General features: G+C 35.6%; 52 protein-coding genes (1 of these 52 running past the window's edge). 40 read left to right on the top strand and 12 right to left on the bottom strand.

Annotated elements, in window-relative coordinates:
- The 16 genes from DN394_RS19625 to DN394_RS19545 all read left to right on the top strand — a co-directional run.
- A protein-coding gene (locus tag DN394_RS19625; protein WP_097917763.1) for a GAF domain-containing sensor histidine kinase crosses the window boundary here: on the top strand, nucleotides 1-952 show its 3' portion. The gene continues 881 nt to the left of window position 1, outside the view; 952 of the gene's 1,833 nt are visible here — the last part of the coding sequence; the start codon falls outside the window, past its left edge; the stop codon is at nucleotides 950-952.
- 1 nt (nucleotide 953) lies between these two features.
- Complete coding sequence (locus DN394_RS19620) at nucleotides 954-1,595, top strand: response regulator (protein WP_029437449.1); 642 nt, start codon at nucleotides 954-956, stop codon at nucleotides 1,593-1,595.
- Nucleotides 1,596-1,998: 403 nt separating this feature from the next.
- The gene (locus DN394_RS19615; protein WP_149294153.1) at nucleotides 1,999-6,240 is read left to right on the top strand and encodes a S8 family serine peptidase; all 4,242 of its coding nucleotides are present in this window, start codon (nucleotides 1,999-2,001) and stop codon (nucleotides 6,238-6,240) included.
- 258 nt (nucleotides 6,241-6,498) lie between these two features.
- Nucleotides 6,499-7,098 (top strand): TasA family protein, encoded by a 600-nt coding sequence (locus DN394_RS19610; protein ID WP_098086013.1) that lies wholly within the window; start codon nucleotides 6,499-6,501, stop codon nucleotides 7,096-7,098.
- Nucleotides 7,099-7,474: 376 nt separating this feature from the next.
- The gene (locus tag DN394_RS19605; protein WP_149294152.1) at nucleotides 7,475-8,161 is read left to right on the top strand and encodes a CPBP family intramembrane glutamic endopeptidase; all 687 of its coding nucleotides are present in this window, start codon (nucleotides 7,475-7,477) and stop codon (nucleotides 8,159-8,161) included.
- A gap of 24 nt (nucleotides 8,162-8,185) precedes the next feature.
- Entirely contained in the window at nucleotides 8,186-9,157 is a 972-nt protein-coding gene (locus tag DN394_RS19600; RefSeq protein ID WP_149294151.1) for a phosphotransferase enzyme family protein, read from the top strand.
- A 159-nt stretch (nucleotides 9,158-9,316) separates the two neighbouring features.
- Nucleotides 9,317-10,777 carry an alanine/glycine:cation symporter family protein gene (locus DN394_RS19595; protein WP_098953483.1) on the top strand — a complete coding sequence of 487 codons (1,461 nt, stop codon included), beginning with the start codon at nucleotides 9,317-9,319 and terminating at the stop codon, nucleotides 10,775-10,777.
- Between the two features lie 56 nt (nucleotides 10,778-10,833).
- The gene (locus DN394_RS19585; RefSeq protein ID WP_098953494.1) at nucleotides 10,834-11,643 is read left to right on the top strand and encodes an amino acid ABC transporter ATP-binding protein; all 810 of its coding nucleotides are present in this window, start codon (nucleotides 10,834-10,836) and stop codon (nucleotides 11,641-11,643) included.
- Nucleotides 11,644-11,655: 12 nt separating this feature from the next.
- Nucleotides 11,656-12,486 carry a glutamine ABC transporter substrate-binding protein GlnH gene (gene glnH / locus DN394_RS19580; protein ID WP_097917707.1) on the top strand — a complete coding sequence of 277 codons (831 nt, stop codon included), beginning with the start codon at nucleotides 11,656-11,658 and terminating at the stop codon, nucleotides 12,484-12,486.
- Between the two features lie 100 nt (nucleotides 12,487-12,586).
- The gene (locus tag DN394_RS19575; RefSeq protein ID WP_097917706.1) at nucleotides 12,587-13,243 is read left to right on the top strand and encodes an amino acid ABC transporter permease; all 657 of its coding nucleotides are present in this window, start codon (nucleotides 12,587-12,589) and stop codon (nucleotides 13,241-13,243) included.
- The gene (locus DN394_RS19570; protein ID WP_097917705.1) at nucleotides 13,244-13,888 is read left to right on the top strand and encodes an amino acid ABC transporter permease; all 645 of its coding nucleotides are present in this window, start codon (nucleotides 13,244-13,246) and stop codon (nucleotides 13,886-13,888) included.
- Between the two features lie 204 nt (nucleotides 13,889-14,092).
- The gene (locus DN394_RS19565) at nucleotides 14,093-15,511 is read left to right on the top strand and encodes an amino acid permease (RefSeq protein ID WP_046953813.1); all 1,419 of its coding nucleotides are present in this window, start codon (nucleotides 14,093-14,095) and stop codon (nucleotides 15,509-15,511) included.
- Nucleotides 15,495-15,872 carry an OsmC family protein gene (locus DN394_RS19560; protein WP_060486998.1) on the top strand — a complete coding sequence of 126 codons (378 nt, stop codon included), beginning with the start codon at nucleotides 15,495-15,497 and terminating at the stop codon, nucleotides 15,870-15,872. Before DN394_RS19565 ends, DN394_RS19560 begins: the two co-directional genes overlap by 17 nt.
- A gap of 11 nt (nucleotides 15,873-15,883) precedes the next feature.
- Entirely contained in the window at nucleotides 15,884-16,369 is a 486-nt protein-coding gene (locus DN394_RS19555) for an HIT family protein (RefSeq protein ID WP_097917703.1), read from the top strand.
- Between the two features lie 153 nt (nucleotides 16,370-16,522).
- A complete protein-coding gene (locus tag DN394_RS19550) occupies nucleotides 16,523-17,080 on the top strand; it encodes an RNA polymerase sigma factor (RefSeq protein ID WP_097917702.1) in 558 nt (185 codons plus the stop codon).
- The gene (locus DN394_RS19545; RefSeq protein WP_097917701.1) at nucleotides 17,046-18,470 is read left to right on the top strand and encodes a DUF4367 domain-containing protein; all 1,425 of its coding nucleotides are present in this window, start codon (nucleotides 17,046-17,048) and stop codon (nucleotides 18,468-18,470) included. Before DN394_RS19550 ends, DN394_RS19545 begins: the two co-directional genes overlap by 35 nt.
- Nucleotides 18,471-18,511: 41 nt before the next feature.
- Here DN394_RS19545 and DN394_RS19540 read toward each other — a convergent pair whose 3' ends face one another.
- Nucleotides 18,512-19,507 (bottom strand): helix-turn-helix transcriptional regulator, encoded by a 996-nt coding sequence (locus DN394_RS19540; RefSeq protein WP_170958679.1) that lies wholly within the window; start codon nucleotides 19,505-19,507, stop codon nucleotides 18,512-18,514.
- 65 nt (nucleotides 19,508-19,572) lie between these two features.
- On the opposite strand from DN394_RS19540, the gene DN394_RS19535 reads away from it, so the two are divergent.
- Nucleotides 19,573-20,097: a dihydrofolate reductase family protein gene (locus tag DN394_RS19535; RefSeq protein WP_098086028.1), complete on the top strand. Its 525-nt coding sequence runs from the start codon at nucleotides 19,573-19,575 to the stop codon at nucleotides 20,095-20,097.
- Between the two features lie 202 nt (nucleotides 20,098-20,299).
- Nucleotides 20,300-20,722 carry a hypothetical protein gene (locus DN394_RS19530; RefSeq protein WP_001032607.1) on the top strand — a complete coding sequence of 141 codons (423 nt, stop codon included), beginning with the start codon at nucleotides 20,300-20,302 and terminating at the stop codon, nucleotides 20,720-20,722.
- A 236-nt stretch (nucleotides 20,723-20,958) separates the two neighbouring features.
- Here DN394_RS19530 and DN394_RS19525 read toward each other — a convergent pair whose 3' ends face one another.
- Together DN394_RS19525 and DN394_RS19520 are read right to left on the bottom strand one after the other, a co-directional pair.
- The gene (locus tag DN394_RS19525; RefSeq protein WP_046953805.1) at nucleotides 20,959-22,329 is read right to left on the bottom strand and encodes a sensor histidine kinase; all 1,371 of its coding nucleotides are present in this window, start codon (nucleotides 22,327-22,329) and stop codon (nucleotides 20,959-20,961) included.
- Nucleotides 22,330-22,340: 11 nt separating this feature from the next.
- The gene (locus DN394_RS19520) at nucleotides 22,341-23,018 is read right to left on the bottom strand and encodes a response regulator transcription factor (RefSeq protein ID WP_097917698.1); all 678 of its coding nucleotides are present in this window, start codon (nucleotides 23,016-23,018) and stop codon (nucleotides 22,341-22,343) included.
- A gap of 174 nt (nucleotides 23,019-23,192) precedes the next feature.
- Between DN394_RS19520 and DN394_RS19515 the strand changes: the two genes are divergently transcribed.
- From DN394_RS19515 to DN394_RS19500, 4 genes are all read left to right on the top strand, one after another.
- A complete protein-coding gene (locus DN394_RS19515; RefSeq protein ID WP_097917697.1) occupies nucleotides 23,193-24,440 on the top strand; it encodes a cell wall-binding repeat-containing protein in 1,248 nt (415 codons plus the stop codon).
- A 156-nt stretch (nucleotides 24,441-24,596) separates the two neighbouring features.
- Nucleotides 24,597-26,048 carry a SulP family inorganic anion transporter gene (locus tag DN394_RS19510; protein WP_097917696.1) on the top strand — a complete coding sequence of 484 codons (1,452 nt, stop codon included), beginning with the start codon at nucleotides 24,597-24,599 and terminating at the stop codon, nucleotides 26,046-26,048.
- Between the two features lie 65 nt (nucleotides 26,049-26,113).
- The gene (locus DN394_RS19505; RefSeq protein ID WP_048567094.1) at nucleotides 26,114-26,536 is read left to right on the top strand and encodes a universal stress protein; all 423 of its coding nucleotides are present in this window, start codon (nucleotides 26,114-26,116) and stop codon (nucleotides 26,534-26,536) included.
- 211 nt (nucleotides 26,537-26,747) lie between these two features.
- Entirely contained in the window at nucleotides 26,748-26,873 is a 126-nt protein-coding gene (locus tag DN394_RS19500) for a DUF4027 family protein (RefSeq protein WP_000387883.1), read from the top strand.
- Nucleotides 26,874-26,973: 100 nt separating this feature from the next.
- Here the strand turns inward: DN394_RS19500 and opp4A are convergent, their stop codons facing one another.
- From opp4A to glpT, 6 genes are all read right to left on the bottom strand, one after another.
- The gene (gene opp4A / locus DN394_RS19495; protein WP_098110431.1) at nucleotides 26,974-28,749 is read right to left on the bottom strand and encodes an oligopeptide ABC transporter substrate-binding protein; all 1,776 of its coding nucleotides are present in this window, start codon (nucleotides 28,747-28,749) and stop codon (nucleotides 26,974-26,976) included.
- Nucleotides 28,750-28,761: 12 nt separating this feature from the next.
- Nucleotides 28,762-29,667 carry an ABC transporter permease gene (locus DN394_RS19490; RefSeq protein WP_087983343.1) on the bottom strand — a complete coding sequence of 302 codons (906 nt, stop codon included), beginning with the start codon at nucleotides 29,665-29,667 and terminating at the stop codon, nucleotides 28,762-28,764.
- A gap of 18 nt (nucleotides 29,668-29,685) precedes the next feature.
- On the bottom strand, nucleotides 29,686-30,654 hold the full coding sequence (gene opp4B, locus DN394_RS19485; RefSeq protein WP_060629545.1) for an oligopeptide ABC transporter permease: 969 nt from the start codon (nucleotides 30,652-30,654) through the stop codon (nucleotides 29,686-29,688).
- Between the two features lie 15 nt (nucleotides 30,655-30,669).
- Entirely contained in the window at nucleotides 30,670-31,596 is a 927-nt protein-coding gene (locus DN394_RS19480) for an ABC transporter ATP-binding protein (RefSeq protein ID WP_087983341.1), read from the bottom strand.
- Nucleotides 31,583-32,602, bottom strand: coding sequence for an ABC transporter ATP-binding protein (locus DN394_RS19475; RefSeq protein WP_097917694.1), 1,020 nt, complete (start codon nucleotides 32,600-32,602; stop codon nucleotides 31,583-31,585). Before DN394_RS19475 ends, DN394_RS19480 begins: the two co-directional genes overlap by 14 nt.
- 283 nt (nucleotides 32,603-32,885) lie before the next feature.
- Nucleotides 32,886-34,235, bottom strand: coding sequence for a glycerol-3-phosphate transporter (gene glpT, locus DN394_RS19470; protein ID WP_097917693.1), 1,350 nt, complete (start codon nucleotides 34,233-34,235; stop codon nucleotides 32,886-32,888).
- A gap of 271 nt (nucleotides 34,236-34,506) precedes the next feature.
- Between glpT and DN394_RS19465 the strand changes: the two genes are divergently transcribed.
- From DN394_RS19465 to DN394_RS19415, 11 genes are all read left to right on the top strand, one after another.
- Entirely contained in the window at nucleotides 34,507-34,965 is a 459-nt protein-coding gene (locus DN394_RS19465) for a MarR family winged helix-turn-helix transcriptional regulator (RefSeq protein WP_097917692.1), read from the top strand.
- Between the two features lie 19 nt (nucleotides 34,966-34,984).
- Nucleotides 34,985-36,598: an MDR family MFS transporter gene (locus DN394_RS19460; protein ID WP_097917691.1), complete on the top strand. Its 1,614-nt coding sequence runs from the start codon at nucleotides 34,985-34,987 to the stop codon at nucleotides 36,596-36,598.
- Between the two features lie 138 nt (nucleotides 36,599-36,736).
- Nucleotides 36,737-37,708: a ribose operon transcriptional repressor RbsR gene (rbsR, locus tag DN394_RS19455; protein WP_029437473.1), complete on the top strand. Its 972-nt coding sequence runs from the start codon at nucleotides 36,737-36,739 to the stop codon at nucleotides 37,706-37,708.
- 13 nt (nucleotides 37,709-37,721) lie between these two features.
- Nucleotides 37,722-38,618, top strand: coding sequence for a ribokinase (rbsK, locus tag DN394_RS19450; protein WP_097917690.1), 897 nt, complete (start codon nucleotides 37,722-37,724; stop codon nucleotides 38,616-38,618).
- Nucleotides 38,615-39,010, top strand: a complete 396-nt coding sequence (rbsD, locus tag DN394_RS19445) for a D-ribose pyranase (protein ID WP_000716160.1) — start codon at nucleotides 38,615-38,617, stop codon at nucleotides 39,008-39,010. Before rbsK ends, rbsD begins: the two co-directional genes overlap by 4 nt.
- An 18-nt stretch (nucleotides 39,011-39,028) precedes the next feature.
- Nucleotides 39,029-40,513 (top strand): ribose ABC transporter ATP-binding protein RbsA, encoded by a 1,485-nt coding sequence (gene rbsA / locus DN394_RS19440; protein ID WP_098110427.1) that lies wholly within the window; start codon nucleotides 39,029-39,031, stop codon nucleotides 40,511-40,513.
- Nucleotides 40,514-40,515: 2 nt separating this feature from the next.
- Nucleotides 40,516-41,451: an ABC transporter permease subunit gene (locus DN394_RS19435; protein ID WP_001074645.1), complete on the top strand. Its 936-nt coding sequence runs from the start codon at nucleotides 40,516-40,518 to the stop codon at nucleotides 41,449-41,451.
- Nucleotides 41,452-41,465: 14 nt separating this feature from the next.
- On the top strand, nucleotides 41,466-42,392 hold the full coding sequence (gene rbsB, locus DN394_RS19430) for a ribose ABC transporter substrate-binding protein RbsB (RefSeq protein WP_046957314.1): 927 nt from the start codon (nucleotides 41,466-41,468) through the stop codon (nucleotides 42,390-42,392).
- A 34-nt stretch (nucleotides 42,393-42,426) separates the two neighbouring features.
- On the top strand, nucleotides 42,427-43,074 hold the full coding sequence (fsa, locus tag DN394_RS19425) for a fructose-6-phosphate aldolase (protein WP_000667669.1): 648 nt from the start codon (nucleotides 42,427-42,429) through the stop codon (nucleotides 43,072-43,074).
- Nucleotides 43,075-43,388: 314 nt separating this feature from the next.
- Nucleotides 43,389-45,788, top strand: coding sequence for a M6 family metalloprotease immune inhibitor InhA2 (gene inhA2 / locus DN394_RS19420; RefSeq protein WP_046953795.1), 2,400 nt, complete (start codon nucleotides 43,389-43,391; stop codon nucleotides 45,786-45,788).
- A 623-nt stretch (nucleotides 45,789-46,411) separates the two neighbouring features.
- A complete protein-coding gene (locus DN394_RS19415) occupies nucleotides 46,412-47,188 on the top strand; it encodes an N-acetylmuramoyl-L-alanine amidase (protein ID WP_249264064.1) in 777 nt (258 codons plus the stop codon).
- Between the two features lie 30 nt (nucleotides 47,189-47,218).
- Here the strand turns inward: DN394_RS19415 and DN394_RS19410 are convergent, their stop codons facing one another.
- A complete protein-coding gene (locus tag DN394_RS19410; protein WP_046957312.1) occupies nucleotides 47,219-48,397 on the bottom strand; it encodes an MFS transporter in 1,179 nt (392 codons plus the stop codon).
- Between the two features lie 226 nt (nucleotides 48,398-48,623).
- On the opposite strand from DN394_RS19410, the gene bdhA reads away from it, so the two are divergent.
- The 6 genes from bdhA (at nucleotide 48,624) to DN394_RS19380 (ending at nucleotide 54,912) form a co-directional block, all read left to right on the top strand.
- Complete coding sequence (gene bdhA / locus DN394_RS19405; protein ID WP_097917687.1) at nucleotides 48,624-49,676, top strand: (R,R)-butanediol dehydrogenase; 1,053 nt, start codon at nucleotides 48,624-48,626, stop codon at nucleotides 49,674-49,676.
- A 118-nt stretch (nucleotides 49,677-49,794) separates the two neighbouring features.
- Nucleotides 49,795-50,139: a potassium channel family protein gene (locus DN394_RS19400; RefSeq protein WP_000948239.1), complete on the top strand. Its 345-nt coding sequence runs from the start codon at nucleotides 49,795-49,797 to the stop codon at nucleotides 50,137-50,139.
- Nucleotides 50,140-50,403: 264 nt separating this feature from the next.
- On the top strand, nucleotides 50,404-51,255 hold the full coding sequence (gene cerA / locus DN394_RS19395; RefSeq protein ID WP_000731008.1) for a phospholipase CerA: 852 nt from the start codon (nucleotides 50,404-50,406) through the stop codon (nucleotides 51,253-51,255).
- A 73-nt stretch (nucleotides 51,256-51,328) separates the two neighbouring features.
- On the top strand, nucleotides 51,329-52,330 hold the full coding sequence (gene sph, locus DN394_RS19390; protein ID WP_149294149.1) for a sphingomyelinase C: 1,002 nt from the start codon (nucleotides 51,329-51,331) through the stop codon (nucleotides 52,328-52,330).
- Between the two features lie 108 nt (nucleotides 52,331-52,438).
- The gene (locus tag DN394_RS19385) at nucleotides 52,439-53,611 is read left to right on the top strand and encodes an amino acid deaminase/aldolase (RefSeq protein WP_046957310.1); all 1,173 of its coding nucleotides are present in this window, start codon (nucleotides 52,439-52,441) and stop codon (nucleotides 53,609-53,611) included.
- The gene (locus DN394_RS19380; protein WP_097917685.1) at nucleotides 53,599-54,912 is read left to right on the top strand and encodes a D-arabinono-1,4-lactone oxidase; all 1,314 of its coding nucleotides are present in this window, start codon (nucleotides 53,599-53,601) and stop codon (nucleotides 54,910-54,912) included. The genes DN394_RS19385 and DN394_RS19380 overlap by 13 nt, the downstream gene beginning before the upstream one ends.
- Nucleotides 54,913-54,919: 7 nt before the next feature.
- On the opposite strand, the gene DN394_RS19375 is transcribed toward DN394_RS19380, so the two are convergent.
- A complete protein-coding gene (locus tag DN394_RS19375) occupies nucleotides 54,920-56,071 on the bottom strand; it encodes a VanZ family protein (RefSeq protein ID WP_000128006.1) in 1,152 nt (383 codons plus the stop codon).
- Nucleotides 56,072-56,243: 172 nt separating this feature from the next.
- On the opposite strand from DN394_RS19375, the gene DN394_RS19370 reads away from it, so the two are divergent.
- Complete coding sequence (locus DN394_RS19370; protein WP_097917684.1) at nucleotides 56,244-56,447, top strand: hypothetical protein; 204 nt, start codon at nucleotides 56,244-56,246, stop codon at nucleotides 56,445-56,447.
- A gap of 117 nt (nucleotides 56,448-56,564) precedes the next feature.
- Here the strand turns inward: DN394_RS19370 and DN394_RS19365 are convergent, their stop codons facing one another.
- The gene (locus DN394_RS19365; protein ID WP_097994492.1) at nucleotides 56,565-57,377 is read right to left on the bottom strand and encodes an undecaprenyl-diphosphate phosphatase; all 813 of its coding nucleotides are present in this window, start codon (nucleotides 57,375-57,377) and stop codon (nucleotides 56,565-56,567) included.
- Nucleotides 57,378-57,671: the final 294 nt, after the last annotated feature.

Genomic DNA, 57,671 nt, shown 5'->3' with positions numbered 1-57,671 from the left:
AGATGGGAAAGTGCGCTCGGATATATCTGATGATTCAGAAAAGTATAGGGCGTTTGAGGAACTTCCTAAAAATCTTGTATTTAATGATTGGAAAATTGGTACGGCTCCTGGAGATGAAATATTTGATAGTGTTATACGCTCACTTGTATATTTTCCTCTTATAGTAAATGATGAACTAGTCGGAATGTTTGTTGCAGGGAAAAGTAGAAATGCGGGTTTCTTTCCGGAAGATGTACAGTCGTTAGCTACATTTTCTAACCAATTAGCTAACGTTGTTAAAACAAAGATATTGATTTCTGAACAGGAAAAAAGAATGATCTTAGAGGAAAGAAATAGGATCGCCCGTGAAATTCACGATGGTATTGCGCAAACATTAGCGGGGGTAATATTCCAACTAGAATCCGCGCAGAAAAAATACCGTGATAAACCAAAAGATATGCAGCAAGTAGTTGAGAAAAGCATAAAAGATTTAAGAGGAAGTCTAGGAGAAGTTCGCTATTCTATTTATGCTTTAAAACCATATCCGACACAACAATTAGGCCTTAAGCAGGCAATAGCAAGTAAAATAAAATCTTTAAAACAAGAATATGAACTAGACATTACCTATCATGAAAGAGGTCATGCACGTGCGCTTAGTTTTTCAAAAGAAAGAGTTATATTTGATACATTACAAGAGAGTTTGCAAAACATTGTAAAACATGCACAGGCAAAAAAGGCTGATGTTTTACTCAGCTATCAAAGTGAACACGTGCTTTTAAGGGTTAAGGATAATGGAGTTGGCTTTTCACTATTTGAGTCTATGGTTAAAACGAAGAATGAGCCACATTATGGTATATTACATATGAATGAACAAGCTGACCAATTAGGGGCTACTTTACAGATTGATAGTTCTGTAGGAAAAGGGACAGAAATTACACTGTTAATTCCAGATTCACAAACAAGGGGTGCGTAAAATGATTAAAATATTAGTAGTAGATGATCATGCTTTTTTACGGGATGCAATTCGGAGCATACTAGAGGATGAATCTGATATGAAAGTGGTTGGAGAAGCTAGCTCTGGGGATGAAGTATTGGGAAAAGTAGAAGAATGCGGACCAGATTGTATTTTGATGGATATTAACCTGCCAGGGAAAAATGGGATTGAAGCTACAGAGTTAGTGAAAAAAAATTATCCGAGTTGCCGAGTACTTGTGTTTACAATGTATGAACATGATGAGTATTTAATGGATGCACTTCAGGCCGGTGCTGATGGTTATTTATTGAAGGATTCCTCATCAGAGCAGGTAGTAGCAGCAATTCGAATGTTATATCGAGGCGATTCAGTTATTCATCCGCGTATGACTAAAAAATTAATTACATATCATCAGCAAAAAATGAAAGTAGAATCAAATGAAAATGAACTGACAGAACGTGAAAAGGAAATTCTCTTTGAACTAGTAAAAGGACTTAGTAATAAAGAAATTGCTGAAGTTTTATATATTAGTGATAAAACAGTTAAAATTCACATCAATAAAATTTTTAAAAAACTAAATGTGAAAAGTCGATCGCAAGCAGTGATTTATGCAGTTCGAAATCAATTGGTTCCGTTAGATTAAATAAGAAATCTATCAAAGAACTATCTTATCGCTTTATTTTGTATCACAAAGAATAAAGGACAAGATAGTTCTTTTGTACTATGTAGGCATAGAATCCTTAGAGAAAAGATACTCCTTTTGTTCAATTTTCAGAATAATCAAAATGTGAAATAATAAAAACAGAATTACATTTTAATCTTGTTAATAATTTATTTTGTGAAAATCTTTTATTGGAAATAAATGATGGGGGGCTCTTATAGAAAGAGTAAAGTGAGTGGTTAGCTATATGAGGTATGGGGATGGTAGTGGCGTTGGAAATCTTTCATGATACAAAAGATTGAGATTGATAGAGTTTCCAATGCTACATGGGAATTTAAGAATCAATTTGTTTCAAAAAATAATATTAATAATGGGGAGATGCAATATGAAACGAGGGAAATTTGGAAAGATTCTTATTGGAACGTTAACAGTTGGAATGTTATTGTCTCAAGGAATTCCATATAACGTATTAGCGGAAGAGGTAAATACATCTACTTTAACTGGAATTGATGATGCAAATGCTATCTTAAAAGGCCTTACAAAGGAACAACGTAATGCCTTAAAAACGTTAGATACAAAACCAGGTTTTGTTATTTCGCCAGGTATCAATACAGCAAGTCCTAATAATGTGAATGTGATTATAGAATTTAAGCAAGCGCCTAGCAAAATTGAGGTATTAAAACAAGCGGCTAAAGGGAAAAAGGTAGCTCTTTCAAATGCGGAACAAAAGGTAGGGGCATCACATAAAGGATTTAAAGCAGAGCTTGAACAGCTTCAAAAGAATAAAGAGAAAGGCACAAATTTAAAATCTGCAAAAATAATAAGAGAATATAAGAATGCTTTTAATGGTGTAGCGATGTCTTTACCAGCGAATATGATTGAAGACTTAGTTCGTACCGGTATCGTTAAGCGCGTATGGGAAGATCATGAAGTTAAAATTGATTTGCCGAAAGAAACAGCTAAGACTGCTGTTGAACCAAAAATGGCAGATAGTGTACCACAAATTGGTGTGGACAAGCTGCATGCTGAAAAAATAACAGGTAAAGGAATTAAGGTAGGTGTACTAGACACAGGTATTGATTACAACCACCCGGATTTGAAAGATGCATATAAAGGATATCGTGCAAAGCAAGGTGAGGATCCAAGTAAAATAGACCCGAACTCAATAAAAGGATGGGACTTTGTTAATAATGATGCTGATCCAATGGAGACAACGTATAAGGATTGGCAAAATTCTGGAGGATATCCTGAGATTTATGATGGAAGTGCATATTATACATCCCATGGTACACATGTAGCTGGAACAATTGCTGCAGACAAACAGAATAATGTGGATTATGCAGTGAAGGGCGTTGCTCCAGATGTAGACTTATATTCATATCGCGTATTAGGTCCATATGGAAGTGGGCAAACAAGCGGTATTCTTGCTGCGATTGATAAAGCAGTGAAAGACGATATGGATGTTATTAATTTATCACTAGGTGCGTCTATTAATGATCCTTTATATCCAACTTCTGTTGCAGTGAACAATGCGATGTTAGCTGGTGTAGTTACAGTAGTAGCAGCAGGTAATAGTGGTCCGGGAGAAGGTACCATTGGATCACCTAGTGCAGCAGCACTTCCAATTACAGTTGGAGCAAGTGACGCTGCGATGACTATCTCAACGTTTTCCGCTGATGCAGGTGATTTACATGTGGATAAGATGATGATACTTGGAAAAAGCTTTACTGATAAGATTGAAGATTTGAAAGGTCAATCTTTATCGGTTGTATATGCAGGGCTTGGGAAATTAGGTGATTTTACAGGGAAAGATGTAAAAGGGAAGTTAGCTCTTATCCAACGCGGTGAGATTACATTTGATGAAAAAATTAAAAATGCGAAGGAAGCAGGCGCAAAGGCGGTAATTGTATACAACAATGTAGATGGGGAAATTACAAGTTATCTTGGGGAAAGTACTTCATCTATCCCATCGTTCCGCTTAACAAAAGTAGATGGTGAGAAATTGCAAGCAAAAGCTGTACAAGGAGATGTTGCGTTAGCGTTTGGAGAACTTAGTAATGTAAAAACAGAGGGAGATCACTTAGCTGATTTCAGCTCCCGTGGTCCTGCAACTATAACAGATGATATTAAGCCGGATATTGTAGCACCAGGTGTGTCTATTTTCTCAACTGTTCCTGAATATATTAATGATCCAAAGGATGGAGAAAATTATCCGGTAGCGTATGGACGTATGTCAGGTACATCTATGGCAACTCCTCATACTGCTGGGGTAGCAGCACTCATTTTACAAGAACATCCAAGTTATAGTCCATTTGAAGTAAAAGAAGCACTTATGAATACCGCAGTTGACTTAAAAGAAGAGCGTTCTGTATTTGAGGTGGGCTCAGGACGAATTGATGCATATCGTGCAGTTCATGCAGATACATCTATTGAGGTTATCGATAAAACATCAAACGTTGTAAATGATGAAGAAGTAGAAATTGAAGAAAAAACAGGTTCTATTGCATTCGGGTATAAAAATCAATTGGGGAATGAGCCAATTAAAGATAGTCGAAAAGTCCTAATTAAGAACAATAGTAAAACAGACGGAAAAGAGTTCAAATTAGAAGTAGAGTTTTCACCTACAAGTGTAGGTGTGCAAGATGCAGCAAAGAATGGTGTGAAGCTAAACGTACCGGATTCTATTAAAGCAGCTCCTGGTACATCAGAGGAAATTAGCCCTGAAATTATTATTCCAGAAAACGCTGAATTTGGTAGATATGAGGGCTATATTCATATTACAAATAAAAACAACGAAAAAGAAGTATATCAAGTGCCATTTGCAGTTAAATTCACGGAAAAAGGGATTGCGTCTGTAGATTTACTGAGAGATGCAATGGCAACAGACGCATCTAAATTCCACCCATTTATGGAGAGACCAAGTTCGCCTTTGACATTTAAGGTAAATAGTCCTCTTGAAACTATTGATGCAGTTGTGAAGGACCGAAAGACAGGGAAGGCATTAGGAGTCGTTGGTACACTTGATGCAAGTAGTCTAACACCGAATGTTGAATATATGATGTTTTCTGGTATGGGAGGGTATGTACTTCCATTTACAGGAGATCCAGCTCATCCAATTGGGGATAAACCTGTTATGTTGCCTGATGGAGATTACGAATTGAACTTCGTTGGATATGATAAGGAAGGAAAATCGTATACAAAAGGCGATAGCATTATCATTGATAATGTTATACCGGAAATGAAATTTAAGGATGTACAACCTGGTATACACGAAGTAAATGATTCTATGTTTAAAGAAGAAGACGGCCAACGTGCATTATGGGTGCATGGTAATATTTATGATTCTACAGTAGATGCATTAAAAGCAAAAGGCTTGCAGTATGATCAAAAAGCGAATCAAATTGTATATTATCAAAACTCAGCCTTCCCATCAGGTTGGTTGAATACAATTCAAGCAAATGGTGATTTTAAATTTGGAGTACTTCCAGAGGAAATAAATGAGCCGTTAAATTTAAGATTATTTGGATATGACCTTGCCACTGCAGGGAATATGGCAACTGGGTATAAAGATTATGTCTTTGTAAAAGAAGGGACAGAATACGCTGTTCCAAGTTATGACAAAGATAAAATAAAATTAGGTGAAAAAATTACGTTAACTTTGAATCTCAATAATGTAAAACAGCTTATGTCAGGTACATTTGAAATTCCTTATTACAAGCAGCTCTTTAAATTTACAGATGTGAAACCAAATCCAGCACTTACGGAATATGTAAAACAACATGGACTGAACCTTAAATTAGAAGATCCGAAGGTAAGTGAAGAAGGAGCTTGGGAAAACAAGGTGAAAGTTGGCGCGTCATTGGAAGGAAAAGAATTTAAAGGATTGGATGGTGATACACCATTTTTAGATGTTACATTCGAGATGACGAGCGATGAATACTTTAATGATTTAACTGCATTTGGAGTAGATAAGTTCTCTTATACAAAAGTTGGTGCAACAGAAGGCAATGAGATTCCTGTGTTTAAAGATAAATCTTTTGCTATTGTTTCGAAACATTCAACGGTTACAGGATATATTGGTCCCGAAGCTTTCTTGAATGAAGATGGGTATTTAGGTAAGAAAGACTATACAAAACTAGGAGCAAAAGTGTACGCAGTTGGCAAGGATGGAAAGAAATATACAGGAACGATTGGTGATAACGGACAATTTGAAATTCATAGTGTTCCAGTAAGCGATAAAGAATATGATATTTTCGTAGAAATGCCAGGTCATTTAAATAGTAAATTAACAACAAAAATAGGGAAAATGCAGGATGGGGAATTAGTGGGACAAAACTTTAGAGCTGACATGGATGATAACCTTGCAGGTGATGTAAACGGCGATAAAATGGTAGATATTCAAGATGCTAGAATAGCAGCTTTATCGTATGGAAAAGGAAAAGTATCTGTAAAAGATGGAGATATAAATCAAGATGGTGTTGTAGATGAAACAGATATTCGTTTTATTGAGAAAAACTTCTTGAAAAAGGGCCCAGATGCTAAAGAAAATCAGAAACCGAAAGAAAATGTAGGGCCAGTGACATTAGATAAAATCTTACGCTCTATTGGCTTAGAACCAAAAAAATAAGTGGACAAACTTCTAGAGTAAATAATGCAATCAGACAATGAATATTAAATGAAATGAGATTGGCTAACAAATAACCGGTAATGATATACGGTAACATTACCGGTTATTTTAAAAGTAATAGTTGTTTGGGTACATGAAGTAATTAGCTTAAAGGTAGCTCGCTTTCGTTATGGGACAAGGTAGTTGGTTAATTAGTATTGTTTGTGGGATGGAAATTAGGTTTGTAGTTTGAACTTTAAAAATAGGGGGACTTGTGAAATGGGTATGAAGAAAAAACTTGGTATGAGCGTTGTAACTGCAGCATTGGGCTTATCTTTAATTGGCGGGGGAACATATGCGTATTTCAGTGATAAGGAAGTATCACAAAACACGTTTGCAGCGGGTACTTTAGATTTGAGTGTAAATCCTGAAGTTGTTATTAATGTCAACAATCTGAAACCAGGTGATGAAATGGAGCGCGGTTTTCAATTAGTTAACAAAGGAACCTTAGCAATAGGAGATGTAAAACTCCTGACAGATTACAGTGTAATCGATGCGAAAGGGGATAATGGAAATGCTGATTTTGGTGAGCATATCCGTGTTGATTTCTTGTGGAATTTGGATAAAAATGAAGTTCCAATTTGGTCTACTACATTGTCTGAATTAAAGGTAGCAACACAAAATGGAAGTATTCCTGATCTTGTACAAAAAGGTGTGGTAGACCGAGAAGGAAATGGACTTGCTCCTGGTGATGATGATACTTTCTACGTAATGTTCACATTTGTAGATAACGATGAAGAGCAAAATGTATTTCAAGGAGATTCATTAAAATTAAATTGGACTTTCAATTCAATGCAGGCAAAAGGTGAAGAGAAATAAAAATAAATGTTATATACGAGAATTAATTGATGAAGAATTGATAAATAGAACTTTTAATAGTGTAAAGGTTGATTTAGTGAATCAACCTTTTTTGTTTTTAGATTTTTTATAGTATTCATAGAAGTACTCCTAATATTTATGCCAGATTGAATAGAGGCTATATAGGAGTGATGAGAACATATGCTTTTTGCTATTATCTTGTTGTGAACTCTTCTGTTCGGCCATACTTTCCATCTCCTTTTCATCGAAATCATTTATGTTAAGTTTTTTCTTTTTTTATAAAATTACGCTTGGATTATTTTTGGGTAAAAAAGCTTGAAAGTTACGTTACGTCACCTTTTATACTATAGAAAATAGGATATAGGGGATGAGATAGATGACTTTAAGGAATATGTGGGGATGGAAAGAAATCTTATATTTATTTGTGTTTGTATTCATTATTGTTCCAGTAACAGTTGAATCTCTTTTTTATGATTATGCTTTAAAAATAATAGGTAACTCATTATATGCTGGAGTATTAATGGGACTTATAATGGCAGTGATATTTACTACCGTAGTTTATCTTTTTTGTATAAAAAGATATAAACTCTCGTGGAAAGATATCGGAATTCGGAAGCTTTCATGGAAAGATTTCTTATGGACAGTTGGAGCGGCTATTCTCTTAATTGGAGTTAGTATTGCTGTATTAGTGATAATGGAGAAAATGGGTATTTCTTTTGAAAACAGTAAGACGGAGACAGTTAAAAATGATAAATCAATATATTCGTTCTGTATTGCGGTAATTGGAGCAGCGGTTATATCACCAATCTATGAAGAGATTTTATATCGAGGTGTTTTTTATACATTTTTTCGTGATAGATATGGTATATGGGGCGGTATGTTTATAAGTTCCACAATATTTACCGTTGTCCATATTCCTACATATAACACATTGCCGGTTAATTTTTTGAGTGGGGTAGTATTTGCATGGTTATATGAGAAAACAAATTCTATTTTATCAGCTATGATTGCCCACGCATTATTCAACTTCATAGCAGTACTTCTAACATTTGTGTCGAATTAAGAAGATATATAGGAGGGATTACATATGGAAATAGCTGTAGAACGTGTTTTTACAAAAGGAGTTTTAAAAAGAGCAACGAGTTTGTTTCGTGTAACAGTGGAAAAAAAGCCACTTGGAGATTTTGAGAATTATATTTTTAAGGCGAAGAGTGATAATGATGAAGACTATGTATTACGTTTAACGCATTCTTCGCATCGCTCTAAACAAGAGGTAGAGGCTGAACTAGATTTTTTACGTTATGTTGCGGAAAACGGAGCAAAGGTAGCAGGACCTCTTTACTCAGCATCTCAAAATCTTGTAGAAGAAATAGGAGCAGAGGATGGAACTTTCTTTTTCGCTTCCTTATTTACATATGCAAAAGGTGAGCAAGTAAAAGGAAAAGAATCACCTTATTGGGGAGATGCTTACTTTGAAGCATGGGGAAAAGCCATTGGCCAACTACATCGCCTAACAATGAACTATCCTAAAACAGATTATCGTGATACGTGGGAAGAAGATGAGAGCGGGATTGTTAATGAATTAGAAGATGAGAAAGTGAAAGAGATTGCTGCTGTATTAATGGATGAAATAAAGGCTCTTCCCATTGAAAGAGAAACGTTCGGCCTTATGCACGGTGATATTCATCCAGGTAATTTTCATTATGATGGAAAAGAGCTAACAATCTTTGATTTTGATGATGCAGCTTATAATTACTTTATACATGATTTAGCGATGGTTCTCTATTACTCTGTTCTATTTACACCGTGGACAGCGGAAGAGAAGACAAAGTTTGCTCGGAAACAGCTACAAGTGTTACGAAAAGGCTATGAGTATGAGCACAGACTAGCGGATAGTTGGTATGAATCGTTACCGTTGTTCTTACGTCTACGTGATATTGGTTTATACGGTACGCTTCAAAAGAAGTTTAAAGGGAAAGATATGCCAGATAACTTCCGAGAATTATCAGAAGAGCTATATGAAAGAATTATAAAAAGAGAAGCAATTGTGAATATATAATACATTTTTGTGAAAACAAAGTATACAGAATAAATGTATGCTTTGTTTTTTTATACAAAAATATGTTTGTTTTATTAAAATAATATTGTTATAGATTCGGTATACACTTATAATTTTATATATATTCTGAATATTCTTTATAAAGAAGGAGGGGGAATGTTGGAAGCTTTCGTAAATTGGTTAAATAATATTGTTTGGAGTCCAGCACTTGTTTATTTATGTTTAGGAGTAGGTTTATATTTTTCCATTCGAACGAGGTTTTTACAAGTAAGGCATGTAGGCGAAATGGTGAAGCTGACATTTCAAGGTGAAAAATCAGAGGCTGGTGTTTCTTCATTCCAAGCGTTAGCACTTTCGTTATCAGGGCGCGTTGGGACAGGGAATATAGCTGGGGTAGCAACAGCGGTTGCATTCGGTGGACCAGGAGCTGTATTTTGGATGTGGGCAGTGGCCTTTTTAGGAGCAGGATCAGCTTATGTAGAATCTACATTAGCACAAATATATAAGACGAAACATCAAGGGCAGTTTCGTGGTGGACCTGCTTATTACATTGAAAAAGGTTTAGGTGTGAAATGGTATGCATTAGTATTCGTTGCAGCGACAATTCTTGCAACGGGGCTTTTATTGCCAGGTGTGCAAGCGAATAGTATTGCTGTAAGTTTAGAAACAGCTTTTGGAATTAACACTACCGTATCAGGGGCTTTATTAGTTGTTGTATTAGCTCTTATCATCTTCGGTGGAGTAAAGCGAATTGTTAACGTGGCACAAGTTGTCGTACCGTTTATGGCAGTTGGTTATATTTTAGTAGCTTGCGTTATTGTTGCTATGAATATTGAAAAGTTGCCAGAAGCATTTATGTTAATTATAAGAAGTGCTTTTGCATTAGAGGCGGCTTTCGGTGGTATTATCGGTTTAGCAATTTCTTGGGGAGTAAAACGTGGTATTTATTCCAATGAAGCAGGGCAAGGAACTGGACCACATGCAGCAGCTGCTGCGGAAGTATCACATCCAGCTAAACAAGGTTTAGTGCAAGCATTTTCCGTTTACATTGATACATTATTTGTTTGTTCAGCAACAGCATTTATGATGATTATTACAGGCATGTATAACGTATTTGATGCAAGCGGAAAAAACTTTATCGTAAATAAATTAGATGGTGCTCAGCCGGGACCGGGATATACACAGGCAGCGGTAGAATCTGTTTTTCCTGGATTTGGAAACGCTTTCGTTGCAATCTCGTTACTATTCTTTGCATTTACAACAATTATGGCGTATTACTACATTGCAGAAACGAATATCGCGTACTTAAATCGTGATAAAGACCGTCCTTGGCTGTCTATGGTACTAAGATTTGTATTTTTAGGAGCTGTATTCTACGGCTGTATAAAAACAGCAGCAACAGCTTGGGCTTTAGGTGACATTGGTGTAGGAATTATGGCATGGGTAAATATCATTGCGATTTTATTATTACAAAAACCTGCATTAGTCGCATTAAAGGATTATGAAAAGCAAAAAAAAGAAGGAAAAGATCCAGTATTCGATCCAGGGCCATTAGGAATTAAAAATGCTGATTTTTGGGAGCATGAATACGGGAAAGATAAGAAAGAAGAAGTATCTTAATGGAATAGAAATGAAAAAGCAAAGGGAAAATCCCTTTGCTTTTTTTTATGGGCAAAATGAGGCAGGTAGTTATTTTTTTGCCTATTTTTGAATATAAAAAGAATGTACATGCTTTGTTAGAGGAAGGGGGGAGTATGTTGATAGAGTTTCGTAACGTAAATAAATATTATGGCAACTTTCAAGTGCTAAAAGATATTAATGTGCAAGTGAAAAAAGGTGAAGTGGTAGTAGTTGTTGGGCCTTCGGGATCAGGAAAAAGTACATTACTTCGGTGTATAAACCAGCTAGAGTCAATTACAGATGGAGAATTAATTGTACAAAATACAGAGGTACACAATGCAAAAACAGATATGAATGAATTACGCCGAAATATTGGGATGGTTTTTCAGCATTTTTATTTATACCCGCATAAAACAGTTCTTCAAAATATTACACTAGCACCGATCAAAGTAAATAAAATTTCAAAAGAAGAAGCAGAGAAAACAGCGATGTTTTATTTAGAGAAAGTAGGAATCCCGGAGAAGGCAGGTGTATATCCACATCAATTATCCGGAGGACAACAGCAAAGGGTAGCAATTGCTAGAGGACTCGCGATGCAGCCGGAAATTATGCTATTCGATGAGCCTACGTCTGCTCTTGATCCAGAGATGATTGGGGAAGTACTTGATGTTATGAAAAAGCTAGCTAAAGAAGGGATGACGATGGTCGTCGTCACGCATGAGATGGGATTTGCGAGAGAAGTAGCAGATCGAATTTTATTTATGGATGATGGCAAAATTATTGAGGATACAACGCCAGTACAATTCTTTGCAAGTCCTGAACAAGAAAGAGCTCGTCTATTTTTAAGAAGAGTGTTAAATCATTAAAGGGGGAGTTTTATGCTTAAAATGAAAAAGTTGTTTATGTTAATCGTATTTTCATGTTTATTCGTACTTGTCGTTGCTGGATGCGGAAGTAAAAAAGATGAGGCGAAAGAAACGAATACGAAGCAAGGCGGAGCTGTGGAGCAAATTAAGAAGCGCGGGAAATTAGTAGTTGGAGTGAAGAATGATACGAACTTATTCGGATTAAAAAATCCTTCCACTGGGCAGGTAGAAGGATTTGATGTTGATGTCGCGAAAGCACTTGCAAAAAAGATTTTTGGAGATGAAAAGAAACTAGAATTAAAAGAAGTAACGTCTAAAACACGTATTCCACTACTGAAAAATGGTGATATTGATGCAATTATCGCAACAATGACAATTACAGAAGAACGTAAAAAAGAAGTGGATTTTTCAGATGTATATTTTAAAGCGGGACAATCGTTACTTGTGAAAAAAGGGAGCGATATTAAAAGTATTGATGATGTGAAAAAGGGTGTGAAAGTGTTAGCTGTAAAAGGTTCAACGTCTACAAATAATATTCGTCAAAAGTCACCAGAAGCGACTGTATTAGAATTTGAAAATTACAGTGAGGCATTTACGGCGTTAAAAGCAGGGAAAGGCGATGTTTTAACGACAGATAATGCAATTCTTTACGGCATGGCAAAACAAGATTCAAATTATGAAGTTGTAGGGAAAATTTTCACGGATGAACCATACGGAATTGCAGTGCAAAAAGGTGCAGATGATTTGACAAAAGAGATTAATAGCTTACTAAAAGATATGAAAGCGAATGGGGAATACGATAAATTGTATGAAAAATGGATTGGACAAAAACAAGAGAAGTAAAGTGAAACTTTAATTAGTGGGGCTTTATTTCTAGTGAATAGTAACAGTGAGAGGATGAGGGATGCTCATCCTCTTCTTGTAAAGAAAGAGGGGAGAATATGTGCCTGATTTTTCTATATTAACGAATAATATTGATATGTATGTAGAAGGCTTTAAGTATACAGTTATGTCTAGTGTAATTGCATTAATAGGAAGCTTTATTTTAGGAGTAATTTTGGCTGTAATGCGTATTGCACCGATTCGTATTTTAAATTGGATAGGGTCAGCTTTTGTGGAGTTTGTAAGAAATATTCCACTCGTATTAATTGCATTTATATTCTATTTTGCTTTACCTGTAATAGGAATTACTTTAAATGGGTTTGTAGCAGGAACAGTTACGCTTACCGTATATACGGCAGCGTTTATTGCGGAAGTTATTCGCGCTGGTATTTTATCAGTCGCAAAAGGTCAAATGGAAGCAGCACGTTCCTCAGGATTGACTTATACGCAAGCAATGTACCATATCGTTTTACCCCAAGCGATGAAAATCGTAATTCCTCCTCTAGGAAATCAATTTCTCAATTTAGTAAAAAACTCTTCCATACTCGGAATTATCGCTGGTACGGATTTAATGTATCAAGGAGACTTAATTTCAACGAAGACATTGGTTACGTTCGACGTCTATATATTTGTCGGGATGTTTTATTTAATATTAACAATTCCGCTCAGTATGCTAGTGCGTTATTTAGAAAAACGCTTAGCAAAGGAGGCGGCGTAAATGGATTTTAAGGGAGCAATTACAGGAGATCATATTCTGTTTTTATTAAAAGGATTACTTATAACGTTAGAGGTAGCGCTTGTAGCAATTGTACTCAGCTTTATTATTGGTAGTATAATAGGGATATTGCGCTACATGAAAATCCCTGTCGTCTCACAAGTATTAGGAATTATCGTTGAAGTGATTCGAAACTTACCACTACTTTTAATTATATTTTTCACATATTTTGCGCTTCCAGAAGCAGGCTTGAAATTAGAAATTATAACAGCTACAATTGTTGCTTTAACAATATTTGAAGCAGCAATGATATCTGAAATTGTTCGAAGTGGTTTATTATCTATTGAAAAAGGACAGATTGAGGCTGCAAGATCTTCAGGATTAACGTATGTTCAAGCGCTTTGGCACATTATTTTACCACAAGCATTAAGAAGAATGGTCCCGCCGCTTGTTAGTCAGTTTATTTCATTGCTGAAAGATACATCATTAGCAGTTGTTATATCACTGCCAGAGCTTATGCATAATGCTCAAATTATTAGCGGGCAGAATGTAAATTATATGATTCCAACGTTTATAGTAGTAGCCTGTATGTACTTTATCGTAAATTATAGTTTATCAATTTTATCGAGAAGATTAGAACACCGTTAACTCTTACAATATATGTAAGGGTTTTTCCTTGTTTCTCCTTATTTTCCTCTAATTAGAATATAAATCTCGCGATAATTCGATTTTTTATATTATTTTATCAGAAAAGTTTTAATTTTATATAGAAATTGTAATCGCTTTCGTGTATATTTTTATTATCAGAAAATTTTAACAAGATATAGGGGTATCGGTAGGGGGAGGATTCAGATGCAGCAACCAACGAATGAGAAATTACATCGTACGATGAAGAGTAGACATTTATTTATGATCGCACTAGGTGGTGTAATCGGAACTGGTTTTTTCTTAGGTTCAGGTTACACCATTAATCAGGCTGGACCAGGGGGAGCCATCCTTTCATATTTAGTAGGCGGATTTATTATGTATTTAACAATGCTTTGTCTTGGAGAGTTAACGGTAGCGATGCCAGTTTCAGGTTCTTTCCAAAAGTATGCGACGAAGTTTATTGGACCAGGAACGGGCTTTATGATCGGCTGGCTATATTGGCTTGGCTGGGCAGTGACAGTAGGTTTAGAGTTAACATCAATCGGTTTAATGATGAAAAGATGGTTTCCAAATGTTGATGTTTGGGTATGGTGTCTCGTATTCGGCGTTATTCTATATGCGTCAAACGCAATTTCGGCGAAAAGTTATGCTGAATTAGAATTTTGGTTCTCTAGTATTAAAGTAGTGACAATTCTTGCGTTTGTTGTTCTTGGTGGTGGTGCATTATTAGGGTTTATATCATATGACGGAAAAGAAGCAGCACCTCTTTTCTCTAACTTTGTAAGCGATGGTGGATTGTTCCCGAATGGACTAGCTGCCGTATTACTTACAATGATTACGGTTAACTTCTCATTCCAAGGAACAGAGTTAATCGGGATTGCAGCGGGAGAAAGTGAAAATCCAGAAAAAACAATTCCACGTGCAATTCGTAATACAGTATGGCGCATTATGTTATTCTTCATTTTAACAATGACGATTTTAGTAGGGTTAATTTCTTGGAAAGAAGCAGGGGTAATTGAAAGTCCATTCGTAGTCGTATTTGATAAAATCGGTATTCCATACGCAGCTGATATTATGAACTTCGTTATTATTACAGCGTTACTATCTGTAGCGAATTCAGGATTATATGCGGCAACTCGTATATTATGGTCACTTGCAAATGAAGGAATGGCACCAACATCTTTCAAGAAAGTAAATAAACGAGGTATTCCAATTACAGCGCTAGTCGTAACGATTGCGGTAGCAGGGTTATCTTTATTCACAAGCTTCCTTGCAGAAGATACAGTATACATGTACTTATTATCTATAGCTGGTTTATCGGCTGTTTCAAGTTGGATCATTATTGCTCTATCTCAACTTCGCTTTAGAAGTCAGTATATAAAAGGTGGAGGAAAGTTAGAGGACTTAAAGTATAGAACACCGTTATATCCAATTGTTCCTATTTTAGCCTTAATTACAAATAGCATCGTTGTTATTAGTTTGGCGTTTATTCCAGAACAAAGAATGGCGTTATACTGTGGTATTCCATTTATCATTTTCTGCTATATATATTATTATATGAGTAAGAAACGGAAGAAACCGATGAAAGTGGAGATGGAAGCGAAGTATGAAAATAAAAATTAAGCATGATGGTATAGAGGCAGATTTATCGTATGGTCCATTAGCGATTGGAAAAGAAAATGGGTATTCACCGTTACAATTACTCGTTTCTTCTATCGCAGGATGTAGTGCAATTGTCTTTCGAACAATTTTAGAAAAGAAACGTATTACATACGATACGTTTACAATTGAAACGGAAATTGGTAGAAGTGAAGCTTTATCAAAACCAGTTGAAAGTGTTCATTTGCACTATAAAATTAAAGCACAAAACATTACAGAAGAGCAATTGGATAAGGCACTACAACTTGCAGTGAAAAATTGCACGATTGTTCAATCGGTAAAAGATAGTATAAAAGTTACGGAAACAATTGAACTAATAAAGTGAAACATAAAAGCGTGAGAATATGGCTCTCACGTTTTTATGTTTTTAATAAAGGGGAAAATATGATGGAATGTTTAGGATGTAAATTAGCAAACGAAGAAGAAAAAATATATAAAGTATATGAAGATGAATATGTAACATGCTTTTTAGATCATGAACCTTTTTATCCAGGACATACTTTAATTGTGCCAAAGCAGCATGTTGTAGAAGTGGACGAATTAAATGACGTTGTAGCAAAATCCATTATGGATGCTTCAAAGCTTATTACAAAAGTGATTAAGTCATTATATAAACCAGATGGAGTTACAATTTGTCAAAATGGTGGAGTCTTTAACGAGTTAACGCATTATCATATGCATGTCGTACCAAGATATAAAGAGCGCTCGTTTGCTGAGTTTTATATGGTACAACCTGGAGAGAAGCAGAATCATAACTTTGAAGAGACAAAGCATTTGTTAAAAAAAGAGATAGAGAAGATACTACTTATTGAAAAGGAATAAGAGGGATGTTCTTAATGGAACAGTCAGGAAAATTCTAATAAACAAAAGCTCAATTTCTCGTTTATTCTATAATTAAATTTTATCTATAAAAAGATTTTGCAGTGTCACAAAGTATAGCGCTCATTCGTTATATAGAGTGAGAGGAGGAATTATATGAAAGTTACAAACAACGATTATGAAAAGATGGAAGAGCTATACGAGTTGTATGAACAAAAAATTTATTATGTAGCTTATTCTATTTTAAATAATATTCAGCAGGCTGAAGATGCGGTTCAAGAGACGTTTATTACTCTTTATAAGAACTTGGAAAAGCTCCATAGCTTGAGTACTGAAGAGCTTAAACGCTACATTTTGAGGGTCGCGAAAAATAAGGCGATTGATAGTTATCGGAAAAATAAACGACATGAAACATTTTTAGAAGAATATGAAAGAGAATCAATAGAAGCAGTAGATGGAAATATTGAAGAGTGGGAAAAACGTAAAATGTCTGAGGTTCAAATTGATACTTTGCTAAAAGAGTTAAATGAATCTAACAGACAGGTGTTTAAGTACAAAGTCTTCTATAACTTAACGTATCAAGAAATTTCAAGTGTTATGGGGATAACGGAGGTCAATGTCCGCAAGCAGTTTGAACGCGCTCGAAAACGAGTCCAAAATATGATAGGAGGTATACAACATGACGAATTCAAAGAACTCCAAAGAAATATATGAACTTGCTGAAAAAATTGCTTTAGATGATTTTGATAAACTCGAAGAACAACATGAATTTTCACATACATATACGCGCAAAAAGAAATTGTTTATGGAGGAAATGAAGTTGAAAGATGGACAACCGCAGAAAAAGCGTAAAAGACATCGTATGTTAATCGCTGCTGCTTGCTTATTGATTGGTATGCCGACAACCGTTTTTGGTGCAGTGAAAGTCTATAATATGATTGTTCAAAAACAAAATTACGAAGTAAATGTTTCCTTAACAAATAAGGATTCGAAAAAGAGTGATCAGTGGTATAAGTTGAAGGTTGGTAAATTGCCAGAAAATATGGAAGCAATTGATGACTCTGCTATGAAATATTCATTTAAAGATAACTATGCAAAGGGTGGATTTTCTTTCATTCTTTGGAGAGTAGGAAAAGATTCGAATTTTAAAACGCTGTACTCAAAAAGCTACGAAGAGAAAGAGGTAAATGGTAAGAAAGCAGTGATTGTTAATAAAGAAAATGGAAACAACAATTTAGCGTTTAACAGAGAGGTCTTTCTCTTTTTTGAGAAAGAGGGGATCGTGTTACAAAGTTATATTGGAAACGATATAAACGAAGAACAAATGGTGGATGTGTTAGGGAACATTTCCCTTGAGCCTACGTCAAAAGAAAAGGCATCACATATAACAGATTATGATAAAAAGTATTTTAGCGAAGAAAGTAAGCCTAAAAAAACTAAGGTGATTCCTTTGAAAAAAGATAGTAAACGACTATTTCATATAGGACAAAAGGTTCCAGTAACGATTATCATGGATAACAGCAAAATTGAATATGTGATAGAAAAAGTTGAAGTTTTTGATTCAATCAAAGATTTTAAGCAAGAAAACTTTAATGAAACGGGATTAGGGAGACTAAGCGAGAATCAAGCTTTGGATCAAGCAGGACAATTGATACCATATAGACGGGATAAATATAAAATTGGAAATGGTAAAGATTCAATTGATCAATTAGTAGAGTCAAAATTAGTTCAGCCTAAATTTGTCTACTTGACAACAACAGTGAAAAACATTGGTAAACAGGCGACAGAAGAAATCTATATGCATCCATCCATAAAACAGCTTAAATTTGAAGGGAATGCATGGAAGTACGCTGGAAAAAATGGAATTGCAGAAAAAAATATTATGACAGGCGAAGTTGATTATTTAGAACCTCACGGAGACGGAAAAAGTTTTTACAATATTGGCAGTATCCGGCCAGGACAAACAGTAAATGTTAAATTAGGTTATTTTGTAGATGAGGATAAACTAGATTCAATCTTCCTTGATGCTTTCAGTTACAGTGGTTCTAGTGGAACTGAGAATATGAATGAGGAAAATCGTTGGTGGTTCGATATTCGTCAATAGTAAACATAATAGGAACAACTAGACTAAAAAGCTGCTTATATTTAGCAGCTTTTTTCGTCTTCATACATATGTAAAACTTCTTTCGCACGCATACGTAAACCATCTATTAATTCTTTCGGTTCTAACACTCGTGCATCTTTTCCAAGCCTATAAAATAAAGGCGTAATAAAATTGATTTCTCCTTTATCAATTGTTGAATGTATATATCCTGTCCCGTCCTCGTTTGCTACAACGAATTCTTCAAGGTAAGGCACGCTTTTACATTGGCGCACGCCTTCTGTTGTCAGTAAAACATGTAACTGAATAGGACTGTATATTACGTTAGAGTTAGAGGCAAACCACTCTTTTAAATTCATGAATGTATCCATATTTTCTTCCGTTGATAATATGGAGAGAATACGATCGATGCGATACAGTAATACTTTTTTTCTACTAAAATCATAGGAGGGCAAATACCATAAACCGTCGTGAGCATATACACCGATAGGGTGAACGTGTTTTGTTTTTATTCCTGTTTTAGATTCGTATTGAAAGTGTAAATTTTTATTTTCAATAGCCGCAGTTAACACTTCGTTTAAAAGTGGTGTATCAATTGTTCTTTTAGGGTTCCAAAAAGCGATATAAGAACGTATTTTATCAACTTTCGCTTTCGCATCATGTTGTAGAGAACTATACAGTTTATGTGTAACGGAATTGATTTCTGTGTTAAAAGGCAAGTCTCTGTAGTAACTTAAAGATTGAAAAGCAAAAAAGATGGAGACTGCTTCGTCTTCGGTAAATAAAATAGGCGGTATGACTCTATTCGTTAATACTTTATATCCTCCATTACGACCTTGTTCTGCATAAATAGGTAATCCCATATCACTTAAATCTAAAATGTATCTATGGACAGTACGAACGGAAATATTAAATTCATCAGCTATTTCCTGAGCTGTAAATGTTTTTTGGGCAGAAGCAAATATAAGAATATCTAATAAGCGTTTAGTTTTTGACAAATGTATCACCTTTTTTCTTTTTAACATGACATAAATTGTCATGTTTTATTGTTAGTATATTGTTTACATCATAATGTTATCAAGATGAGATGCAAGGAGGAGAAGAGATGTCACGTGAAATTGTTTTATTTATTGCAGCCAGTTTGGATGGATATATTGCGAAAGAAGATGATGATTTAGATTGGTTAATGGAAACCGAAGGAGAGGGAGATAACGGTTATACAGAAATGTATGAAACGATTGATACAATAATTATGGGGAAAAGAACGTACGATTATGTAGTAGAGCATACGGAAACATTCCCGTATGTAGATAAAAAATGTTATGTTTTTTCTAACTCAGAAAAAGGTTCAAACGGACATGTAGAGTTTGTAAATGAAGATGTAGTGGAGTTTATAAAAAGGTTAAAAGCACAAGAAGGATCTAAAATATGGATGGTCGGTGGAGGGAGTTTATTAAGAGAGTTCTTTAAGAATAATCTAATTGATGAATATGTTGTCACGATTACACCGCATATATTAGGTTCTGGAGTTCCGTTATTTCAAGAAAAGAAACCGGAAATCAATTTAACTTTAACGGATACGAAACGTTTTGGGCAATTTGTAAATTTATATTATAAGGAAAAGAAATAGCATACTAATGAACGGACCAAATTACATCTGATTTGGTCTGTTCGTATTCTTAGTTATAGTAAGGTTTATCTGTCCTTAACATATCAATTAGTATAAGGGATAACATATTGATTTGGATAATTCAAAAGGAAAATTGTAATTTTATGTTGAAATGAACATGGAAAGTATAAAGAAATGTGCTTAGATTACTAAGGTGGTTGTCTTGAACAAAGGGAGTGAAGAATTGGATGAAAAGAAACTATTAAAATTAGTTTTAGAAATTCAAGAGCTACAAGATTTTGGGGAAGATTTTGAACATAAACTCATTGTATTTGAAAATAGTGTTCCTTATCCAAATGCAAAAGAATTATTTTTTGCTGATTACGGTGCAGAATATATTGTAAAAAGAGCTATTAATCATAAAAATATAAAATTAGGTGAGTTAAATAAAGAGGAGTTAGTTACCTTGGTTCAAAAACTTATGGATACGGAAGGAGAAGAATGGGAACAGGCAATTTGGTTGGACATGGTTGAATCGTCTGTTATTGACCCTAAAATAGGTGATTATATTTTCTGGAGCGATGACGAATTAACCGCCAGAGAAATTATAGATAAAGCATTGGCTTATAAACCATTAAAATTATAAAGTGTGTTGCTTTAAATAGAATTAAAGGTTTATTTTAGAATAGATTGTATAAAATTAAGAGGTTTAGAAATTTGTTTAAGTTTTGTCTTTAATTTGATTTAAGCTAAAGGAGAATTTAGTTCAATAAGACAATAAAAGACGCCTAGAGTTTTTGAACTCTGGGCGTTTTCATATGCTAATTATGATGTGATTTTGTAAATCAAAACTGAACTTGTTAATTGATGATAGTTGTATTTCTATATAGATGGCAATGAAATGATAAAGCAAGACCCATGATCGACTTCGCTCGTTACAGTAATATTCCCGCCGTGTAGTTCTACAATTTCTTTCACGATAGATAGTCCTAAACCAGTTCCGCCTGTAGCTCGTGATCTTGCTTTATCAACTCGATAAAAACGGTCGAAAATGTGAGGGAGGTCTTCAGGCGGAATACCTTCGCCTTCATCTTCAATTGTAATGGAAATACGTTTATGTTCTTCTGTAACAGAAATATTTATATGAGAATGCTTTTGTGAATGTCTATAAGCGTTATTTAAAATGTTTACCACAACTTGTTCAAATCGCTGTTCATCTAAGTTTATTAGCAGTGTAGGAGGACAAGAGAAAGAAACTTTAATGTATCTTTCTTTATACATGGCATTTACTTTTTCGGCTATGCGAGTAAGGAAGGTGTGTAAATATACTTCCTTTACTTGAATAGAAAAGTTATGTTGTTCCATTTGTGCAAGTGAAAATAAATCTTGAACTAAGTTCGTAATATAATCAGACTCATCTTTTATAATAGATAAATATCGCAAACGTTGCTCAGGAGATGTGTTTTCCTTTAAAGCAATGTCAGCATAACCTCTTACGTATGTTAACGGTGTTCGTAATTCGTGAGCAACACTTGCTAGAAATTCACTTCGCTCTGTTTTCATATAATGTAAATCATTAGCAAGCGTTTGAATAGACGATGCTAGTTCACCAATTTCGTCATTTCGAGTAGTCGTTAACGAAACGGATAAATCGCCTTTACTCATTTTTTCAGTGGCATGTTTCATGTGTAACAATGGCTTTGTTAACAACCGTGATAATAGAAAGATAGTGATGACTGTTAATAGAAACGTAATGACTCCGGCAATAATGAATTGTCTTGTTAGCCCGTTAACCATTTCCTCGATTGATTCTGTTCCGAGAAACATATATACGTAGCCTTCCGTTTTTCCAGCTACTACAATGGGGCTAACTGTACATATATAATTAGATGTTTTCCAATGATTCTCTATAATTGCTCCGTCATGATCTGTCCGTGTTTGCATTTTTTCAATATGCTTTTTTATCGTAGTATTTATTTCGTTGGATTTAGCCAGTACTTCTTTATTTGCATTTGTAATAACGACAGTGGTTTCGGCTTCGGATTCCATTAGTGCAACATGGGAGATTGTTTGCTTATCAAAATACTTTTCAAGGACATCTCGGTGACTATTTCCGCGCTTTAATAAAGCTGTCATTTCTTCATTTACTCTATTGTTGACAAGGCTATAATAAAGCAAGACAAATAGAACACTTTCGATTAAAAGTGTAACAATTAAAAAATAAAATCCGAGTTGAATAGATATTCGCTTCATCGTTTTGCTCCTTAATCTAGAGTATCAATCCATCGATATCCGACTCCGTAAACAGTTTTTAAATGATGATCAATAGGGAAATTTACTTTTCGTAATTTATCACGCAAATTACGAATATGTGAATCGACTGTTCTATCTTCTGTATTTGTATTTAATCCCCAAATTCGTTCAATGAGCTGATCTCGGCTTAATACATAGTTCACATGACGTAAAAATAATCCGAGTAAAGAGAATTCGATTGGAGTGAGAAGAAGTTCTTCATTATAGACAGAGACGAAATGCTTTGCCTCATCCCATAAAATGCCGTGATATTGGATTTGCGCGTGTTGATTCGTTCGCCTTAAAACAGCTTCAATTCTTGCGAAAAGCTCTTCTTCATGGAAAGGTTTCGTTACGTAATCATCCGCTCCAAGTTTTAACCCTTGGATGACATCTACCGTTTGATCACGAGCCGTTACCATAATGATAGGAACGTTACTAAAGGATCGAATTTTTCTGCACGTTTCCCACCCATCCATCTTTGGCATCATAATATCAAGTAAAACAAATTTGAAGTTTCGATTTTCTATATGTGAAATAGCTTCTTCCCCAGATACTGCACATACGCAGTTGTATCCGATTGGAGTAAGATAAAGCGTTAATAATTCAAGCATTCTCGGCTCATCATCTACGAGTAGTATATCGACCATAGAGTACCTCCGCATTTGTAGTTATTAATTAAATTGTAAGTCAAAATCATGAAGAAATGGTGCAGATTATCATGCATCTGCATAATTTCTTCAGAATTGCTTGTTATTGTAAAGTTGAAATTCCATTTTAGGTAATCATATTGGCTCGAAAACGATTCAAACGGAGGCGGTATAGTGAAACAGATGACCCGAATTTTTGGGATAACAATAATTGCGGCGGTTGGTCTTGCGGCGTGTGGACAAACGAATACAGATCATAAAAATCATGAATCTAAAGAAGAGAAGAAAACAGAGCAAAAGGAAATGAAAATGAATCAGGAGGTAACTGCGCCTAAAGAAATGAACGAAGGTGCATCGAATGATTTATTAACGACAAGCTTAAAAAATGTAACGAGATTAAACACAAACGATCCTCTGCAAATGGCAGTATTAACTTCGCAAACGATATGGCCAGCAACGCATAAAGAGAATCAGCCAGGCGCTATTATTTTAGTATCAGTAAACGAGTGGCAATTAGGTATTACAAGTGCAGACCTTATTCATCATCCGAATAACGGGCCGATTTTATTTATAGAAAAAGAAAAGATACCCGAAATGACATTAAAAGAAATAAAACGATTAAATCCGCTCGGAACGAAAGATGGAACACAAATTATGGTGATGGGGGATGTAGGTGCATCTATCCTTGAGCAATTAAAAGAATATAAAGTAAAGCAAATAAAAGAAACGGATCCAGCTACATTTGCTAAAGATGTGGATAAAGAATATGCCGATATAACAGGAAGTTATCCAAATAGTGTTATTATCGGTTCGTCTGAAGAAGAAGGGCGTTTATACACAACACCAGCTGTAAACTGGATCTCTCATATGCCAGAACCGCTTTTATATACAGAAAAAGATAAGGTGCCAGAAGCGACGATAGAGGCATTAAAAATGAGAAAAGATAAAGCGAATATATATGTATTAGGACCAGAAAAAATCATTTCAAAAGCAGTAGAAAAAGAGTTAAGTAAATATGGAAAAGTAACGCGTATTAGTGGGGAGACTCCGGTAGAGAATTCTATTGCATTTGCGAAATTTAAAGATGAAAAAACAAAATTTGGATGGGGGTTTACAAAACCAGGTCACGGTTTATCATTTGTTTCAAGCAAAACACCAGACTTAGCAGTTGCAGGAGCTCCATTTTCACATATGGGTAAACACGCACCTGTTGTATTGTTAGAAGAAGGGAAAGCTTCACAACCAGTGTATGAATTCCTTGCTAGTATTCAACCGAAGTTTAAAGATGACCCAACGCTTGGGCCGTATAACCACGGCTTCTTATTAGGAAGTACGAGTGATATTTCATTTGAAACACAAGGTATACTGGATGAGAGGTTAGAGATTGTGCAAGAAAGCGGTCAAGGTCACGGTGGACATTAATAAAAGGAGAAAGGCGCTACTAAGGTAGCGTCTTTTTCTGTAGGAAACTTTTACATAGCAAAAATCTCTCTACTCGTTATATAATAGCCTTCGTGCAGTCGGCCTAGATTTTCTTATGGAGAAAATCAAATGATAGAAGGGTAGAGGAGTGGTATTTTGTTTCAAACGATAAAAAATGATTGGTTCTCCAACGTGAGAGGGGATGTGCTATCAGGGATTGTTGTTGCTTTAGCGCTAATCCCTGAAGCGATTGCTTTCTCAGTTATTGCAGGCGTGGATCCGACCGTTGGGTTATACGCAGCCTTTTGTATCGCGGTTACAATTTCATTTGTTGGTGGAAGAACTGGGATGATTTCAGCTGCAACAGGTGCAATGGCATTATTAATGGTGACGCTCGTTAAAGATCACGGTTTGCAATATTTATTTGCTACAACAATATTAACCGGTATTGTCCAAATTATTTTTGGTGTGTTCAAACTGAGCTCATTTATGAAGTTTGTTCCTAAATCTGTTATGAGTGGTTTTTTAAATTCACTTGGAATTTTAGTTTTTACAGCGCAATTGCCACATTTTAAAAATGCAACTTGGCAAATGTATGCACTTGTCGCATTAGGACTTGCAATTATATATGTATTTCCACGTATTACGACGGCTGTACCGTCTACACTTATTTCTATTATTATTGTGACAAGTATTGCACTTATGAGCGGATTACAGTTAAAAACAGTCGGGGATATGGGAAGTTTACCGAAAGAATTACCGTTCTTTAGCATTCCTAATGTACCGTTTACAATGGAGACATTAGGGATTATTTTACCGTACGCAGTTATGCTTGCAATTATCGGTTTACTAGAGTCATTATTAACAGCTTCAGTTTTAGATGATATGACGCATACGGAAAGTAATAAACATAAAGAAGCACGTGGACAAGGTATGGCAAACATTGTCGCTGGTTTCTTCGGAGGAATGGCAGGATGTGCAATGATTGGACAATCTGTTATTAATATTAAATCAGGTGGACGAGGTCGTTTATCGACATTTGTAGCAGGCGGGTTTTTAATCGTATTACTATTCGTTTTAGGTGATTATGTTGTTCATATTCCGATGGCAGCTTTAGTTGCAGTTATGATCATGGTTTCAATTGGAACATTTGATTGGAACTCTGTAACAACGATTCATAAAGTACCAAAAGGAAACGCATTTGTTATGATCGTAACAGTTGTGATTGTCTTAATTACACATAATTTAGCATTAGGTGTAATTATCGGAACAGTAATTAGTGCGGTTTTATTTGCATTCAATATGGCAAAGATTCACGTGAAACATTTATATATTGAAAATAAGAAAATATACGAAATTCATGGTCAACTTTTCTTTGCATCTACAGCAGACTTTATAAATAATTTTGCATTTGAGGAAGATATAAAAGAAATTGAGTTGAATTTTACTCACGCACACGTATGGGATGATTCAGCGGTAGCAGCAATTGATAAAGTTATCATGAAGTATGAACAAAGTGGCGTGAAAGTAAGGATAACGGGATTAAATGAACGAAGCTCGAAGATTATTTCAAACTTAGCTACTTATAATAAAAGAATTGCTAGTTAGAAGCCTCCTTTTTAGGGGGCTTTATTATATAATACGGGTAGGATAACGAAAAGGGGATTCAGCATATGTACAAACAAATTATATTAGCATGTGACGGTTCTGAACATGCACTTCGAGCAGCGGAACATGCAACATATATTGCGAAATGTAGCGAAGAAACAAATGTTGAAGTTGTGTACGTAGTAGATAATAGAACGGCAAAATCAGATATTATACAAGGTCAAACAGATTTAGAAACAATATCGGCTAGTCGAAAAGATAAATTAAAAGAGATTGAAAGTTTATTAAAGAAAGAGAACATTTCCTACAAAATTACGATATTACATGGCGATCCTGGAGATACGCTCGTTCAATATGTGAATACAGGGGATATAGATCTTGTTATTGCTGGGAGTAGAGGGCTAAATACACTGCAAGAAATGGTGCTTGGTAGTGTCAGTCATAAAATAGCAAAGCGTGTAAAATGCCCGGTGATGATTATAAAGTAAATTGAATGAGATCTTTTGTAGTGTAAGCAAGACCTTGATATAATTCGAGGTCTTTTTTTGCGTATAAAGAGGGAGAGTGCGGACATACTAGATATATAAGTTTAAAGGGAAATCGTTAACTTACAAATTTGTAAGTTTGTTGTCAGAAAAATCGATGTTATGAAATTTTTCCCATTGGTAAAATAAGAGTATCAAAGGGGAGATAGGGAGGATGGAAGCGATGAAATCATTTCAAAATTTATCATATAGTCAAGGGGTAAGCTTAATTTGTTTAGGAGGATTTGCTGCATCTGTTACGTTAGCTGTTTTAATAAAAATGATTCATCAAATCTTTTAATATTGGAGTAAGGAAGGAATTGATTGTTATTAATAGCAAGAGAAGGACTATAAATGAAAAATAGCTCCTAGCATGTATGTAGATGCTAGGAGCTATTTTCTTATTTCTCTGTTTCTGCTTTATCGCTTGTTACGCTAACTTTACCCCACTTATATTGATCCTCTGGTGTATATTTATAATCTTTTACTCGGTTATTGATACCCTTTAGATCGAACTTATAATGAAGTGGAATCATTGGTACTTCATCATGGATTAGTTTTTGCCATTTATCATATACTTCTGTACGATATTTATCGTCAGCAGCTTTTGGAGAAAGACCTTCTTTTAATAATTCAGTATTTTTAGGGTTTGACCATCTTTGGTAGTTAAAGCTTGCATCAGGTCCCCAAAGGCCAGATGGATCTGGATCAGAACCAGTACCGAAAGCACCAGCGTATAGATCGACTGCAGGATCATCTTTTTTCAGCTTATCATAGAACGAGTTAAATTCATGTAAGCGACCATCAAGAAGTTCAACTTTAATGCCAATTTCTTTCCAAGATTGAATAAAGAATTTTGCAAGAGGTTCACTTACATCACTACCACTCATTGATAAGAAGTTAAGTTTAACTTCCTTGCCATTAGGGTCTTCACGGAAACCATCACCATTTTTATCTTTATATCCAGCTTCGTCTAACAATTTTTTCGCTTTCTCAACATCTTTATCATAAGAACCTACTTTATTATTGTGGAACTTAGGTGAAGCTGGTGAGATTGGTGAGTTAGCTGGATAACGTAAACCGTGATATAGTTTTTCACCGATTTCTTTTCGATCAATTGCATAAGCCATCGCTTGACGTAAACGAACATCTTTGAATGTATCTTTATCCATTACCATTTCACGTTTTTCTTTATCCATGTGTCCAAATTTAAAGCCGATGTAGCTGTAGTATAAATCTGTTCTTCCAACTAGTTGTGCATTCTTTAATTTACTTACGTTCGGATATTGATCTGCACTTACTTCCGCGATATCAATGTCACCATTTTTCAATGAAGCATTAACGATAGATGGGTTTACAACTTTTAAAACTACATTTTTAAGTTTTGGTTTTCCGCCCCAATAATCATCGAAACGTTCAAATTCAACAGATTCTCCAGGAACGATTTTCTTAACTTTAAATGGTCCGAAACCAATTGGATTTTTACGGATTTTATCAGATTCTGCTAATTTATCAATTGGCACATCTGCTAAGTATTTTTTATGAAGAGGGTATGTCCAAAGTCCAGTTTTCACAGAAGGATTTGGCTCCTTAAATGTAAATGAAATTGTTTTTTGATCAATTACTTTTACACCGGAAATTTTGTCAGTTTTTCCATCGTGATAATCAGTCATTCCTTCAATCATTTGCATTTGAGTGTCATAGCGAGATCCAGCATACAGCTTACTACCAATTACAAGGTAAGAATACTCTAAATCTTCAGCTGTTACAGGGTTTCCGTCATGCCACTTTACGTTATCTTTAATTTTTAATGTAATTGTTTTTTTATCTGCTGATATTTCATAAGTAGCGGCACCTTCGTTATTGTATTCCCAGTTTTTATCATTGTCTAATAATGCTTCATCAAAGAAAGTAATGACTTGGTTGTCAGGATCACCTTCATATACAGCGAAGTTTAAAAGTCCTTCAAATGGTGTGTTAGAAACAAGCCCATATGTCAATGAGCCATCTTTAATTTCTTTTTTATCGTTTTTAACGACTTCATTAAATTTGTTAGTGTCTACCTTTTTTGTGCTGCTCGTTTTTTCACTACCTCCGCTGCCCCCACAAGCTGAAAGTAGTAATGTTGAAGCCGCAAGTGTACTTAATACTTTAAGAAATTTTGGTTTGTTTGTCATTGTCTCCACCCCTTAACCTTTTCTTTGTCTAGCATCAGCTGAGCGACGTAGCGCTTGACCGATAAAATTTATACACAGCATCAACACTAAAATCATGAGTGATGCAGGTAACCAGATCCACCATTTTTCTTGCAGAACATCAGGATTTGTTGCATAACTAACAAGTGTTCCAAGGCTCGGTGTACTCTCTGGTAGACCAAAACCTAAGAAAGTTAGTCCAGATTCTATGCCAATATTTCCAGCAAGATTTAATGTAACGCTTACGATAATAATAGAACTTAAGTTAGGTAATACTTGGAACATCATAATCTTCCAGTTTGGTGTGCCTAATGTTTTGGAAGCAGATACATAATCCAATTCTTTTTCGGTCAATACTTTTGAACGAATCAACCTGGCCTTTCCTGTCCATAGGAAGATACTCATGATCAAAATAAATACAGTGACATTAAAGACTGGAACAATTGTGATAAGTACGATAACAAGCATTAGGAAAGGTAAAATAAGTTTGAAATCAATAATACGCATAATGATGTTATCAACAGCTCCACCAAAATAACCAGCGATTAGTCCGATAGAAAGACCAATCAAACATGAGAGGATAGTGATTACAAGTCCAATCGTAAATGAATTTCTCGTTCCAATAATAAGTTGTCCAAAAATATCTCTCCCACCGTAATCTGTTCCTAACCAATGTTCACCAGATGGTGGAGAGTAAATAGAAAACAAATCAACTTTTACAATATCCTCCTGCTTCATGATGAAGGAAGTTGTGTAAACGGCTATCAGTATGATTGCCAATAAGAAAAGTGACAACATTGCTAATTTATCTTTACGAAATTCACGCCACATGACAGAAAAGCCAGAAGGACTTTTTTCGTAATGAACGACTTCAGTTTGTTTTTCGGGATTTGCTAACATAACGTTTCTTCACCTCCATTAATCAATACGAATACGTGGATCAACGATGCTTAGAATAATATCGGAAAGAAGAGTCCCGAGTAGCGTTGCGAATCCAGTAAATAAAACAAGTGCAGTTACGACACTAAAATCACGTTGAGAAATAGACTGCATAAATAATTGACCAATGCCAGGATAACTAAAGATACTTTCTAGAAAAATTGATCCAGCAACCACGCTTGTAATTTCATATCCTAAGAAAGCTGCGATTGGTAAAAATGAATTACGTAAAATATGTCTAGAATAGACCTTTGATTCTGGAACACCTTTTGCTTTTACTGTGCGTACAAAATCTTTATGTTTCGTATCGATAATTTCACTTCGTAAATATTGGATTGTACCCACTGTTGCAATTAATGCACCAGATAAAGCTGGTAATATCATGTGATTCAATTTACTTAAATAGTAAGCGAATGTACCTGTTGCAACTTGAGGATCTACGCTACCGCCGGTTGGGAATATTGCAAGCTTAAATCCAAATAGGAAGAGCATAATTAATGCAAATATAAATAGTGGTGTAGCAAGTCCTAAATAGTTATACAGTGTAATGAGTCGATCTGCCCATGTATCAGTCCAACGTCCACTTATTACACCGAGTGGAATTGCAATCACGTAAGTAAGAACAAGGACAAGAATTGCTAACCAAATTGTATTTCCAAGGCGTTCACCGATTAAATCAGTTACTTTCATTTTATGTGCATAGGAAATACCAAAGTCACCTTGCACAGCATTTTTAACCCAGCGAACATATTGTGTTGTAACAGGATCATTTAAACCTAATTTTTCACGTTGCTCTTCGATAACTTTTGGATCTGCTTTCGGATTATTTACTGCTCTGCCGGTTAAGGCATCGCCTGGCATTGCTTTAGCTAGTAGAAAGACAAGTATACTTAACACGAATAATTGCGGGATCATCACTAAAAATCTCCGTAATATAAATTTCCACATGTTTTATTCACTCCCTTATGGTAATGCCACCCGGTGCGTTGGCGAGATTGCTTTTAAGTCATAAGCCCGACCGTTTTCATTGAAATAATTTTCGTATGACTTCTCGTACTCAGAACTTACTTGTTGACGGAGCTTACGCTGTTGCTCTCTGTTTTCAGGACGAATATCAGGAATTGCTGATATTAGGCGTTTCGTATAAATATGTTGCGGATTATTATAAATTTCTGCACTAGTTGCTTCTTCGACAATGCGCCCGCGATACATAACACCGATACGGTCACACATATGGCGAATTACACCTAAATCATGACTGATAAATAAGTACGTTAGTCCAAGTTCAGATTGTAAATCTTGTAAAAAATTTAAAACCTGCGCTTGTACAGAAACATCTAGTGCTGATACAGGTTCATCAGCGATAATAAGCTTCGGTTTTAATGTAAGAGCGCGTGCAATACCAATCCGCTGCCTTTGCCCGCCGGAAAATTCATGTGGATATTTATAAATTGACTCTGGATTTAGACCAACTTTATCAAGATATTCTTGAACCGCTCTACGTTCTTCATCAGGTGAGAGCTTCTCAAAATTTCGAAGAGGCTCAGCAATAATGTCGAGAACACGTTTCTTCGGATTTAATGATGAATAAGGATCTTGGAAAATCATTTGAATATCTTTTCGTTGTTCACGTAGCTCAGAGCGACTTAATTTTGTTAAATCTCTATTATTAAAATGAATGCTACCCTCTGTTGCTTTCGTTAAATGCATAATTGCTTTACCCGTTGTCGATTTGCCACTTCCTGATTCACCAACGATCCCGTATGTTTCACCCGGTTGTAATTCAAAACTTACACCATCGACAGCACGCACGTAATCTAATGTACGGCCGAAGAAACCACCTTTAATTGGAAAATGTACTTTTAAATCTTCTACTTTAAGCAGTGCCATGAGCTACGTCATCTCCTTTCTTATCTTGGAAGTTGAAATACTTGTAGCAAGTACAACGTACCCAATGGTCTGGTTTTACTTCATGTAAAATTGGATTTTCCTCGTGTTGATCGGGTCTAATCCATGGAATTCGATCCTGGAAGCGACAACCTGTGCGAGGAAGCTTCGCTAACGAAGGAACGACCCCTTGAATTACATGCAATTTTTCTTTTTCACCATACGCAGATGGAATGGAGTTTAATAGAGAACGAGTATATGGGTGAAGAGGGTTGTTAAAAATCTCTTCAACTTTTCCTGTCTCTACAACTTGTCCGGCGTACATAACGACGATACGATCGGCTGTTTCTGCGACAACACTTAAATCATGAGTAATTAAAATGATGCCCATTTTCGTTTGTTCTTGAATAGATTTTAGTAAGTCTAAAATTTGTGCTTGGATGGTTACGTCAAGAGCTGTTGTTGGCTCATCCGCAATAATGAGTGCTGGGTTACAAGCAATTGCAATTGCGATAACAATTCTTTGTCTCATTCCGCCAGATAATTCGTGTGGGTATTGTTTATATGTAAGTTCTGGTTTTGGAATACCAACTTGATGAAGTAGTTCTAAGGTGCGTTCTTTTTTTTCAACTTTTGAAAGGCTTGTGTGGTAGTCTAAGTTTTCTTCGATTTGTTTTCCAACTGTCATAAGAGGATCGAGTGCTGTAAGAGGTTCTTGGAAAATCATACCGATGTTTGATCCGCGTACTTTATTCATTTCTGCGGTCGACATAGTTAGTAAATCCTTATCTCTATAGTTAAGCTGCCCTTGTAATTTTGTATTTGCTTCATTATGCAATCGCATAATAGAAAGGGCAAGTGCACTTTTTCCGCAACCTGATTCACCAACTATCGCGACAATCTCATTTTCATGGACAGTTAACGAAACGTTATCAACTGCTGCATGATATTGATCTTGTATGCGAAAGGAAGTCTGTAAGTTTTCAATGCGAAGAAGTGGATTCTTCATGGCTATCCCTCCATCTTTTCTGAAAAGACTAAATATTTTGTATGTTGTTGTTATTTTAATATAAATTGACAATGTTTGACAAGCATAAGTTGAGAAAATATTCAAAAATCTTTTTATACAGAGATTGAATGCTGTTGTATAAGGGATTGAAGTTAGTTGAAAACGCTAACATATAAAAAGAGGAGAATAAATCTTTTGTAAGAAAAAAGATTTATATGTAGAAAAAAGAGAGGTGTTCTGGAAAGAACAGTCTCTCTTTTTTTGATAAGAATAATATTAGTACTTAAGCTTGTTTTGGTTTTGCAGATCCTGTGTTTAAAGTAAGAGCAAGGAAGAACATTGCAAGTACACAAGATACAAGTAATAAGATGAATCCGCCATCCCATCCGAATGCATCAACGATAAAGCCCATAGCTGCGCTAGCAAAAGTAGCTCCACCTAGGTAACCGAAGAACCCAGTTAAACCAGCTGCAGTTCCAGCAGCTTTTTTTGGTGCTAAGTCTAGTGCGTGTAGGCCGATTAACATAACAGGTCCGTAAATTAAAAATCCAATCGCGACAAGTGCGATACTATCAACCATTGGATTACCAGGAGGGTTTAGCCAGTAAACAAGAACGGCGATAAATACACCAACCATAAATAAAATACCAGCAGGTGCGCGGCGCCCTTTAAATAGTTTATCACTCATCCATCCGCAAAGAAGTGTACCTGGAATACCAGCCCATTCGTATAGAGCATAAGCTGTGCGAGAGCTACTATGAGTAAAACTTTTTTCCTCTACTAAATAAGTAGGGGCCCAGTCTACAACGCCGTAACGTACGAAATAAACGAAAACGTTCGCGATAGCGATGTACCATAAAAATTTATTGTTTAGTACGTATTTAAATAAAATTTCTTTTACTGAAAGTTCGCGTTCTCGATCTTTTACTTTTTCATCTGATGGATACTCTCCAGTATGTTCTTCAATAGAAGGTAATCCACAAGATTGAGGTGTATCTTTCATCGTAATTAATACATAAATACCAACTAAAATTGAAAGAATACCTGGGAAGTAAAAAATACTCTTCCAGTCATTTGCGAAGAAGTATAAGCCTAATGTCACAAGAGAAGGCATAAGCGCGCCACCGACATTATGAGCGACGTTCCAAATAGACATTTTTGTACCACGTTCACTAATAGAGAACCAGTGAACCATCGTACGACCACAAGGAGGCCAGCCCATACCTTGTACCCATCCATTTAAAAACTGAAGGACAAACATAAGTATAATGCTCGTTGTAATGAAAGAAAATGAGCCGAAAATAATATTAATGATACCTGATAAAAATAGCCCAGCTGCTAAAAAGTAGCGAGGATTACAACGGTCGGATACGATACCCATAAGAAATTTACTTAATCCGTAAGCGATAGAAACTGCTGAAAGGATAACCCCAAGTTCCCCTTTACTAAATCCTTGTTCAATCAAGTATGGCATTGCAAGTGAAAAGTTTTTTCGAACAAAGTAATAACCCGCATAACCGATGAAGATACCTAAGAATACTTGTAAACGTAATTTACGGTATTCGCTATCAACGCGATCAGCTGGTAAGCGTTCCGCGTGGGGCGCAGGTTTAAAGAATTGTGTAAAAAACATAAAATGAAAATCCTCCCCTAATTAATTCGAAGTGTTGTAAGGCAGAGAGAATATAAAAAGGCCATGAAATATAAAAAAGTTTCCTTTTTTATGATTCATAGCCGTATACTCCGATTCTCCGTGACTGTCAATATTAACTTCGTCGAAAATTATACAACTTTGTGACAAAAATGTAAACGTTTTTATGAATAAAAGTGTTGACGGATTTTGTTCGCGGGATTAATATTTAAATACATTAAATATTTTATTGCTTAAATAAGAGGTGGATAACATGCTAAATGATATGACGCATATCGATAAAATTCAAGCTCTTGCCTTTTCGATTGGAAAGAAAATGCAGACGGAGTTATTAGAACAAATGCAAGCAACAGGACTTACACCACCGCAGTTTTATATTTTAAAGATTTTGGATCATTACGGTGCTTCAAGAGCGACAAAATTAGCAAAAAAGATGTATGTAAAGCCTAGTGCAATTACAGTGATGATTGATCGCCTAATTGACCAAGAGCTTGTAGAACGCTATCACGACAAAGATGACCGTCGTGTTGTCATCATTGAGTTAACAAAAAAGGGGAAATCTAGAGTAGAAGAGGCAATGACCGCTCGTAATGAGCATATTGCAAAATATTTCTCACATTTAGAATTACAAGAAAGAGAAGATTTGTTACGCCTCTTTGAGAAGTTAGAAACAATTATTTGCGGGACACAAGAGAAAAAAGAGAATAACTAAGAGGAATTGAGGAGATTACATGGAGCAACAAGAAAACATAAATAGAAAGTTGCTGTTAATCGGTTTAATAATCGCGATGCTATTTGCTGCATTAGATGGAACAATCGTTGGTACAGCAATGCCGCGTATCGTCGGTGAACTAGGCGGATTAAGCTTAATGACATGGTTAACAACAGCTTATATGTTAACATCAACGACAGTTGTACCAATTGCAGGTAAATTAGCGGATTTACTTGGCCGTCGTAACGTATATATTACAGGACTAGTTATCTTTATGGTTGGTTCAGCGTTATGTGGTATGGCAAATGGTATGACAGAATTAATTATTTTCCGTGGTATTCAAGGTCTTGGTGGCGGTATTATGATGCCAATGGCTATGATTATTATCGGAGATATGTTTACGGGAAAAGAACGTGCGAAATGGCAAGGTATTTTTGGTGCGTTATACGGTCTTGCTTCTGTAATTGGACCACAAGTGGGTGGCTGGATTGTAGACGCAGTGAACTGGAGATGGGTATTCTACATTAACTTACCAGTTGGTATTTTAGCAACAATCTTTATTGCAATGGGATTAAAGTCACATAAACAAACAGGACCGATCAAAATTGATATTGCTGGAATCTTTACGATGATTCTCGGTGTTGTAAGTTTATTACTTGCATTAACATTTGGCGGAAAAGACTATCCATGGGATTCTTGGCAAATTATCGGTTTATTTGCATTAGCTCTAATTGGTATTGTTAGCTTTGTTATCGTTGAAACGAAAGCAGAAGAACCAATTTTACCGATGCATTTCTTTAAAAATCGCACGTTTACAATACTGAATGCGATTGGTTTCTTTATGAGTATCGGAATGTTCGGTGCGATTATGTTCGTACCATTCTTCATGCAAGGAATTGTAGGAGTAAGTGCTGCTGAATCAGGAACAATCATGACACCGATGATGATTACAATGATAGTGATGAGTATTATCGGTGGTCAACTTGTATTAAAAGTTGGTGTGAAACCACAAATTATTACAGGGATGCTTATTATGGCTGGTGGTTTCTGGTTATTAACAACGATGGATATGCACACGACTAAACTTACTGCTACTTTTTATATGATGATTATCGGTTTAGGAATGGGTCTTGTTATGCCGACATTAACATTAGCGTTACAAGAAAGTTTCCCGAAAAAAGATCTTGGAGTCGTAACATCATCAAGTCAGTTCTTCCGTCAAATCGGTGGAACATTTGGTATTACAATTTTAGGATCAATTATGAATAACACTTCAGGTACAACATTAACAAAGAATTTAGTACCTGTATTAGATACATTCCCGAAAGAAGCGGGACAAATGGTGACGAAATTTAAAGATATGATTCATACAGACCCACAAGGTTTATATTCGATGCTATTTAGTCCAGAGGCATTAAAACAAATGCCAGAAGCATTCGCTAACAGCATTGTACCAATCTTGAAAAACTCTTTAGTAGACTCACTTCATACTGTATTCCTAACAGGATTAGTATTTATCGTAGTAGGTGCTATCTTTACGATTTTCTTACAGAAGATTAAACTGTCAGATCGTAAAAAAGGCGCTGAAGAGCCAGCTACAGAGGACAAAGAACAAACTGTATCGTATTCGTAATGAAAAAGCATCGCCTTATGGCGGTGCTTTTTTTGAGTATAACCTTAAAAGCTTTTTCGTGAGAAATGATTGACGTATTTCTAGAAATACGTTATATTATTTTCTGTAAACGGTTACATGAAATGGAGAGGGAAGAGAATGAGTACGATTAAAGACGTTGCAAAATTAGCAGGAGTATCTGTTGCTACCGTTTCCAGAGTGTTAAATAAAAATGGATATGTTCATGAAGATACATTAAAGAAAGTAGAACGAGCGATTGAGATGCTAGATTATAAACCTAGTACAGTAGCGCGTTCATTGTATAATAAAAAATCTCGTTTAATTGGCTTAGTTGTTCCAAATATCGTGAATCCATTCTTTCCAGAAGTTGCACGTGCCGTAGAAGATGTAGCGCATAAGCAAGGATACACAGTTGTCCTTTGTAACTCTGATGAGAGTTTAGAGAAAGAAAAGCAATATATTGATGTACTTAGGCAAAATAATGTGGATGGATTTATTGTAGCAACGAATCCACAAAATAGTGTTAATTACATGAAGTTGTCTGTTCCAGTTGTTGCAATTGACCGTATGTTTAATGAGCGTATCCCTACTGTATATGCAGATAACTATGCAGGGAGTCAGGCAGCGACAAAGCTATTAATAGATAAAGGCTGTAAACATATTGCGCATATTCGTGGACCGCGTGACGTAAGCACGGCTAATGAACGTTTTGAAGGTTTTGTAGACGTTATTACACAAAATAATCTTTCTTATATGATTGCAGAGAGTACATTTGATCCAGCTAATAGTGAGCGTGTAGCAGTGGAATTATTAGAAGAATACCCACATATTGATGGAATTGTTGCTGGAAATGATTTAATCGCAATAGGTATTGTAAAGGCTGCACTCCAAAAGGGGATTTCTATTCCAGATGATTTACAAATTATCGGATTCGATGGAATTTCTTTAACAGAAATGATGTATCCATCTATTACAACTGTTGCACAGCCAATTTATGAAATGGGGAAAATTGCAACAGAGCTGTTATTAGAGCAGATGGAAGGAAACGTATTAGAAGAGAAACACTATCGTTTACCGATTGAAATTATAGAACGAAATACAACGAAGTAAGGAGATGAGACAGATGCCAAATATTGCAGTGGTAGGTAGTATTTCAATGGACTTAGTGGCTGTTTCAAAAAAACGTCCGAAAGCAGGAGAAACAGTAATTGGTGAAGCATTTCATACAATCCCAGGAGGGAAAGGAGCCAACCAGGCAGTTGCTGCAGCTAGATTAGGCGCAAATGTAGCGATGGTTGGAGCGGTTGGAAACGATAATTATGGAACTGTAGTTAGGAACAATTTAGAGAACGAACGCGTTTTTATCGACTATGTGGTACCGGTTACAGATACGGCGACAGGAATTGCTCATATCGTTTTAGCAGAAGAGGATAACAGTATTGTTGTTGTGCAAGGGGCGAATGCTCTTGTCAATGAGTCGGTTGTAGATCGTTCAAAAGATCTTCTTATAAAAGCAGATATGGTTGTTCTTCAACTAGAGATTCCACTTGAAACAGTAAAATACGTATTAGCTATTTGTGAGGAACACAAAATCCCGGTTATGTTAAATCCAGCGCCAGCACAAGTGTTATCAGAAGATATTTTAGAAAAAGCAACTTATATTACACCAAATGAACATGAGTGCCGCATCGTATTAGATGATTTCATATCGCCAATTGAAGATTTACTGGCTAAATATCCAAATAAACTATTGATGACAGAAGGTTCTAACGGTGTTCGTTTCCATAATGGTAAGGAGATTATACATGTTCCTAGCATTGCTGTTGATGTAGTAGATACGACTGGAGCTGGTGATACATTCAATGGTGCATTAGCAGTTGCGCTTTCTGAAGGAGAAACACTTCAAAAAGCAATTCGTTTTGCGAATATTGCTGGTGGCCTTTCTGTAACGAAACTTGGAGCACAGGGCGGTATGCCAACGAGAGATAGAGTACGTGAAGTGCAGGTGATTGTCGGATGAAAAAGCACGGTGTATTAAACAGTGAGATTGCATCAGTCCTTGCTTCACTTGGACATACAGATACGATTGTAATCGCAGACTGTGGGCTACCAATTCCTGACGGAGTAAAACGAATTGATTTAGCTGTTGAGATTGGAAAACCTAGCTTTTTAGACGTATTGCAAGTGGTAGCTGATGATATGGCAATTGAAAAAGTAACGTTAGCAGAAGAAGTCATTAACAATAATGCGGAAGTAAATAAAGAAATCGAGCTGAAATTAATAGAGCCAGCGTTTGAATATGTATCGCATGAACAATTTAAAGAGCACACGAAGAAAGCGAAGGCGATTATTCGTACAGGAGAGGCTACTCCTTATGCCAATGTAATTTTACATGCGGGCGTGATTTTTTAATAAAAGGAAGTGATGGGAATGCGTATTGAAATGAAAAATATTTCAAAGGCGTTCAATGGTAATCCTGTTTTGAAGAATGCACAGTTTATGATTGAAACAGGGGAAGTCCATGCATTGATGGGGGAAAATGGAGCGGGCAAATCAACGCTCATGAAAATTTTAACAGGTGTATACAAAAAAGATGGTGGAACAATCACGATTGATGGACAAGAACGAACTTTTAAAAATGCGAAAGAAGCAGAAGAGTACGGTATTGCATTTATACATCAAGAATTGAACATATTATCGAATTTAACAGTAGCTGAAAATATGTTTCTCGGTAAAGAGTTAATGTATGGGAAGACAGGTATTTTGCGTACGCGTCAAATGAACGCGATTACGCAGCAGCAACTAGCGGAGTTAGGGTTACATGTAAAAGGCGCTATGTTGGCAGGAGAGTTATCGGTTGGACAACAGCAAATTATTGAAATTGCGAAAGCGTTAATGACAAACGCGAGCGTTATTATTATGGATGAACCTACAGCTGCATTAACAGATCGCGAAATTGAAACGTTGTTTACTGTCATTAATAAATTACGTAAAGAAGGTGTTTCGTTCGTTTATATCTCACACCGAATGGAAGAAATTTTTTCAATATGTGATGCCATTACGATTTTACGTGATGGGGAATACGTAGGAAAGAGACTTATTCCGGAAACATCATTTGATGAAGTAGTGAGTATGATGGTGGGGCGCAGCATTGGTGAACGTTACCCAGAGCGAAATAGTCAAATTGGCGATGTCATTTTTGAGATGCGTAACGGAACGAAAAAAGGGAAGTTTGAAAATGTTTCGTTTCAAGTGAGAAAAGGTGAGATCCTTGGTGTTGCTGGCTTGATGGGAGCTGGCCGTACAGATATTATGAAAGCGATATTTGGATACGAACCTTTAGATTCTGGTCAAATTTTTATAAATGGACAAGAAGTAAAGATTGATAGTCCAATAGATGCGATTAGACAAAGAATAGCTTTCATTACAGAGGATAGAAAATCTGAAGGATTAGTGTTAGATTTCTCAATTCGAGAAAATTTAGCTTTACCGAATTTAGAAAGTCTTTCAAAGGGAAGTGTCCTTAGTAACGAACTAGAACAACAGTTTACAGCGGATATGATGAAACTTCTTAATGTGAAAGCAGCTAGTGGAGAGCAAGCGGTGAAATCTCTTTCTGGTGGAAATCAGCAAAAGGTTGTTATTGCAAAATGGCTAGGTATCCACCCGCAGTTACTCATTTTAGATGAGCCAACAAGGGGTGTAGATGTTGGAGCGAAAAAAGAAATTTACTCTATTATGAATAAGCTTACTGAGCAAGGCGATGCCGTTATTATGGTATCATCTGAGCTTCCAGAAGTTTTAGGAATGAGTGATCGCGTTCTTGTTATTCATGAAGGAAAGGTCGGCGGCATTTTAGAGAAAGGTGAGGCATCACAAGAGTCTATTATGGCACTAGCTACAGGGGGAGAGTAAGGATGGCTAAGAAGGGGAATGTATTACAACAACTCGGTTCTTTAATCGGTTTAGTATTAATTATCGTCGTAATTACAGCTTTAAATCCAGCATTTATTGAGATTCCAAATTTATTTAATATACTGCGTCAAGTATCGATTAATGCGCTTATTGCATTCGGAATGACCTTTGTAATTTTAACAGGGGGTATTGACTTATCGGTAGGTTCTATTTTAGCATTATCAAGTGCACTTGTTGCTGGAATGATGGCAAGTGGTATGGACCCGTTCCTTGCGATGGCAGTTGGATTATTAGCTGGTCTTGTAATGGGAATTGTAAACGGTATCATCATAGCGAAGGGAAAAGTAGCTCCATTTATTGCAACTTTAGCAACAATGACTATTTTTCGCGGGTTGACGCTTGTTTATATGGACGGACGTCCGATCACTGGTCTTGGTGATCATTTAATGTTCCAAATGTTTGGCCGCGGTTATTTTCTCGGTATTCCGGTACCAGCTGTTACAATGATGGTCGCTTTCGCAGTACTGTACTTCATTTTGAAGAAAACGACATTTGGTCGCCGTACATTTGCAATTGGTGGAAATGAAGAAGCAGCAGCGCTATCAGGTATTAATGTTACGAGAATTAAAGTAATGATTTACGGTCTTTCCGGAATTTTGGCAGCGCTTGCAGGTATTGTCTTAACATCACGACTAGATTCTGCACAGCCGACTGCAGGTACTTCTTACGAACTAGATGCAATTGCAGCAGTTGTATTAGGTGGAACAAGTCTTTCTGGGGGAAGAGGTTGGATTGTTGGTACATTCATCGGTGTACTTATTATCGGTGTACTAAATAACGGTTTAAATTTATTAGGTGTATCTTCTTTCTTCCAACAAGTTGTAAAAGGACTTGTAATCTTACTAGCTGTATTAATTGATCGTCGAAAAGAAGCGTAATGGAGGGACAGTTCATGAAGAAATGGTTACTTATACTCGTTGCATGTATTATGGTCATTACTGCTGGTTGTTCAATGGAACCACCAGAATGGGCAAAGGATTCTAGCGATAAAGGTCGAAATAAAACTATTAAAGTTGGATTCTCTGTTTCAACTTTAAACAATCCATTTTTTGTGACTTTGAAAAAAGGGGCAGAAAAGAAAGCGAAAGAAAGCGGCATTGAATTGATTGCTGTTGATGCACAAAATGATGCAGCAAAGCAAACCAATGATGTTGAAGATTTAATTCAAAAAGGTGTCGATGTAGTTGTTATTAATCCAACCGATTCAGATGCTGTTGCTTCAGCAGTAAGTGCGGCAAATGCAGCGAATGTCCCTGTTATTACAGTAGACCGTGTTGCAAATTCAGGTAAAGTTGTTTCTCACATTGCTTCTAATAATATTGAAGGTGGTCAAATGGCTAGTGATTACATTCGTGAATTAGTTGGCGGGGGAGCAAATGTTGCTGAATTAGAAGGAATACCTGGCTCTTCTGCTGCTCGTGAGCGCGGGAAAGGATTCCATAACGTAGCTGATAAATCTTTAAAAGTAGTTGCCAAACAAGCGGCTGATTTTGATAGAGCAAAAGGATTATCTGTTATGGAAAACATTTTACAAGCAAATGGTGATATTAAAGCGGTGTTTGCGCATAACGACGAAATGGCATTAGGTGCGCTTGAAGCATTGAAGTCTGCTGGAAAAACGGATGTAATCGTTGTTGGGTTTGATGCAACAGAAGATGCTGTAAAAGCGGTTAAAGATGGGCGTATGGCTGCAACAGTTGCTCAAAAACCGGAATTAATCGGGGAGAAGGCGATGCAAACAGCAAAAGATATCACGCAAGGTAAAAAAGTGGACAAATCTATTCCGATTGAATTAGAGCTTATTAAGAAAAACAAATAAATATAAAATGAAAATTAGGAAGGAAGAATAACAAATGAAATTCTTTATTGATACAGCAAACATTAACGAAATTAAAGAGGCAAATGCATTAGGCGTAGTAGCTGGAGTAACGACAAACCCATCACTTGTAGCAAAAGAAGGCGTAGATTTTCATGAGCGTATTCGTGAAATTTGCAGCTTTATAGAAGGACCTGTAAGCGCAGAAGTAATTAGCTTAGAAGCTGATAAAATGATTGAAGAAGGGAAAGAATTAGCGAAGATTGCTCCAAACGTTGTTGTAAAAGTACCAATGACAACGGAAGGTTTAAAAGCAGTAAAAGCATTCTCTGATTTAGGAATTCGTACAAACGTTACATTAGTATTCTCAGCAGTTCAAGCATTACTTGCAGCTCGTGCTGGTGCAACATACGTTTCACCATTCTTAGGTCGCTTAGACGATATCGGTCATAACGGTATGGACCTAATCCGCCAAATCGCAGAAATCTTTGCAATTCACGGCATTGAAACAGAAATCATTGCAGCATCTGTACGTCACAGTGTTCACGTAACAGAAGCAGCATTAAACGGTTCACATATTGCAACAATCCCAGCAAACGTAATTGCTTCATTAGTGAAGCACCCATTAACAGATCAAGGAATTGAGAAGTTCTTAGCTGATTGGGAAAAAACACAAGAGAAATAATAGAACATCAAGAATCCTAGTTTAATTGACTAGGATTCTTTTTTATTTAAAAGAATTTTCATGCAATTTTGCATATTGTCTTTTAAATTTGTTATATAAACTATTTAATATATACAAATCACTCTTTATTTTTCATATTTTGATATAAGAAGATAGAGGGTCTGACCAGAAAACTGGAGGGCATGATTCTATAACAGAAAGTTTAACGTTTATAGAATTATGCCTTTTTATATAGGGAGGGCAGAAAGGAGAGCTTTTGATTTAAACGCACTTATTTATCTGAATTTTAAGTTTTATAAAAGGAGAGAAATAGAATGAGAAGAAAAGCGCCATTTAAAGTGTTATCAACATTAGCAATTGCGGCAATTATCGGATGCACATCTGTAATGAGTGCTCCGCTAGCATACGCAGAAACGCCAGCAAAAGAGAAAGACAATGTATCTACAACACCAATTGATTACAATTTAATTCAAGAAGATCGTTTAGCGGAAGCGCTGAAGGAAAGAGGAACAATAAATCCAGCATCTTCTAAAGAAGAAACGAAAAAAGCTGTAGAAAAGTATATTGAAAAGAAACAAGGCGATCAGGCAAATAAAGAAATTCTTCCAGCGGATACTGCTAAAGAGGCATCTGATTTTGTAAAAAAAGTAAAAGAGAAGAAAATGGAGGAAAAGGAGAAAGTAAAGAAACCTGAAAAAAATGTGAGTCCTGAGCAAAAACCAGAACCAAATAAAAAGCAATTGAATGGACAAGTCCCAACTTCTAAAGCAAAGCAAGCGCCTTATAAGGGATCTATTCGAACTGATAAAGTATTAGTACTACTCGTTGAATTTAGTGATTATAAACATAATAATATTGATCAAACACCAGGGTATATGTATTCGAATGACTTTAGTAGAGAGCATTATCAAAAAATGTTATTTGGTAATGAACCGTACACGTTATTTGATGGTTCGAAAGTAAAAACATTTAAACAATATTATGAAGAGCAATCTGGCGGTAGTTATACGACAGATGGATATGTAACGGAATGGCTAACTGTTCCAGGAAAAGCGTCTGACTACGGTGCTGATGGTAGTAGTGGTCACGATAATAAAGGACCAAAAGGCGCACGTGATTTAGTGAAAGAAGCTTTACATGCAGCCGCTGAGAAAGGGTTAGATTTATCTCAATTTGATCAATTTGATAGATATGATACAAATGGTGATGGAAATCAAAATGAACCTGATGGTGTAATTGATCATTTAATGGTAATCCATGCTGGCGTTGGTCAAGAAGCTGGTGGCGGTAAATTAGGTGATGATGCAATTTGGTCACATCGTTCAAAATTAGCAATAGATCCAGTAGCGGTTGAAGGTACAAAATCAAAGGTAGATTACTTTGGTGGAAAAGTAGCGGCGCATGATTATACAATTGAACCAGAAGATGGAGCAGTAGGGGTATTTGCGCATGAATTTGGACATGATCTTGGCTTACCAGATGAATATGACACGAAATATACTGGAACTGGTTCACCTGTCGAAGCGTGGTCATTAATGAGTGGAGGTAGTTGGACAGGGAAAATTGCAGGAACAGAGCCAACTAGTTTCTCACCACAAAATAAAGACTTCTTACAAAAGAATATGGGTGGCAACTGGGCAAAAATTTTAGAAGTAGATTACGATAAAATTAAGCGTGGAGTAGGAGTTCCTACATATATTGATCAAAGTGTTACAAAATCCAATCGTCCAGGCGTTGTACGTGTTAACTTACCAGGTAAAAGTGTTGAAACGATTAAACCGGAGTTTGGAAAGCATGCATATTATAGTACAAGAGGAGATGATATGCATACAACACTAGAGACACCATTCTTTGATTTAACAAAAGGAACAAATGCAAAATTCGATTATAAAGCAAATTATGAGTTAGAAGCAGAGTGCGATTTTGTGGAAGTGCATGCAGTAACAGAAGATGGAACGAAAACGTTAATTGATAGACTTGGAGAAAAAGTAGTCCAAGAAGATAAAGATACAACAGATGGAAAATGGATGGATAAATCATATGATTTAAGTCAATTTAAAGGGAAAAAAGTGAAACTGCAATTCGATTATATTACAGATCCAGCTGTAACATATAAAGGTTTCGCGATGGATAATGTAAATGTAACTGTTGATGGACAAGTTGTATTTTCTGATGATACAGAAGGACAGGCTAAAATGAATTTAAATGGTTTTGTTGTTTCTGATGGGACAGAAAAGAAAGCTCATTATTACTACTTAGAGTGGAGAAACTATGCGGGATCAGATAATGGATTAAAAGCAGGAAAAGGTCCAGTATATAATACAGGTCTTGTCGTTTGGTATGCAGATGATAGCTTCAAAGATAACTGGGTTGGGGTGCATCCAGGTGAAGGATTCCTTGGTGTTGTGGATTCGCATCCAGAGGCATTTGTTGGCAATTTAAACGGAAGACCAACTTACGGTAATACAGGTATGCAAATTGCAGATGCTGCATTTTCATTTGATCAAACACCAGCATGGAGTGCAAATTCATTAACACGTGGACAGTTTAACTATTCTGGATTACAAGGTGTTACAACATTTGATGATTCAAAAGTATATAGTAACAAACAAATTGCAGATGCAGGAAGAAAAGTTCCAAACCTTGGGCTTAAATTCCAAGTTGTTGGACAAGCGGATGATAAGTCTGCAGGTGCTGTTTGGATTAAGCGTTAATAAAATGGAACTTTAATCAGTCGGAGGTGTTCATCCCCAATGATTATTAGCACACACTTCCTCGTATTCGTCGAATTTCGAGGCGGGATTCTTACTGTCCGCAAATAGCGAGATAAAATAAAAGCACATTCTTCATTCGAAGGATGTGCTTTTTCTTTGTACATTAAGGCATTAATTTATCTATGTGTAGTGTATCAAATTATGTGGGGAAAAGAAGTATTTCCGAGGAAATTGTCGAAAGGATTTCTTTGTTTTTTATGAGAATTGACTCGAAGAACTTTCAGTATATCGGATGGGAATTAATTATTTTAATATGGTAAATGTTCTAATTGGAAAAAAGTAAATACATATTTTTCAAGGTTTTACTAATTTAAGGTGTCGAAATTTAATTATTTTTAAAAAATAAAATTATATATTGCTTTTAGTTTTTGTTTTAAGTAAAATTCATAGGGAATTAATAAGATAATAGTTTAGTAGTTTAATGTAATATTCTTTCGGAAAAAGAAAAGTAGCACGTAGTAAATTTTTAATTTGTAAGTAAAGGGAGAGTAAAGTAATTGAAAGCATGGAAAAATGTATCGTTTGTTATGAAAAGTAGTATCTTTTTATTATGTTTAACTTGTATGTTTTTTATTGTGCCAAGTACAAATGCGAGTGCAGAAACAGTTAAAATTTATCTAGATCCAGGGCATGGGGGAACAGATACAGGTGCTATTGGAAATGGTTTGAAAGAGAAGGATTTAACATTAGATATTGCTTTGCAAATTCGTAATATTTTAAATTCTGAGTATACAGGTCACGAGATTAGAATGAGCCGTACAAGTGATGTGTATCCTACATTAGCACAAAGAACGAATGATGCTAATCAGTGGGGAGCAAACTTCTTCTTATCTGTGCATATCAATAGTGGTGGAGGAACAGGCTATGAGGATTACAGTTATCCGAATGTAGGTGCTCCTACTACAACGTATCACCAATTGATTCATCAAGAAATTATGAAAACAACTGATTTTGTTGATCGAGGAATGAAAACAAGTAATTTTCATGTGTTAAGAGAGACAAATATGCCTGCAATATTGACTGAAAATGGATTTATTGATCGAGCTGAGGATGCTGCAAAGCTTGCCAATGCGGATTTCAGAGAGCAGCTTGCAAGAGGACATGTAAATGGATTAGTAAAATCATTTAATTTACAAAAGAAAACATTCTTACTTCGTGTAAAGGCACCTGAATTATACTATTATAACCAACCTGATTGGAATGCAAAAGCAGGGACTGTGAAACAGGGAGATGTGTTTACTGTTGTAGAAACATTAACTGTGAATGGTTCGAAAATGTATAAATTAAAATCTGGAAATTATATAACTGCGAATCCAGCATATGTTGAAATTATAAATTAAAAGGCTATACATAGAAAGACAATGATGGAATTAACCCATCATTGTCTTTTTTACTTTGCTTTTTTCTTTACTTTTTATTTTGCTTCTTACATAAATCATTCCAGCGAATGTTAATAAGAATGCAGTTCCGATAACGAAGCTGACGCTAGGGGATGCCCCGATTGCACCAACTGTAAAGGATCCAGCAACAACTCCTAATGAGAAGAAAGCATAAAACAATCCGAATGCTTTTCCGCGCTTATCATCTGTCGTATTTTCAACAAGTAATGCATTTATCGATGGGAAAAGGATAGCGAATCCAATGCCATAAATCATCATAACGATAAAGAGCATACCTTTTGTTGCGAATAATCCAAGTAAAGATAACGCGAATGCCATTACTGCAATACCAATTAGCATGAGTTTTGAACGATTAAATCGATCATAAATACGGTTTGTTGGCAGCAAGAAGAAGAGGATAGCGGTAATGCCGAATACACTTAACATCATGCCTGTTGTAGATGCTTTAAGTGCTAATGCCTCAACTTTCACTGGTAGCATATAAGTGACAATTCCTTGTGAAAACATTAGCGTGAAAGCACCAATATATGCTTGCAATAACGGTTCTGATTTCAATAGTTCAATCATATCCTCTTTGTTCATCATTTGTGTTCTTGAAGTATCTTTTCTTGATACGTTATTTGGTAAGAAGAATAGAGATACGATTGTACCAAGGACCATTAAAATAGAAATGGTAATGAACACCCACTCTATACCAGCAGTTGCTTTCATAATTCCACTGAAAGCCGGTCCTACAATTGCCGCTGTTCCAACAGCGGCACCAGATAGAGCCATTGCCTTACCTTGTCTTGCTGAATTTGTTTGTTTTGATAAAAACGTAAAGGCAGCAGGAATTAAAAATCCGTCACTAAAGCCGTGCATAAAGCGCACAACTAATAGTTGTTCACCACTTTGAACAACGGTGTATAACAAGACTATGAAACTCGTAAGTCCCATGCTTATATAAAGTATTTTTTTTGCACCAAATTTATCGACAGCAGCGCCAGCAATAATATTACCGATCATATTAGCGAATGAGTACATACCGACAACTAGCCCAATAATAAGAGGAGATCCTCCAAGACTTTGAGCGAACGTACTCATAATAGGTAATTGTGAAAATGTATCTAGAAACGCTACGATAACAATAAAGTAAATAAAATATTTCAAGCGATATTCACCTCTCCTCTGCTATTATGGCATAATGCTAATTTCAACCGCAATGAAATTAGCATTCACAGATGTGGAAAAAAGTACAAAGTGACAAAATATTGAACGTTATTTGTTAAAATTTAGTGGAAATGAGATTGTTTTTTTGAAATATATGGATAGAAGTATTATAATAGATTTGTAAACTTCACCAGGTTAAGTATATACGTAGAGAGGGATGTATAAAATGAAAGCATTACTTTGGCATAATCAACGCGATGTACGAGTAGAAGAAGTACCAGAACCAACTGTAAGACCAGGAGCAGTTAAGATTAAAGTGAAATGGTGTGGTATCTGCGGAACAGACTTGCATGAATATTTAGCAGGACCTATTTTTATTCCAACAGAAGAGCACCCATTAACACACGTAAAAGCACCGGTTATTTTAGGTCATGAGTTTAGTGGTGAGGTAGTTGAAATCGGTGAAGGCGTTACTTCTCATAAAGTGGGAGATCGCGTCGTTGTAGAACCAATTTATTCTTGTGGTAAATGTGAAGCTTGTAAACATGGACATTACAATGTTTGTGAACAACTTGTTTTCCACGGTCTTGGCGGAGACGGCGGCGGTTTCTCTGAATATACAGTAGTACCAGAAGATATGGTCCACCATATTCCTGATGAAATGACGTATGAACAAGGTGCACTTGTAGAACCAGCAGCTGTAGCAGTTCATGCAGTACGTCAAAGTAAATTAAAAGAAGGGGAAGCTGTAGCAGTATTTGGTTGTGGTCCAATTGGACTTCTTGTCATTCAAGCAGCTAAAGCAGCAGGAGCAACTCCTGTGATTGCAGTAGAACTTTCTAAAGAACGTCAAGAGTTAGCAAAATTAGCAGGTGCGGATTATGTATTAAATCCAGCTACTCAAGATGTACTAGCAGAAATTCGTAACTTAACAAATGGTTTAGGTGTAAATGTGAGCTTTGAAGTAACAGGTGTCGAAGTAGTACTTCGTCAAGCGATTGAAAGTACAAGCTTTGAAGGACAAACTGTAATTGTTAGTGTGTGGGAAAAAGATGCGACAATTACGCCAAACAACCTTGTACTAAAAGAAAAAGAAGTTATCGGTATTCTTGGATACCGTCATATCTTCCCAGCTGTTATTAAATTAATTAGCTCTGGCCAAATTCAAGCAGAGAAATTAATTACGAAAAAAATCAAAGTGGATCAAGTTGTTGAAGAAGGATTTGAAGCACTTGTAAAAGATAAAACGCAAGTGAAAATTCTTGTTTCACCTAAATAATAGAGAATAGTAAAAAGTAGCTCTTTTCTAGAAATAGAAGAGGGCTACTTTTTTTCTATACAGAAAGGTGATAGACTTTCCTTTAACTACAGGTATTTTGTTTGGAAGGGGAAGTCTAATGCTTTCATTTATGTTGACATTGAAACGAATGCTAAAAGCTTGTTTACGAGCGTGGAAAGATAAAGAATTTCAAGTATTATTCGTATTAACATTTTTAACATTAACATCTGGTACGATTTTTTATAGTACAGTTGAAGGATTACGCCCTCTTGACGCTTTATATTTTAGTGTGGTCACGTTGACGACTGTCGGTGATGGGAATTTTAGTCCGCAAACTGATTTCGGAAAGGTATTTACAATCTTATATATCTTTATTGGGATTGGATTAGTGTTTGGATTTATTCATAAGTTGGCAGTTAATGTACAACTGCCAAGTATATTATCGAATAGAAAAAAAGAGTAAAGCATGTCGATGCTTTACTCTTTTTTTACATTAGTTTAGACAATCATTCGTAGTAGCTTAACAATACTTTATTACAATATAAGTGCATTCATTCATTATATTCACTATGTATAAAGTTATAATGATATGAACATTTGCATATTTTAATTTATTGATAGAAATTTCATGAAAGGTGGGATATTCTAGTCATAGGTTAACCGGACGATATCATAGGATCCTAACAAAAAGTTTACAATAATTCAATTATAAAATGGAGGATTTCAGATGAAAAAGAAAGTACTTGCTTTAGCAGCAGCTATTACATTAGTAGCGCCGTTACAAAGTGTTGCATTTGCTCATGAAAACGATGGGGGAAGTAAAATAAAAATAGTTCATCGCTGGTCTGCTGAAGATAAACATAAAGAAGGCGTAAACTCTCATTTATGGATTGTAAACCGCGCCATTGATATTATGTCTCGCAATACAACACTTGTAAAACAAGATCGAGTTGCACAATTAAATGAATGGCGTACGGAATTAGAAAATGGTATTTATGCTGCTGATTATGAAAATCCTTATTATGATAATAGCACATTTGCTTCACATTTCTATGATCCAGACAATGGAAAAACATATATTCCATTTGCAAAGCAGGCAAAAGAAACTGGCGCTAAATATTTTAAATTAGCTGGTGAATCATATAAAAATAAAGATATGAAACAAGCATTCTTCTATTTAGGATTATCTCTTCATTATTTAGGAGATGTAAACCAACCGATGCATGCGGCAAACTTTACAAATCTTTCGTACCCACAAGGATTCCATTCTAAATATGAAAACTTTGTAGATACGATAAAAGATAATTATAAAGTAACGGATGGAAATGGATATTGGAACTGGAAAGGTACAAATCCAGAAGAGTGGATTCACGGAGCGGCAGTAGCAGCGAAACAAGATTACGCTGGCATTGTAAATGATAATACGAAAGATTGGTTCGTAAAAGCAGCTGTATCACAAGAATATGCAGATAAATGGCGCGCTGAAGTTACACCAATGACAGGTAAGCGATTAATGGATGCACAACGTGTTACTGCCGGATACATTCAGCTTTGGTTTGATACGTACGGAGATCGTTAAGTATTAAAAAAAAGGTCAAATCTCACAATAGAGTATTTGGCCTTTTTATAACTAATACATGGAGGTATGAAACGTGAAAGGAAAATTGCTAAAAGGTGTACTTAGCTTTGGGATTGGTTTAGGAGTTTTATACGGAGGATCTTCAGCTCAAGCAGAAACGTCTACAAATCAAAATAATACTTTGAAAGTGATGACACATAATGTGTACATGCTATCAACAAATTTATATCCGAACTGGGGACAAAGTGAGCGTGCTGATTTAATTGGGGCGGCAGATTATATAAAGAATCAAGACGTTGTTATATTAAATGAAGTGTTTGATAATAGCGCATCAGATCGTTTGTTAGGGAATTTGAAGAAAGAATATCCAAATCAAACAGCGGTATTAGGTCGTAGTAACGGAAATGAATGGGATAAAACGTTAGGTAGCTATTCATCTTCAACTCCTGAAGATGGGGGCGTTGCAATCGTGAGTAAATGGCCGATTGTTGAAAAGATTCAATATGTATTTGCAAAAGGATGCGGGCCAGATAATTTATCGAATAAAGGATTTGTATACACGAAAATTAAGAAAAATGATCGTTTCGTTCATGTAATCGGGACGCATTTGCAGGCTGAAGATAGTATGTGCGGAAAAACTTCACCTGCATCTGTACGTACAAATCAGTTAAAAGAAATTCAAGACTTTATTAAAAATAAGAATATACCAAATGACGAGTACGTCCTATTTGGTGGTGATATGAACGTGAATAAAATAAATGCAGAGAACAATAGTGACTCAGAGTACGCATCCATGTTCAAAACATTGCACGCTTCTATTCCATCTTATACAGGACATACAGCAACTTGGGATGCGACGACAAACAGTATAGCAAAATATAATTTCCCTGATAGCCCTGCCGAGTATTTAGATTATATTATCGCAAGTAAAGACCATGCGAATCCGTCATTTATAGAGAATAAAGTATTACAATCGAAATCTCCACAGTGGATTGTTACATCATGGCTTAAAAAATATACATATAATGATTACTCTGATCATTATCCAGTAGAGGCAACTATTTCTATGAAATAGTCCTAAAAAAGTTTCTTCTTAATAGGAAGAAACTTTTTTATTTTGTAGAGGAAATTTCAACTTTCTTTCCAATATGTATAAGACATATTGAAAAGAGGAGAGAAAAATGTGGATCGAGGAATTTTTAAAGAGGTTCCATTACCGTGTGCATTTTTGGATGAAGTGGCTTTAGATAGAAATATTCAATCGATTATAGAATTAAGTGGGAATAAGAAGATTCGTATAGCGAGTAAATCGTTACGTTCTGTTCCAGTTATGCAAAAGATTTTAGCTACAAATGATCGATTTCAAGGTATTATGTGTTTTTCACCTAGAGAGGCTTTGTTTTTAATTGAACAAGGATTCAATGATTTATTGCTTGGGTATCCTGCTTATGATAAAAGAGCTTTACATGAAATTAGTTTGCTAACAAAGCAAGGCCTCATTATAACTTGTATGGTGGATTGTGAAGACCATATTGTTTATCTAGAAAAAATTGCTGAGGAGTCTAAAGGGTGTTTTCGTGTTTGTTTGGATATTGATATGAGTAGTCATTTTTTTCAATTTCATTTTGGGGTCAAAAGATCACCAGTAAAAGATGTGCAAAGTACTTTGAAAATAGTGAGAAGGGTAAAAGAATCATCATGTTTAATACTAGATGGTGTAATGGGATATGAAGCCCAAATTGCTGGGGTAGGAGATCACATACCTAATCAAAGAGTGAAAAGTAAAGTAATTTCGTATTTAAAGAAGAAGTCAGTGTTAGAAGTTAAAGAAAGAAGAGGACATATCGTAAAAGAAATACAAAACCTAGGTATTGAACTAAGGTTTGTAAATGGGGGAGGCACAGGAAGTATAAAAACAACTGAGCAAGATAATTCAGTTTCAGAGATTACAATAGGTTCTGCTTTTTATGCCCCGAAGCTGTTCGATTATTATAAAGAGGTGCAATTTCATCCAGCTGTCGGATTTGCTTTACCAGTTGTGCGTAAACCAGCCCTGTTTATTTACACTTGTTTAGGTGGTGGATATATTGCCTCAGGTGCAATCGGGAAAGATAAAGAACCTGAGATTTGGAGACCAAATGGTGCGAAATTATTAGCTTTAGAAGGCGCTGGCGAAGTGCAAACACCGATTTTTTATAACGGTGAGGAACGAGTAGAGATAGGAGATTCTATCTTGTTTCGCCATAGTAAAGCTGGAGAGTTATGTGAGCGTTTTCCTTTTTTATATCGTGTGAAAGAAGGAGAGATTGTTGGGGAGTATTCAACATATCGGGGGGATGGCCAATGCTTTCTATAAAGGGACAAAAATGGAGAAATTGGACAGGGAATGTAGAAGGAACGCCGCATTATACGATGTATCCAGAAAGTATACAAGATGTAGTAGAAGTTGTAGGGCTTGCTCGAAAAAAAGGGAAGAAAATTCGTGTTGTCGGTTCAGGACACTCGTTTACACCTCTTGTGCAAACGGAAGAAATTTTAGTTTCTTTAGATGAATTGAAAGGTATTTTGGATATGGATGCAGAGAAGATGGTTGCCGAAGTATGGGCAGGAACAAAGTTACATGATTTAGGGAAGTTACTTGAAGAAAAAGGTTATGCACAAGAAAATTTAGGGGATATTGATTTGCAATCGATTGCAGGAGCGATTAGTACAGGGACTCATGGAACGGGTATTACCTTTGGAAGTTTATCAACACAAGTTATAGAGATTACCGCAGTTTTATCTACAGGCGAGAGTATAGTTTGTTCGGAAACTGAGAATGTGGAATATTGGAGAGCCTTTCAGTTGTCGCTTGGAATGTTAGGTATCATTGTAAAAATAAAATTGAAGGTTATTCCAGCCTATTCACTCGTTTATAAAAGTGAAAAACAGTCATTATCTACTGTAATGAACAAGCTAGAAGAATATAAGAAGAATCGCCATTTTGAATTTTTTGTTTTTCCTTATTCAGATGAAGTACAAGTGAAATTTACAAATGAAACAACGGGTAAAAAAAGTGACTTGAAATGGCATAAACTAAAGGTAGAGTTGCTTGAAAATAAGATGTTCTCTTTGTTATCTAAAGGATGTAAATGGTTTCCTTCTATAAGTAAAGGAGTAAGTCGATTATCGGCTAAAGCTGTACCGAATACAAAGATAGTTGGTCCGAGTTATGAAGTATTTGCTACGTCGCGTGCGGTTCCATTTTATGAAATGGAGTATAGTGTTCCTTCAAATTATATGCGGGCCGTTGTAGAAGAAATTTCAAACCTTATTGAAAAGAAAAAGTATAAAGTGCACTTCCCAATTGAATGTCGTTATGTGAAAAGTGATGATATATGGCTCAGTCCAGCGTACGGAAGGGATTCAGCGTATATTGCCGTTCATATGTATAAAGGTATGAAGTATGCTGCTTATTTTGGTGAGGTGGAGAAAATTTTTCTAAAGTATGAAGGGCGCCCGCATTGGGGGAAAATGCATACGTTAACGTACGAAAAATTACAAAATATATATCCAAAAATGCATTCGTTTCTAAAGGCGAGGAAGTTACTAGATGAAGCAGAAATGTTTTCAAACCCTTACACAGAAAAATTATTTACGATTATGAAAAAAAGCTGACAAAGTATTACTTGTCAGCTTTTTTTAGTATGATCGCATTTCTTGTTTGACTAATACGCTCGTAAAATAGTAATTTATCACGACTAAATACATGCAATAAAACATGAATAATAAATAGACCGTTAATTACAAATTGGAATAATAGTATAACTAGTAATACTAAAGGCTCTGTATGATTTAAGATAGAGCTACTCGAAAGAATATAATTGATTCCGCCTAGAATGAAATAGAATATCCCGTAACGAATGAATAATTCTTTTAGTGTAATACGCTCAGCTTGTCCTTTAATATAAATTCGAAGCAACGCTTTTCCTATTGTTCTTCCATTCGTAAAGTATGGAATGATAATAAAGTAAATTAAGATTGAACATGTAATGAAAAGGAGTTCGTATACATTTGTATAAGATTGGATGTTAGCAATAAATAGTGAATTTCCTTTATTTTTAATGAAAGGTACAACGATAGATAAGAAAATCCAATCAATTTGCATAGCGATGAGACGACGAATAAATCCAACTGGTTTCGTTTCTAAATCAATATGAATATCTAATTCACTTGTTTTCGGAAGAAAGTACGTAAATATTGGTGCAATGATAAAACCAATTACGCCGCCTAGCGTGTTTAAAAACAAATCGTCAATATCAAATAAGCGATAGGCACAATTATAAATACCATATAATCCAGTTACTTGTGTTAACTCAAAGAACAGTGAAAGGCAAAAAGAAATGCACACTGTTTGTAAGAAGCTACGTCGGAAGTAATAACGTAAGTACATACCGAACGGAACGGTTAGTAGAACGTTAAAAGCAACTTGTAAAAACGCAGATTCCTTTAATAAATAGAAGTAGGTAGCTGGCTTCGTTAAAATCGCCGAGGTATGATTACTAATCTCTTGTATGAAATAAAATGGCGAGAGTTGCATATGTTGCGTATTAGCCGGTTGTAGGCTACAAGTATCATACGTTTGTGGTAACGGCAAAATCACAAGGAAATAGGCATTTAATAAGTAAAGTAATAATGAATATAAAATAAATGAACGCCATTTATTCAAATAACCGTATTTACGATAATTAAATATTAAAAAAGGGATTAATAGAAACATTGCTAAAATAGGAAATAAAATAAATGCTGTTTTTATTGGAAATAAATATGCAGTCAAAATGAAGCTCCTTTCAATGAAATTTCGTTTATCATTATAACGTTAAAAGAACCTTAAAACAAAATTAAAATATTTCGAAATAGAAAAAATTTCAAATTTAAACGGGATTAAGTTATACTAAATTTAATATAAGGATATTGTGATTATTATAAGTTGAGAGAGGGTACAAGATATGCGATATGAGCTTTTTTCTGTAAGTGGGGATCATATTATTACTTTTGAAAGTGCATGGCGTTTTCAGGAGGGAGAACAGATTTTTGTTCATGATGATCAAACAAAACGAAATTTTATTATTATCCGCCTAACGCATGATGTATTTCAACAAAATAAACATGTTATTCGTTTGTATTGTCAAGAAAAGAAAGTATACGCATAAAAGGGGCCCCTCTTACTGTACAGAAAGGTAAGAGGGGTTTTATCATTATAAAGATATAAAAAAACGAGTCATCCTAATTTAATAGAATGACTCGTTTTTCGATTTGTAAGTTGAACTTTATAAGAAAATAAGAGTAAGTACACCTACGATAATACAATAGAAAGAGAAATATTTTAAATTTCCTTTTGCCATAATGTTCATAAACCATTTTAAAGAAATATACGTCATGATAAATGTTGCGATAAATGCAACGACATATGGTACGAATAATGTGTCTAGATTTGGATCTTTTGCAATGTCTGTAATACTTAGTAATAAACCACCTAAGCTAACAGGGATATATAGTAAGAATGAGAAACGAAGAGCTGTTTCTTGCTTCATACCAAGTAACATCGCTGCGACGATTGTTGCACCTGATCGGCTTATTCCAGGAATTAGTGCGCAAGCTTGTGCTAATCCGATGATAACTGCATCTTTCATAGAAAGATCACCATCATTTTTACGTCCACGTAGGTTTCTAATAATCCAAAGACCGACAGCAGTAATAAGAAGGGAAATCCCAACCATCTTCACGCCTTTTAAGTACTGGTCGATGTAATCTTTAAATAAAACACCAATAACACCTGCTGGAATGGTCGCAATAACAAGGTAAATAATAAAGAAGAAATCTGATTTTGCGCCTTCCGCTTTTGTAAATATATAAGATAGACCATTCTTCGTTAGACGAATTAAATCATTTCTATAAATAAGTAATACAGCTAATAATGAAGCTGAATTAACAAGTAGTTCGAAGCTAAACCCTTCTATTTTTAGTCCTAGCAAATGTTGTGCTAAAACGAGGTGACCACTTGAAGAAATCGGAATGGGTTCTGTTAGTCCTTGGAACAGACCAAGAATTAAATATTTTAAAATGTAGTAAAATTGTTCCATAATAACCTCCTTGTTTATTAGTCGAAAGAAACAACTTTTCCATTATAACAAAGATATGGATGAATATTGAAAAGAAATAAAAATTCGATATATAATAAAAACCTCGTCTTATAGAGAAGTGAACCCGAATAGTGGTACATGAAAAAAACACCTCCTGAATTCGCATACTAAGTATGCAAATTCAATGGAGGTGTTTTTTCGTATGACGACAAGAGTTCATTACCCAGAAGAAACAAAGTGGAAAGTAATTGAAATGAAGAAAGATGGTTATTCAAATCGTACAATTATGGAGAA

Source organism: Bacillus sp. BB081 (genome assembly GCF_008368895.1).
Classification (GTDB): domain Bacteria; phylum Bacillota; class Bacilli; order Bacillales; family Bacillaceae_G; genus Bacillus_A; species Bacillus_A wiedmannii.
The sequence above is the reverse complement of the archived record's forward strand: the minus strand, read 5'-3'. Positions and strand labels throughout refer to the sequence as shown.

What these genes read in the sequence shown, in the direction of transcription:
- rbsA (WP_098110427.1), top strand. Translation starts at nt 39,029, where the DNA reads ATGCGTATTGAAATGAAAAATATTTCAAAGGCGTTCAATGGTAATCCT.
- DN394_RS19560 (WP_060486998.1), top strand. Translation starts at nt 15,495, where the DNA reads ATGAAAATAAAAATTAAGCATGATGGTATAGAGGCAGATTTATCGTAT.
- DN394_RS19565 (WP_046953813.1), top strand. Translation starts at nt 14,093, where the DNA reads ATGCAGCAACCAACGAATGAGAAATTACATCGTACGATGAAGAGTAGA.
- DN394_RS19535 (WP_098086028.1), top strand. Translation starts at nt 19,573, where the DNA reads ATGTCACGTGAAATTGTTTTATTTATTGCAGCCAGTTTGGATGGATAT.
- DN394_RS19400 (WP_000948239.1), top strand. Translation starts at nt 49,795, where the DNA reads ATGCTTTCATTTATGTTGACATTGAAACGAATGCTAAAAGCTTGTTTA.
- cerA (WP_000731008.1), top strand. Translation starts at nt 50,404, where the DNA reads ATGAAAAAGAAAGTACTTGCTTTAGCAGCAGCTATTACATTAGTAGCG.
- rbsK (WP_097917690.1), top strand. Translation starts at nt 37,722, where the DNA reads ATGCCAAATATTGCAGTGGTAGGTAGTATTTCAATGGACTTAGTGGCT.
- DN394_RS19365 (WP_097994492.1), bottom strand. Translation starts at nt 57,377, where the DNA reads ATGGAACAATTTTACTACATTTTAAAATATTTAATTCTTGGTCTGTTC.
- opp4B (WP_060629545.1), bottom strand. Translation starts at nt 30,654, where the DNA reads ATGTGGAAATTTATATTACGGAGATTTTTAGTGATGATCCCGCAATTA.
- DN394_RS19415 (WP_249264064.1), top strand. Translation starts at nt 46,412, where the DNA reads ATGTTTTTTATTGTGCCAAGTACAAATGCGAGTGCAGAAACAGTTAAA.
- DN394_RS19520 (WP_097917698.1), bottom strand. Translation starts at nt 23,018, where the DNA reads ATGGTCGATATACTACTCGTAGATGATGAGCCGAGAATGCTTGAATTA.
- DN394_RS19525 (WP_046953805.1), bottom strand. Translation starts at nt 22,329, where the DNA reads ATGAAGCGAATATCTATTCAACTCGGATTTTATTTTTTAATTGTTACA.
- bdhA (WP_097917687.1), top strand. Translation starts at nt 48,624, where the DNA reads ATGAAAGCATTACTTTGGCATAATCAACGCGATGTACGAGTAGAAGAA.
- DN394_RS19460 (WP_097917691.1), top strand. Translation starts at nt 34,985, where the DNA reads ATGGAGCAACAAGAAAACATAAATAGAAAGTTGCTGTTAATCGGTTTA.
- DN394_RS19480 (WP_087983341.1), bottom strand. Translation starts at nt 31,596, where the DNA reads ATGGCACTGCTTAAAGTAGAAGATTTAAAAGTACATTTTCCAATTAAA.
- DN394_RS19490 (WP_087983343.1), bottom strand. Translation starts at nt 29,667, where the DNA reads ATGTTAGCAAATCCCGAAAAACAAACTGAAGTCGTTCATTACGAAAAA.
- DN394_RS19570 (WP_097917705.1), top strand. Translation starts at nt 13,244, where the DNA reads ATGGATTTTAAGGGAGCAATTACAGGAGATCATATTCTGTTTTTATTA.
- DN394_RS19465 (WP_097917692.1), top strand. Translation starts at nt 34,507, where the DNA reads ATGCTAAATGATATGACGCATATCGATAAAATTCAAGCTCTTGCCTTT.
- DN394_RS19605 (WP_149294152.1), top strand. Translation starts at nt 7,475, where the DNA reads ATGACTTTAAGGAATATGTGGGGATGGAAAGAAATCTTATATTTATTT.
- DN394_RS19620 (WP_029437449.1), top strand. Translation starts at nt 954, where the DNA reads ATGATTAAAATATTAGTAGTAGATGATCATGCTTTTTTACGGGATGCA.
- DN394_RS19600 (WP_149294151.1), top strand. Translation starts at nt 8,186, where the DNA reads ATGGAAATAGCTGTAGAACGTGTTTTTACAAAAGGAGTTTTAAAAAGA.
- DN394_RS19435 (WP_001074645.1), top strand. Translation starts at nt 40,516, where the DNA reads ATGGCTAAGAAGGGGAATGTATTACAACAACTCGGTTCTTTAATCGGT.
- DN394_RS19540 (WP_170958679.1), bottom strand. Translation starts at nt 19,507, where the DNA reads ATGACAATTTATGTCATGTTAAAAAGAAAAAAGGTGATACATTTGTCA.
- glnH (WP_097917707.1), top strand. Translation starts at nt 11,656, where the DNA reads ATGCTTAAAATGAAAAAGTTGTTTATGTTAATCGTATTTTCATGTTTA.
- inhA2 (WP_046953795.1), top strand. Translation starts at nt 43,389, where the DNA reads ATGAGAAGAAAAGCGCCATTTAAAGTGTTATCAACATTAGCAATTGCG.
- DN394_RS19610 (WP_098086013.1), top strand. Translation starts at nt 6,499, where the DNA reads ATGGGTATGAAGAAAAAACTTGGTATGAGCGTTGTAACTGCAGCATTG.
- DN394_RS19500 (WP_000387883.1), top strand. Translation starts at nt 26,748, where the DNA reads ATGGAAGCGATGAAATCATTTCAAAATTTATCATATAGTCAAGGGGTA.
- glpT (WP_097917693.1), bottom strand. Translation starts at nt 34,235, where the DNA reads ATGTTTTTTACACAATTCTTTAAACCTGCGCCCCACGCGGAACGCTTA.
- rbsR (WP_029437473.1), top strand. Translation starts at nt 36,737, where the DNA reads ATGAGTACGATTAAAGACGTTGCAAAATTAGCAGGAGTATCTGTTGCT.
- DN394_RS19550 (WP_097917702.1), top strand. Translation starts at nt 16,523, where the DNA reads ATGAAAGTTACAAACAACGATTATGAAAAGATGGAAGAGCTATACGAG.
- rbsB (WP_046957314.1), top strand. Translation starts at nt 41,466, where the DNA reads ATGAAGAAATGGTTACTTATACTCGTTGCATGTATTATGGTCATTACT.
- DN394_RS19545 (WP_097917701.1), top strand. Translation starts at nt 17,046, where the DNA reads ATGACGAATTCAAAGAACTCCAAAGAAATATATGAACTTGCTGAAAAA.
- DN394_RS19475 (WP_097917694.1), bottom strand. Translation starts at nt 32,602, where the DNA reads ATGAAGAATCCACTTCTTCGCATTGAAAACTTACAGACTTCCTTTCGC.
- DN394_RS19615 (WP_149294153.1), top strand. Translation starts at nt 1,999, where the DNA reads ATGAAACGAGGGAAATTTGGAAAGATTCTTATTGGAACGTTAACAGTT.
- DN394_RS19370 (WP_097917684.1), top strand. Translation starts at nt 56,244, where the DNA reads ATGCGATATGAGCTTTTTTCTGTAAGTGGGGATCATATTATTACTTTT.
- opp4A (WP_098110431.1), bottom strand. Translation starts at nt 28,749, where the DNA reads ATGACAAACAAACCAAAATTTCTTAAAGTATTAAGTACACTTGCGGCT.
- DN394_RS19505 (WP_048567094.1), top strand. Translation starts at nt 26,114, where the DNA reads ATGTACAAACAAATTATATTAGCATGTGACGGTTCTGAACATGCACTT.
- DN394_RS19380 (WP_097917685.1), top strand. Translation starts at nt 53,599, where the DNA reads ATGCTTTCTATAAAGGGACAAAAATGGAGAAATTGGACAGGGAATGTA.
- DN394_RS19585 (WP_098953494.1), top strand. Translation starts at nt 10,834, where the DNA reads ATGAGGCAGGTAGTTATTTTTTTGCCTATTTTTGAATATAAAAAGAAT.
- rbsD (WP_000716160.1), top strand. Translation starts at nt 38,615, where the DNA reads ATGAAAAAGCACGGTGTATTAAACAGTGAGATTGCATCAGTCCTTGCT.
- fsa (WP_000667669.1), top strand. Translation starts at nt 42,427, where the DNA reads ATGAAATTCTTTATTGATACAGCAAACATTAACGAAATTAAAGAGGCA.